This window comes from Pseudomonas sp. AD21 (assembly GCF_002878485.1).
Classification (GTDB): domain Bacteria; phylum Pseudomonadota; class Gammaproteobacteria; order Pseudomonadales; family Pseudomonadaceae; genus Aquipseudomonas.
The window spans coordinates 1-57,155 of sequence record NZ_NQYG01000023.1; the positions used below are offsets into that span (position 1 = coordinate 1).

52 protein-coding genes and 2 tRNA genes (1 of these 54 running past the window's edge) are annotated in these 57,155 nt (G+C 60.0%); 30 read left to right on the forward strand and 24 right to left on the reverse strand.

The annotated features are described in order from the left end of the window. The first annotated feature begins 200 nt into the window (after window positions 1–200). The 15 genes from gluQRS to PseAD21_RS15620 all read left to right on the forward strand — a co-directional run bounded on the left by gluQRS (window position 201) and on the right by PseAD21_RS15620 (window position 20,660). Window positions 201–1,097 (forward strand): tRNA glutamyl-Q(34) synthetase GluQRS, encoded by an 897-nt coding sequence (gene gluQRS, locus PseAD21_RS15535; protein WP_102356447.1) that lies wholly within the window; start codon window positions 201–203, stop codon window positions 1,095–1,097. Between the two features lie 77 nt (window positions 1,098–1,174). Further along, window positions 1,175–1,351 carry a hypothetical protein gene (locus tag PseAD21_RS15540; protein WP_003176118.1) on the forward strand — a complete coding sequence of 59 codons (177 nt, stop codon included), beginning with the start codon at window positions 1,175–1,177 and terminating at the stop codon, window positions 1,349–1,351. Beyond that, window positions 1,335–4,289 (forward strand): sensor histidine kinase, encoded by a 2,955-nt coding sequence (locus PseAD21_RS15545; RefSeq protein WP_178082132.1) that lies wholly within the window; start codon window positions 1,335–1,337, stop codon window positions 4,287–4,289. The genes PseAD21_RS15540 and PseAD21_RS15545 overlap by 17 nt, the downstream gene beginning before the upstream one ends. Window positions 4,290–4,311: 22 nt before the next feature. Beyond that, window positions 4,312–5,748: a sigma-54 dependent transcriptional regulator gene (locus PseAD21_RS15550; protein ID WP_102356449.1), complete on the forward strand. Its 1,437-nt coding sequence runs from the start codon at window positions 4,312–4,314 to the stop codon at window positions 5,746–5,748. A gap of 734 nt (window positions 5,749–6,482) precedes the next feature. Beyond that, complete coding sequence (locus PseAD21_RS15560; protein WP_102356451.1) at window positions 6,483–7,883, forward strand: polynucleotide adenylyltransferase PcnB; 1,401 nt, start codon at window positions 6,483–6,485, stop codon at window positions 7,881–7,883. Between the two features lie 3 nt (window positions 7,884–7,886). Continuing rightward, complete coding sequence (gene folK, locus PseAD21_RS15565; protein ID WP_102356452.1) at window positions 7,887–8,372, forward strand: 2-amino-4-hydroxy-6-hydroxymethyldihydropteridine diphosphokinase; 486 nt, start codon at window positions 7,887–7,889, stop codon at window positions 8,370–8,372. A 397-nt stretch (window positions 8,373–8,769) separates the two neighbouring features. After that, window positions 8,770–9,570, forward strand: a complete 801-nt coding sequence (gene panB / locus PseAD21_RS15575) for a 3-methyl-2-oxobutanoate hydroxymethyltransferase (protein WP_102356454.1) — start codon at window positions 8,770–8,772, stop codon at window positions 9,568–9,570. Then, window positions 9,567–10,427: a pantoate--beta-alanine ligase gene (gene panC, locus PseAD21_RS15580; protein WP_102356455.1), complete on the forward strand. Its 861-nt coding sequence runs from the start codon at window positions 9,567–9,569 to the stop codon at window positions 10,425–10,427. The genes panB and panC overlap by 4 nt, the downstream gene beginning before the upstream one ends. Window positions 10,428–10,638: 211 nt before the next feature. Next, on the forward strand, window positions 10,639–11,019 hold the full coding sequence (gene panD / locus PseAD21_RS15585) for an aspartate 1-decarboxylase (RefSeq protein WP_003228271.1): 381 nt from the start codon (window positions 10,639–10,641) through the stop codon (window positions 11,017–11,019). 230 nt (window positions 11,020–11,249) lie between these two features. Further along, window positions 11,250–12,914, forward strand: a complete 1,665-nt coding sequence (gene pgi, locus PseAD21_RS15590) for a glucose-6-phosphate isomerase (RefSeq protein WP_102356456.1) — start codon at window positions 11,250–11,252, stop codon at window positions 12,912–12,914. 240 nt (window positions 12,915–13,154) lie between these two features. Further along, window positions 13,155–15,092 carry an acetate--CoA ligase gene (gene acs, locus PseAD21_RS15595; protein ID WP_102356457.1) on the forward strand — a complete coding sequence of 646 codons (1,938 nt, stop codon included), beginning with the start codon at window positions 13,155–13,157 and terminating at the stop codon, window positions 15,090–15,092. 51 nt (window positions 15,093–15,143) lie between these two features. Beyond that, window positions 15,144–16,016: an oxygenase MpaB family protein gene (locus tag PseAD21_RS15600; RefSeq protein WP_102356458.1), complete on the forward strand. Its 873-nt coding sequence runs from the start codon at window positions 15,144–15,146 to the stop codon at window positions 16,014–16,016. A gap of 162 nt (window positions 16,017–16,178) precedes the next feature. Next, window positions 16,179–17,195 carry a class I SAM-dependent rRNA methyltransferase gene (locus tag PseAD21_RS15605; protein WP_102356459.1) on the forward strand — a complete coding sequence of 339 codons (1,017 nt, stop codon included), beginning with the start codon at window positions 16,179–16,181 and terminating at the stop codon, window positions 17,193–17,195. A gap of 220 nt (window positions 17,196–17,415) precedes the next feature. Next, window positions 17,416–20,364 (forward strand): DUF748 domain-containing protein, encoded by a 2,949-nt coding sequence (locus PseAD21_RS15615; protein ID WP_102356461.1) that lies wholly within the window; start codon window positions 17,416–17,418, stop codon window positions 20,362–20,364. Beyond that, window positions 20,364–20,660 carry a DUF2845 domain-containing protein gene (locus PseAD21_RS15620; RefSeq protein WP_102356462.1) on the forward strand — a complete coding sequence of 99 codons (297 nt, stop codon included), beginning with the start codon at window positions 20,364–20,366 and terminating at the stop codon, window positions 20,658–20,660. Before PseAD21_RS15615 ends, PseAD21_RS15620 begins: the two co-directional genes overlap by 1 nt. 271 nt (window positions 20,661–20,931) lie before the next feature. Here PseAD21_RS15620 and PseAD21_RS15630 read toward each other — a convergent pair whose 3' ends face one another. Next, window positions 20,932–21,288, reverse strand: coding sequence for a BON domain-containing protein (locus PseAD21_RS15630; protein WP_102356463.1), 357 nt, complete (start codon window positions 21,286–21,288; stop codon window positions 20,932–20,934). Between the two features lie 292 nt (window positions 21,289–21,580). After that, complete coding sequence (locus PseAD21_RS15635) at window positions 21,581–22,021, reverse strand: pilin (RefSeq protein WP_102356464.1); 441 nt, start codon at window positions 22,019–22,021, stop codon at window positions 21,581–21,583. A 225-nt stretch (window positions 22,022–22,246) separates the two neighbouring features. Between PseAD21_RS15635 and pilB the strand changes: the two genes are divergently transcribed. Genes pilB through yacG form a run of 5 tightly spaced genes read left to right on the forward strand, consistent with a single transcriptional unit; the run spans window position 22,247 to window position 26,858 of the window. Next, window positions 22,247–23,947, forward strand: coding sequence for a type IV-A pilus assembly ATPase PilB (gene pilB / locus PseAD21_RS15640; protein WP_102356465.1), 1,701 nt, complete (start codon window positions 22,247–22,249; stop codon window positions 23,945–23,947). 2 nt (window positions 23,948–23,949) lie between these two features. After that, on the forward strand, window positions 23,950–25,167 hold the full coding sequence (locus PseAD21_RS15645) for a type II secretion system F family protein (RefSeq protein ID WP_102356466.1): 1,218 nt from the start codon (window positions 23,950–23,952) through the stop codon (window positions 25,165–25,167). A 1-nt stretch (window position 25,168) separates the two neighbouring features. Further along, entirely contained in the window at window positions 25,169–26,041 is an 873-nt protein-coding gene (locus PseAD21_RS15650; protein WP_102356467.1) for an A24 family peptidase, read from the forward strand. Then, window positions 26,038–26,661 (forward strand): dephospho-CoA kinase, encoded by a 624-nt coding sequence (coaE, locus tag PseAD21_RS15655; protein WP_102356468.1) that lies wholly within the window; start codon window positions 26,038–26,040, stop codon window positions 26,659–26,661. The genes PseAD21_RS15650 and coaE overlap by 4 nt, the downstream gene beginning before the upstream one ends. Continuing rightward, the gene (yacG, locus tag PseAD21_RS15660) at window positions 26,658–26,858 is read left to right on the forward strand and encodes a DNA gyrase inhibitor YacG (RefSeq protein ID WP_102356469.1); all 201 of its coding nucleotides are present in this window, start codon (window positions 26,658–26,660) and stop codon (window positions 26,856–26,858) included. The genes coaE and yacG overlap by 4 nt, the downstream gene beginning before the upstream one ends. A gap of 6 nt (window positions 26,859–26,864) precedes the next feature. On the opposite strand, the gene PseAD21_RS15665 is transcribed toward yacG, so the two are convergent. Both PseAD21_RS15665 and PseAD21_RS15670 read right to left on the reverse strand, forming a co-directional pair. Further along, window positions 26,865–27,080 carry a hypothetical protein gene (locus PseAD21_RS15665; protein WP_007909901.1) on the reverse strand — a complete coding sequence of 72 codons (216 nt, stop codon included), beginning with the start codon at window positions 27,078–27,080 and terminating at the stop codon, window positions 26,865–26,867. 65 nt (window positions 27,081–27,145) lie between these two features. After that, window positions 27,146–27,835, reverse strand: a complete 690-nt coding sequence (locus PseAD21_RS15670; RefSeq protein WP_102356470.1) for an energy-coupling factor ABC transporter permease — start codon at window positions 27,833–27,835, stop codon at window positions 27,146–27,148. 118 nt (window positions 27,836–27,953) lie between these two features. Here PseAD21_RS15670 and PseAD21_RS15675 point away from each other — a divergent pair, with 118 nt between their 5' ends. From PseAD21_RS15675 to PseAD21_RS15690, 4 genes are all read left to right on the forward strand, one after another. Next, window positions 27,954–28,580, forward strand: coding sequence for a DUF1780 domain-containing protein (locus tag PseAD21_RS15675; protein ID WP_003228301.1), 627 nt, complete (start codon window positions 27,954–27,956; stop codon window positions 28,578–28,580). Continuing rightward, complete coding sequence (locus PseAD21_RS15680) at window positions 28,577–29,104, forward strand: MOSC domain-containing protein (protein ID WP_102356471.1); 528 nt, start codon at window positions 28,577–28,579, stop codon at window positions 29,102–29,104. The genes PseAD21_RS15675 and PseAD21_RS15680 overlap by 4 nt, the downstream gene beginning before the upstream one ends. Before the next feature lie 51 nt (window positions 29,105–29,155). After that, a complete protein-coding gene (locus PseAD21_RS15685; protein ID WP_102356472.1) occupies window positions 29,156–29,329 on the forward strand; it encodes a DUF3094 domain-containing protein in 174 nt (57 codons plus the stop codon). Window positions 29,330–29,392: 63 nt separating this feature from the next. Next, window positions 29,393–30,691 carry an NAD(P)/FAD-dependent oxidoreductase gene (locus PseAD21_RS15690; RefSeq protein WP_102356473.1) on the forward strand — a complete coding sequence of 433 codons (1,299 nt, stop codon included), beginning with the start codon at window positions 29,393–29,395 and terminating at the stop codon, window positions 30,689–30,691. A 177-nt stretch (window positions 30,692–30,868) separates the two neighbouring features. On the opposite strand, the gene PseAD21_RS15695 is transcribed toward PseAD21_RS15690, so the two are convergent. From PseAD21_RS15695 to rluD, 5 genes are all read right to left on the reverse strand, one after another. Further along, window positions 30,869–30,945: transfer RNA gene (locus tag PseAD21_RS15695), tRNA-Pro, on the reverse strand. A 9-nt stretch (window positions 30,946–30,954) separates the two neighbouring features. Further along, window positions 30,955–31,030: transfer RNA gene (locus tag PseAD21_RS15700), tRNA-Asn, on the reverse strand. Between the two features lie 296 nt (window positions 31,031–31,326). Continuing rightward, a complete protein-coding gene (gene clpB, locus PseAD21_RS15705) occupies window positions 31,327–33,891 on the reverse strand; it encodes an ATP-dependent chaperone ClpB (protein ID WP_102356474.1) in 2,565 nt (854 codons plus the stop codon). Between the two features lie 131 nt (window positions 33,892–34,022). After that, window positions 34,023–34,745: a peptidoglycan editing factor PgeF gene (gene pgeF, locus PseAD21_RS15710; protein WP_102356475.1), complete on the reverse strand. Its 723-nt coding sequence runs from the start codon at window positions 34,743–34,745 to the stop codon at window positions 34,023–34,025. Beyond that, window positions 34,742–35,704: a 23S rRNA pseudouridine(1911/1915/1917) synthase RluD gene (gene rluD, locus PseAD21_RS15715; RefSeq protein WP_102356476.1), complete on the reverse strand. Its 963-nt coding sequence runs from the start codon at window positions 35,702–35,704 to the stop codon at window positions 34,742–34,744. The genes pgeF and rluD overlap by 4 nt, the downstream gene beginning before the upstream one ends. Before the next feature lie 151 nt (window positions 35,705–35,855). Between rluD and PseAD21_RS15720 the strand changes: the two genes are divergently transcribed. From PseAD21_RS15720 to PseAD21_RS15735, 4 genes are all read left to right on the forward strand, one after another. Continuing rightward, window positions 35,856–36,875 carry an outer membrane protein assembly factor BamD gene (locus PseAD21_RS15720; RefSeq protein ID WP_102356477.1) on the forward strand — a complete coding sequence of 340 codons (1,020 nt, stop codon included), beginning with the start codon at window positions 35,856–35,858 and terminating at the stop codon, window positions 36,873–36,875. 127 nt (window positions 36,876–37,002) lie between these two features. Continuing rightward, entirely contained in the window at window positions 37,003–37,236 is a 234-nt protein-coding gene (locus PseAD21_RS15725) for a PP0621 family protein (protein ID WP_102356478.1), read from the forward strand. Next, on the forward strand, window positions 37,226–38,815 hold the full coding sequence (locus PseAD21_RS15730) for a PAS domain-containing sensor histidine kinase (RefSeq protein WP_102356479.1): 1,590 nt from the start codon (window positions 37,226–37,228) through the stop codon (window positions 38,813–38,815). Before PseAD21_RS15725 ends, PseAD21_RS15730 begins: the two co-directional genes overlap by 11 nt. Beyond that, entirely contained in the window at window positions 38,812–40,158 is a 1,347-nt protein-coding gene (locus PseAD21_RS15735; RefSeq protein ID WP_102356480.1) for a sigma-54 dependent transcriptional regulator, read from the forward strand. Before PseAD21_RS15730 ends, PseAD21_RS15735 begins: the two co-directional genes overlap by 4 nt. Window positions 40,159–40,290: 132 nt before the next feature. On the opposite strand, the gene thiO is transcribed toward PseAD21_RS15735, so the two are convergent. The 7 genes from thiO to PseAD21_RS15770 are packed head-to-tail and all read right to left on the reverse strand — an operon-like array spanning window position 40,291 to window position 47,062. After that, window positions 40,291–41,391: a glycine oxidase ThiO gene (thiO, locus tag PseAD21_RS15740; RefSeq protein ID WP_102356481.1), complete on the reverse strand. Its 1,101-nt coding sequence runs from the start codon at window positions 41,389–41,391 to the stop codon at window positions 40,291–40,293. Between the two features lie 57 nt (window positions 41,392–41,448). Continuing rightward, complete coding sequence (locus PseAD21_RS15745) at window positions 41,449–41,850, reverse strand: type IV pilin protein (protein WP_102356482.1); 402 nt, start codon at window positions 41,848–41,850, stop codon at window positions 41,449–41,451. 15 nt (window positions 41,851–41,865) lie between these two features. After that, complete coding sequence (locus PseAD21_RS15750) at window positions 41,866–44,955, reverse strand: pilus assembly protein (protein ID WP_102356483.1); 3,090 nt, start codon at window positions 44,953–44,955, stop codon at window positions 41,866–41,868. Then, window positions 44,942–45,421 (reverse strand): PilX N-terminal domain-containing pilus assembly protein, encoded by a 480-nt coding sequence (locus PseAD21_RS15755; protein WP_102356484.1) that lies wholly within the window; start codon window positions 45,419–45,421, stop codon window positions 44,942–44,944. The genes PseAD21_RS15750 and PseAD21_RS15755 overlap by 14 nt, the downstream gene beginning before the upstream one ends. A gap of 11 nt (window positions 45,422–45,432) precedes the next feature. Next, window positions 45,433–46,146 carry a PilW family protein gene (locus PseAD21_RS15760; protein WP_102356485.1) on the reverse strand — a complete coding sequence of 238 codons (714 nt, stop codon included), beginning with the start codon at window positions 46,144–46,146 and terminating at the stop codon, window positions 45,433–45,435. Continuing rightward, complete coding sequence (gene pilV, locus PseAD21_RS15765; RefSeq protein WP_102356486.1) at window positions 46,143–46,592, reverse strand: type IV pilus modification protein PilV; 450 nt, start codon at window positions 46,590–46,592, stop codon at window positions 46,143–46,145. Before pilV ends, PseAD21_RS15760 begins: the two co-directional genes overlap by 4 nt. Next, window positions 46,589–47,062 carry a GspH/FimT family pseudopilin gene (locus PseAD21_RS15770; protein WP_003228334.1) on the reverse strand — a complete coding sequence of 158 codons (474 nt, stop codon included), beginning with the start codon at window positions 47,060–47,062 and terminating at the stop codon, window positions 46,589–46,591. The genes pilV and PseAD21_RS15770 overlap by 4 nt, the downstream gene beginning before the upstream one ends. Before the next feature lie 130 nt (window positions 47,063–47,192). On the opposite strand from PseAD21_RS15770, the gene PseAD21_RS15775 reads away from it, so the two are divergent. After that, the gene (locus PseAD21_RS15775; RefSeq protein WP_102356487.1) at window positions 47,193–47,762 is read left to right on the forward strand and encodes a GspH/FimT family protein; all 570 of its coding nucleotides are present in this window, start codon (window positions 47,193–47,195) and stop codon (window positions 47,760–47,762) included. On the opposite strand, the gene ispH is transcribed toward PseAD21_RS15775, so the two are convergent. From ispH to murJ, 6 genes are all read right to left on the reverse strand, one after another. Continuing rightward, on the reverse strand, window positions 47,719–48,663 hold the full coding sequence (gene ispH, locus PseAD21_RS15780) for a 4-hydroxy-3-methylbut-2-enyl diphosphate reductase (RefSeq protein WP_102356488.1): 945 nt from the start codon (window positions 48,661–48,663) through the stop codon (window positions 47,719–47,721). The two genes, PseAD21_RS15775 and ispH, sit on opposite strands and share 44 nt — an antisense overlap. 160 nt (window positions 48,664–48,823) lie before the next feature. Then, window positions 48,824–49,261, reverse strand: a complete 438-nt coding sequence (fkpB, locus tag PseAD21_RS15790) for an FKBP-type peptidyl-prolyl cis-trans isomerase (protein WP_169843368.1) — start codon at window positions 49,259–49,261, stop codon at window positions 48,824–48,826. A gap of 7 nt (window positions 49,262–49,268) precedes the next feature. Then, on the reverse strand, window positions 49,269–49,781 hold the full coding sequence (lspA, locus tag PseAD21_RS15795) for a signal peptidase II (protein ID WP_102356490.1): 513 nt from the start codon (window positions 49,779–49,781) through the stop codon (window positions 49,269–49,271). Beyond that, the gene (ileS, locus tag PseAD21_RS15800; protein WP_102356491.1) at window positions 49,774–52,605 is read right to left on the reverse strand and encodes an isoleucine--tRNA ligase; all 2,832 of its coding nucleotides are present in this window, start codon (window positions 52,603–52,605) and stop codon (window positions 49,774–49,776) included. The genes lspA and ileS overlap by 8 nt, the downstream gene beginning before the upstream one ends. A 13-nt stretch (window positions 52,606–52,618) precedes the next feature. Then, window positions 52,619–53,557 (reverse strand): bifunctional riboflavin kinase/FAD synthetase, encoded by a 939-nt coding sequence (gene ribF, locus PseAD21_RS15805; protein WP_178082133.1) that lies wholly within the window; start codon window positions 53,555–53,557, stop codon window positions 52,619–52,621. A 129-nt stretch (window positions 53,558–53,686) separates the two neighbouring features. After that, entirely contained in the window at window positions 53,687–55,225 is a 1,539-nt protein-coding gene (murJ, locus tag PseAD21_RS15810) for a murein biosynthesis integral membrane protein MurJ (RefSeq protein WP_102356493.1), read from the reverse strand. Window positions 55,226–55,477: 252 nt separating this feature from the next. On the opposite strand from murJ, the gene rpsT reads away from it, so the two are divergent. Then, the gene (gene rpsT / locus PseAD21_RS15820; RefSeq protein ID WP_003228351.1) at window positions 55,478–55,750 is read left to right on the forward strand and encodes a 30S ribosomal protein S20; all 273 of its coding nucleotides are present in this window, start codon (window positions 55,478–55,480) and stop codon (window positions 55,748–55,750) included. A gap of 181 nt (window positions 55,751–55,931) precedes the next feature. Here the strand turns inward: rpsT and PseAD21_RS15825 are convergent, their stop codons facing one another. Continuing rightward, window positions 55,932–56,399: a CreA family protein gene (locus PseAD21_RS15825; protein WP_025108784.1), complete on the reverse strand. Its 468-nt coding sequence runs from the start codon at window positions 56,397–56,399 to the stop codon at window positions 55,932–55,934. Between the two features lie 12 nt (window positions 56,400–56,411). Then, window positions 56,412–57,155: the 3' portion of a glutamate 5-kinase gene (gene proB, locus PseAD21_RS15830; protein ID WP_102356494.1), read on the reverse strand. The gene runs 375 nt beyond the window's last position; only the last 744 of its 1,119 coding nucleotides appear in the window; its start codon lies off the right edge, out of view — the gene reads right to left on this strand; it ends in the stop codon at window positions 56,412–56,414.

Here is a 57,155-nt window from a genome sequence, read left to right on the forward strand (position 1 = left end):
TTTTGCCTTTTGCCTTTTGCCTTTTGCCTTTTGCCTTTTGTCTTTTGCCTTTTGCCTTTTGCCTTTTGCCTTTGTGGGAGGGGGCTTGCTCCCGAATGCAGTGTGTCATTCAACATAAAAGTGTCTGATCCGACGCATTCGCGAGCAAGCCCGCTCCCACAGGGGTAATGTGCGCGAATCCTGAAAATTATATTGTCCTCATGACTGCCAAAACCTCCCCCGCCTACATCGGCCGTTTCGCCCCGACACCCAGTGGCCACCTGCACTTCGGCTCGCTGGTCGCCGCCCTCGCCTCTTACCTTGACGCGCGCTCAGCAGGTGGACGCTGGCTGGTGCGCATGGAAGACCTCGATCCACCCCGGGAAGAACCCGGCGCGCAGACGGCGATCCTCACGGCGCTGGAAAGCTACGGTTTCGAGTGGGACGGCGAGATGGTACGCCAGAGTGACCGACACGCCGCCTACGCCGAAGTCCTCAACAGCCTGTTCAACCATGGCCTGGCCTACGCCTGCACCTGTTCGCGCAAACACCTGGAGCCGTATCACGGCATTTATCCAGGACTGTGCCGCAATGCCGGACATGCGCAGCAAGACGCGGCGATCCGCCTGCGCGTGCCCGAGCTGGAATATCATTTCATCGACCGGGTGCAGGGCGAGTTTCGCCAGCATCTGGGGCGCGATGTCGGCGATTTCGTGATTCGCCGCCGCGATGGCCTGTACGCCTATCAACTGGCAGTGGTGCTGGATGACGCCTGGCAAGGCATCACCGACATCGTGCGCGGGGCCGATCTGCTCGACTCCACCCCGCGCCAGCTTTACCTGCAAGAATTACTGGGCTTTCGTCAGCCACGCTACCTGCACCTGCCATTGATCACGCAACCGGACGGCAACAAACTCGGCAAATCCTACCGTTCGCCGCCTCTGGAAGCCGATCAGGCCACCCCTTTGCTGCTGCGGGCCCTGCGCGCGCTGGGGCAAAACCCTGGCGCCGAGCTGGCACACGCCACCCCGCAGGAGCTGCTGAAATGGGGCGCAAGCCACTGGGACGCAGCCCGGATCCCGCGCACACTGACCCTGCCCGAAGCGCAACTGCAATGACGACACTTGCAGTGGCGCGCCCATCCGTTACCATCGCCGCACGTTTTCGGGCACGCGCATAAAAAAGAGAGGCCGGGATGTACATCTATCGCTTGGTCCTGCTTCTGGTCGTGGGAATCTATCTGTTTTCTCCAGCCATCATGGATTGGTGGATCGACGCCACGGGCGCCTGGTATCGGCCGTATCTGCTCTGGTTGATCCTGATTGTCGTGACCTTCATCCTGCAGAGCCAAAAAGATGCCGATGAGCTTTAGCCTGACCCAGATGATCCTGATCAGCGCCGCGTACCTGGCGGTGTTGTTCGGCGTTGCCTGGATCAGTGAACGGGGCATGATCCCGCGGGCGATCATTCGCCACCCGCTGACCTACACCCTCTCACTGGGGGTCTACGCCAGTGCCTGGGCGTTTTACGGCACGGTGGGCCTGGCCTATCAGTACGGCTACGGCTTTCTCTCCAGTTATCTCGGGGTCTCCGGCGCGTTTCTGCTGGCGCCGGTGCTGTTGTATCCGATCCTGAAAATCACCCGCACCTATCAACTGTCGTCGCTGGCAGATCTGTTCGCCTTCCGTTTCCGCAGCACCTGGGCCGGCGCACTGACCACGATCTTCATGCTGATCGGCGTACTGCCGCTGCTGGCGCTGCAGATTCAGGCGGTGGCCGATTCCATCGGCATTCTCACCGGTGAACCGATCCAGAGCCGCGTCGCCCTGGCGTTCTGTGCGCTGATCATTCTGTTCACGATTTTCTTCGGTTCCCGGCATATCGCCACCCGCGAGAAACACGAAGGGCTGGTGTTCGCGATTGCTTTCGAGTCGGTGATCAAATTGATCGCCCTCGGCGGCGTCGGCCTCTATGCACTGTATGGCGTGTTCGACGGTCCGCAACAGCTTGAGCTGTGGCTGCTGCAGAACCAGACCGCCCTCGCCGCCTTGCACACGCCGCTGCAGGAAGGGCCGTGGCGCACGCTGTTACTGGTGTTTTTTGCCTCGGCAATCGTGATGCCGCACATGTATCACATGACCTTCACCGAAAACCTCAATCCGCGCTCGCTGGTCAGCGCCAGTTGGGGCCTGCCGCTGTTCCTGCTGTTGATGAGCCTGGCGGTGCCGCTGATTCTCTGGGCCGGCCTGAAGCTCGGCGCCACCACCGACCCGGAATACTTCACCCTCGGCATCGGCATTGCCGCCAACAGCAAGCCGCTGGCATTGCTGGCATACGTCGGCGGGCTGTCGGCCGCCAGTGGCCTGATCATCGTCACCACCCTGGCGCTGTCGGGCATGGCGCTGAACCACCTGGTGCTGCCCCTGTACCAGCCACCGGCCGAAGGCAATATCTATCGCTGGCTGAAGTGGACCCGTCGGGCCTTGATCGTCGCGATCATCATGGCCGGCTTCGGCTTCTATCTGATGCTCGGCGCCGGACAGGACCTGGCCAACCTCGGCATCGTCGCGTTCGTCGCCACCCTGCAATTCCTGCCCGGCGTGCTCTCAGTGCTGTACTGGCCGACCGCTAACCGTCGCGGCTTTATCGCCGGTCTGCTGGCGGGGATTCTGGTGTGGGTGGTGACCATGCTGCTGCCGCTGGTCGGCAATCTGCAGGGTTTCTACATTCCCCTGCTGAACATGATTTATGTGCTGGACGACACCAGTTGGCACATGGCAGCCATTGCGTCGCTGGCGGCCAACGTCTTGATGTTCACCCTGATCTCGTTGTTCACCAACGCCAGCCCCGAAGAAGCCAGCGCCGCCGAAGCCTGCGCGGTGGATAACGTGCGTCGTCCGCAACGCCGCGAGCTGCACGCCGCCTCGCCCCAGGAGTTCGCCACGCAGCTGGCCAAACCCCTGGGCGCCAAGGCTGCACAGAAGGAAGTCGAGCAGGCCCTGCGCGATCTCTATCTGCCGTTCGACGAACGCCGCCCTTATGCCTTGCGCCGCCTGCGCGACCGCATCGAAGCCAACCTCTCCGGCCTGATGGGTCCGAGCGTGGCGCAGGACATGGTCGAAACCTTCCTGCCGTACAAGGCCGGCGGCGAAAACTACGTCACCGAAGACATCCACTTCATCGAAAGCCGCCTCGAGGACTATCACTCACGCCTCACCGGGTTGGCCGCCGAACTCGACGCCCTGCGCCGCTACCACCGCCAGACCTTGCAGGAGCTGCCGATGGGCGTCTGTTCGCTGGCCAAGGATCAAGAGATCCTGATGTGGAACAAGGCCATGGAAGAACTCACCGGGATCGCCGCACAGCGGGTGGTCGGTTCGCGCCTGAGCACCATCACCGATCCGTGGAAGCAATTGCTGCAAGGCTTCATCAACCTGCCCGACGAACACTTGCACAAACAGCACCTGGCCCTCGACGGCCAGACCCGCTGGCTGAACCTGCACAAAGCGGCGATCGACGAACCGTTGGCACCGGGCAACAGCGGCCTGGTGCTGCTGGTGGAAGATTTGACCGAAACCCAGATGCTCGAAGACAAGCTGGTGCACTCCGAGCGCCTGGCGAGCATTGGCCGACTGGCGGCGGGTGTAGCCCATGAAATCGGCAACCCGATCACCGGCATCGCCTGTCTGGCGCAGAACCTGCGCGAAGAGCGTGAAGAAGACGGCGAGCTGACAGAAATCAGCGGGCAGATTCTCGAACAGACCAAGCGCGTGTCACGCATCGTGCAGTCGTTGATGAGCTTCGCCCACGCGGGTAGCCACCAGCACAGCGACGAGCCGGTTTGCCTGGCCGAAGTCGCGCAGGACGCGATTGGCCTGCTGGCGCTGAACCGACGCAACTTCGAAGTGCAGTTCTATAACCTGTGCGATCCGGATCACTGGGTCGAAGGCGACCCGCAGCGGCTCGCCCAGGTGCTGATCAATCTGCTCTCCAACGCCCGTGACGCCTCGCCTGCGGGCAGTGCGGTGCGGGTCAAGAGTGAAGCCGGCGAACACACGGTCGATCTGATCGTGGAAGACGAAGGCAGTGGTATTCCGCAGAACATCATGGACCGATTGTTCGAACCTTTCTTCACCACCAAGGATCCTGGCGAAGGCACCGGTCTGGGCCTTGCACTGGTCTATTCCATCGTTGAAGAGCATTATGGACAAATCACCATCGACAGCCCGGCTGATGTACAAAGCCAGCGCGGCACCCGTATCCGGGTGACCTTACCGCGTCATGTCGAAGCGACGTCCGCTGTGAACTGAGACCGTCGAGAGTATCGAATCAATGCCGCACATTTTGATCGTCGAAGACGAAACCATTATCCGCTCCGCCTTGCGCCGCCTGCTGGAACGCAACCAGTACCAGGTCAGCGAAGCCGGTTCAGTGCAGGAAGCACAAGAACGCTTCAGTATTCCCACATTCGATCTGATCGTCAGCGACCTGCGCTTGCCTGGCGCCCCCGGTACCGAGCTGATCAAGCTTGGTCAGGGCAAGCCGGTGCTGATCATGACCAGCTATGCCAGCCTGCGCTCGGCAGTCGACTCGATGAAGATGGGCGCGGTGGACTACATCGCCAAGCCTTTCGATCACGATGAAATGCTCCAGGCCGTTGCGCGGATCCTGCGTGATCACCAGTCGGCGCCTGTCGCCGGCGAGGTGGTTGCCGGCAAAACGACCAACGGCAGCGGCAAAGCCGCCGTCGATAACAGCAACGGTGAGATCGGCATCATCGGTTCGTGCCCACCGATGCAGGACCTGTACGGCAAGATCCGCAAAGTTGCGCCGACTGATTCCAATGTCCTGATCCAGGGTGAATCCGGCACCGGTAAGGAGCTGGTCGCCCGCGCCCTGCACAACCTGTCCAAACGTGCCAAGGCACCGATGATTTCGGTGAACTGCGCAGCCATCCCGGAAAGTCTGATCGAGTCCGAACTGTTCGGTCACGAAAAAGGTGCCTTTACCGGCGCCAGCGCTGGCCGTGCCGGCCTGGTGGAAGCGGCGGACGGCGGCACGCTGTTCCTCGACGAGATCGGCGAACTGCCGCTGGAAGCCCAGGCGCGTCTGCTGCGAGTGTTGCAGGAAGGTGAGATTCGCCGCGTGGGTTCGGTGCAGTCGCAAAAGGTCGATGTGCGCTTGATCGCCGCAACCCACCGCGACCTCAAGAGCCTGGCCAAAATCGGCCAGTTCCGTGAAGACCTTTATTACCGTCTGCACGTGATCGCCCTGAAACTGCCGGCGTTGCGCGAGCGTGGCGCCGACGTCAACGAAATCGCCAATGCATTCCTCGCCCGTCAGAGTGCGCGCATCAATCGTACCGACCTGAAATTTGCCGCCGATGCCGAACAGGCCATTCGTCACTATTCCTGGCCGGGTAACGTGCGTGAGCTGGAAAACGCGGTCGAGCGCGCGGTGATCCTGAGTGAAAGTCCGGAAATCTCCGCCGACCTGCTGGGCATCGACATCGAGCTGAGCGACCTGGAAGACGACGAGTTCATCGGCTTGCCGGCGCAAACCGCAGGTAACACCAGCAACAGCAGCCATGAGCCGACCGAAGACCTGTCGCTGGAAGATTACTTCCAGCACTTCGTCCTCGAGCACCAGGATCACATGACCGAGACCGAACTGGCGCGCAAACTGGGCGTCAGCCGCAAGTGTCTGTGGGAACGCCGGCAGCGCCTGGGCATTCCACGGCGCAAGACCGGGGTCACCAGCGAGAGCTGAACGTTACCTGTCGAGTGTGCGGGTAACGCTTGAATAGGTGAAAAAACTGTTACCTCAGTCCTTTCACGTAACAGAAGCCGGGGTTATCGGTAACGAAACCCCGGCTTTTTTTCGCCCCAAGAAAACCGTTATATCGACCTAACCCCTTGTTTTATTGGGCCTCGCAAAAGTTGGCACGGCACCTGCTATATGTTTGGTACAAGAACAATAACAAGCAATGCACAAGACAATAAAAATAAGACGAATCGACTCACGCACAATAAAAACAAGACGGCGAGAGGCGCAGCTAACTGATTCTTTTGGAGAGGCGTTGTATTTGGGGCTAGCCCCACGACCAGGCCGAGAACAACAAAAACTGTCCTAAGACAGAGCCTGTACTGGTTGGATCGAAAGATCACTGCAATTCAGCGACCAAAGCAATCCGTTTGCTCTTGGCTCCCGATTGGGAGGGTCACGAAGGAAAAGCTTCGTGACGAGGGCACTCAACAAAAACAAAAAGCCCGAATCAATAATAAAAAGAGCACGCAACTACTTCTTGGGGAGCTTCGGCTCCCCTTGTAGTTTCTCCCGCCTGGCAAAATCCCCCTGTTTTCCCTTGCCCGCCCCTTGCAGCTTGCGGCTTACAGCTCAAATCTGCCGTGTCCTACACCATCCCCCGACTAAATGCTAGAATCTGCGCCCATCATGCGGTCATTCTTTGGTATGGCCGAACATTCCTTCAAACAGTGCATCCCATGCTGAAGAAGCTGTTCCAGTCATTCCGAACTCCCGTGCGTCGTACGCAACACATCCGTAGCACCCCTGAAGTGCTCAACAGCGGTCAACATTCGCTGCAGAAAACGCAATTCAGCCGCTACGCGGTCAATATTGTCGAACGCCTGCAAGGCGCCGGTTACCAGGCTTATCTGGTCGGCGGTTGCGTGCGTGACATGCTCCTGGGCATCACGCCCAAGGATTTCGACGTCGCCACCAGCGCCACTCCCGAGCAAGTCCGTGCCGAATTCCGCAATGCGCGGATCATCGGTCGTCGCTTCAAACTGGTGCATATCCATTTCGGTCGCGAAATCATCGAAGTCGCGACCTTCCGCGCCAATCACCCGCAAAACGAAGACGACGAAGACAGCAACCAGTCTTCGCGTAACGAGAGCGGGCGGATTCTGCGCGACAACGTCTATGGCACCCTGGAAGAAGACGCACAACGTCGCGACTTCACCATCAACGCCCTGTATTACGATCCGGTCAGCGAACGCATTCTCGATTATGCCAACGGCGTACACGACATCCGCAATCACCTGATCCGCCTGATCGGCGATCCGAAGCAGCGTTACCAGGAAGATCCGGTACGGATGCTACGGGCCGTGCGTTTCGCCGCCAAACTGAATTTCGGCATCGAGAAGCACACCGTGCAACCGATCCGCGAACTGGCGCCGATGCTGCGCGAGATCCCGTCGGCCCGTCTGTTCGAGGAAGTGCTCAAGCTGTTCCTCTCCGGCCACGGCGCAATCACCTTCGAGATGCTGGTCGATCTGCAATTGTTCGCCCCGCTGTTCCCGGCCAGTGCCGATGCGCTGGAACACAACCCGGAATACACCCACACGCTGATCAGCGAAGCGCTGACCAACACCGATCTGCGCATCAAACAGAACAAACCGGTGACCCCGGCGTTCCTGTTTGCCGCACTGCTGTGGCCTGCCCTGCCGGCCCGCGTGTTGCGTCTGCAGGAACGCGGCATGCCGCCGATTCCGGCGATGCAGGAAGGTGCGCACGAGCTGATCGCCGAACAGTGCCAGCGCATCGCCATTCCCAAACGCTTCACCATGCCGATCCGCGAGATCTGGGACATGCAGGAGCGCCTGCCACGCCGTAGCGGCAAACGCGCCGACCTGCTGCTGGACAACCCGCGTTTCCGCGCCGGTTACGACTTCCTGCTGTTACGCGAAAGCGCAGGTGAAGAAACAGATGGCCTCGGCGAATGGTGGACAGACTATCAGGACGCCAACGACAGCGAACGTCGCGACATGATCCGCGACCTCAGCGGCAAGGGCGATGACGCCAGCGGCGCGCCGCGCAAACGTCGCCGCAGCAGCGGCTCCAAGCGCAAACGCGCCGGGGCTCCGAGCGCATCGGGCGAATAAGGCATGGAACGCATCTATATCGGCCTGGGCAGCAACCTCGCTGACCCGGCCGAACAGTTGCGCAGCGCCGTCGAGGCGCTGGGGCAATTGCCGCAGACCACGCTGGTTGGCGTTTCGGCCTTCTACCAAAGCGATTCCCTGTTGCCGGGCCAGCCGCGTTACACCAACGCGGTGGCCGCGCTGGACAGCTCGCTCGCCCCGCTGGAATTGCTTGATGCGTTGCAAGCGATCGAGAATGATCAGGGCCGCGAACGCCTTGAGCGCTGGGGCCCGCGCACACTGGATCTGGATATTCTGCTGTTCGGTGATCGCTTGATCGACGAGCCACGCCTGAAAGTCCCCCATTACCAGATTCAGGAACGCGCGTTTGTGCTGTATCCGCTCGCCGAACTGGCCCCACAGGACCTGCGCCTGGCCGATGGCCGCAACCTCTCCGATCTGCTGACAGCCTGCCCGTTCGTCGGCCTGGAACGCCTCTCGACAGATTGATTGCAATCCCCCGTGGGAGCGAGCCTGCTCGCGAAGGCGGTGTGTCATTCAACACCATGTTGCCTGATCCGCCGCCTTCGCGAGCAGGCTCGCTCCCACATTGGTTTATTGCGCACGCTGGATTTTGTCGGACAAAAAACCCTCGAATCAGCCCCACCGCGCCGCTGAATCGCATCAGTAACGCCGGTAACACTCCCCTCGTAACAATGCGGTAACACATGCAATTGACTTCCTAGGTTCTCCTCACGACTATAGGCGTCCCGCTGCCGCCAACCCGGCACATACGGGCGCAATCCAGGCCTTATAAGCACGACAAAAGAGCGTGCGCCTGAGTAGATGAAGAATCACGCGCGTTACTCGCAGTAGTTTCCAGAGCGCCTGAACGAGGATTTTTTACATGCCAGCCATCACCCTGACCACGCTCCAGAGCCTCAAGCAGAAAGGTGAAAAGATCACCATGCTGACCTGCTATGACGCGACCTTCGCCCACGCCTGCAATGAGGCCGGTGTCGAAGTGCTGCTGGTGGGCGACTCCCTCGGCATGGTTCTGCAGGGTCACGACAGCACCCTGCCGGTCACCATCGCAGAAATGGCCTACCACACCGCCTGCGTCAAACGCGGCAACACCGATGCCCTGATCCTGGCCGACCTGCCATTCATGGCCAACGCTACTGTCGAACAAACCCTGACCAACAGCGCCATGCTGATGCAGGCCGGCGCGCACATGATCAAGGTCGAAGGTGCCCTGTGGCTGGCGGAGTCGATCCGCTTGCTGGCCGAACGCGGCGTACCGGTCTGCGCGCACATGGGCCTGACCCCGCAAGCGGTGAACATCCTCGGTGGCTATAAAGTGCAGGGCCGCAACGAAAACCAGGCGCGGCAGATGCGTGCCGACGCGATTTCGCTGGAGCAGGCTGGCGTGGCAATGCTGCTGCTCGAGTGCGTGCCGAGCGAACTCGCCGCCGAAATCAGCCAGGCCGTGAAGATTCCGGTGATCGGCATTGGTGCCGGTAGCGACACCGACGGCCAGGTTCTGGTGCTGCACGACATGCTCGGCCTGTCGATCACTGGCCGCGTGCCGAAATTCGTCAAGAACTTCATGCAAGGGCAGGACAGCATCCAGTCCGCACTGAAGGCTTACGTCAACGAAGTCAAAGGCGTCACTTTCCCTGGCATCGAACACGGATTCTCTGCATGAACACCGTAAAAACCGTACGCGAACTGCGCGCCGCCGTGGCTCGCGCCCGCAGTGAAGGCAAGCGCATCGGCTTCGTGCCGACCATGGGCAACCTGCACAGCGGGCACATTGCGCTGATCACCAAAGCCAGCCAGCGGGTGGATTTCGTGGTCGCGAGCATCTTTGTCAACCCGCTGCAGTTCGGCGCCGGCGAAGACCTCGACAAATACCCGCGCACCCTGGCGGCGGATCAGGAAAAGCTGCTGCAAGCCGGCTGCCATTTGCTGTTCGCTCCGACGGTCGAAGAGATGTACCCCGACGGCATGGCCGGGCAGACCCGGGTCAGCGTTCCGCAACTGTCTGAAGGCCTGTGTGGCGCCAGCCGTCCGGGGCACTTCGAAGGTGTGGCGACGGTGGTCAGCAAGCTGTTCAACATGGTCCAGCCGGACCTGGCGATCTTCGGCCAGAAGGACTTCCAGCAACTGGCGGTGATTCGTGCGCTGGTGCATGACTTGAACATGCCGATCCAGATCATCGGCGAGCCGACCGTACGCGCCGCCGACGGCCTGGCACTGTCGTCGCGCAACGGTTTCCTCAGCGAGCAACAACGTGCCGTGGCCCCGGAGGTCTATCGCACCCTGAGCGCGATTGCCGAGTCGATCAAGCAAGGTGAGCGCGACTTCCCGGCGCTGATCGCAACCCAGGCGCAACAGCTGGAAGCTGCCGGCTTGCGCCCGGATTATCTGGAAATCCGCCACGCCCTGACCCTGCGTCCGGCGACGGCTGAAGACCGCGATCTGGTGATTCTGGTGGCCGCGTTCCTCGGCACCACACGGTTGATCGACAACCTGCACCTGAATCTCGATACCCCGGCCTGAACAACACCGCAATACCCCTTGCAGGAGTGAGCCTGCTCGCGATGAGGCCCTGACATTCAGCATCATTGTTGAATGACAGTCCGCTATCGCGAGCAGGCTCACTCCTACAGTGTTTTTCAGCGTCCTGAAAATTGCATTTCAAGCCATATTGCCGCCCCAATAGCCTTCGGGCACACTGCCCGCCGTTCGATTCCAACCCGGGAAATCCCTCATGCACGCCATCATGCTCAAGGCCAAGCTGCACCGCGCCGAAGTCACCCATGCGGTACTCGATTACGAAGGTTCCTGCGCCATCGATGGCGAGTGGCTGGACCTGTCCGGCATCCGTGAGTACGAGCAGATCCAGATTTACAACGTCGATAACGGCGAGCGTTTCACCACTTACGCCATTCGTGGTGAAGAAGGTTCAAGGATGATTTCGGTCAACGGCGCAGCCGCGCACAAGGCCAAGGTCGGCGACCGGGTGATCATTTGCGCATACGCCCATTACAGCGAAGCGGAACTGCTGAATTTCAAGCCGCGCATGCTGTATATGGCTCCTGGCAATGAGCTGAGCCACACCAGCAACGCCATTCCGGTTCAGGTGGCCTGAGCCGCTTCGACACACCACTCCCCTTCCGTTGGTCGGCTTGTTCCCGGTATCGATGTTAAAAAAGTACAGGGAACAGGTCAGAAGAAGTCAAGACAGATCGCAGCGCGAGGTTTACTGTATTCGCCCTGCGTTGAAAAATCGTGTCGACGCATTTGACCCTCGCCCAAACATGGCGTATCGGTCTGTTCTGTGTTCAAAAGGCCGTTCAAGTAAAAAGGAAAACCGCAGCGATGGCGTACTACCGCACTCCTCACGACGTTACCGCTCTGCCTGCCTGGCAAGCGTTGAAAGATCACCGCCAAGCCATGCAGGATTTCAGCATGCGCGAAGCCTTCAACGCCGATCCGCAGCGCTTCAATCAGTTCACTCTCAGCAGCTGCGGACTGTTTCTCGATTATTCCAAGAACCTGATCAACGCCCAGACCCGCAATCTGCTGGTGGGCCTGGCCAATGAAGTCGATCTGAAAGGCGCGATCAAAGCGCTGTTCGACGGCGAGATCGTCAACGCCTCCGAAGGCCGCCCGGCACTGCACACCGCCCTGCGCCGCCCGGTGGGCGACAAACTGTCGGTCAACGGCGTCAACGTGATGCCGGAAGTGCACAAGGTGCTGAACCAGATCACTGATCTGGTCGGCCGCATCCACGATGGCCTGTGGCGTGGTTACACCGAGAAGCCGATCACCGACGTGGTGAACATCGGCATCGGTGGCTCGTTCCTCGGCCCGGAACTGGTGTCCGAAGCGCTACTGTCCTACGCGCAGAAAGGCGTGCGTTGCCATTACCTGGCGAACATCGACGGCAGTGAGTTCCATGAACTGACGCAGAAGTTGCGCGCCGAAACCACACTGTTCATCGTTTCGTCGAAGTCCTTCAACACCCTCGAAACCCTGAAGAACGCGCAGGCCGCACGCGCCTGGTACCTGGCGCAGGGTGGCTCGGAAGCCGAGCTGTATCGCCACTTCATCGCGGTATCGAGCAACAACGCTGCTGCAGTAGCGTTCGGTATCCGTGAAGAAAACATCTTCCCGATGTGGGACTGGGTCGGCGGCCGTTACTCGCTGTGGTCGGCCATCGGTTTGCCGATCGCCCTGGCCATCGGCATGTCCAACTTCAAGGAACTGTTGTCCGGTGCCTACACCATGGACCAGCATTTCCAGACCGCGCCGTTCGAACAGAACATGCCGGTGCTGCTGGCGCTGCTCGGTGTCTGGTACGGCAACTTCTGGGGCGCGCAAAGCCACGCGATCCTGCCGTACGACCACTACCTGCGCAACATCACCAAGCACTTGCAGCAATTGGATATGGAATCCAACGGCAAGAGCGTACGTCAGGACGGTACCTCGGTATCGACCGATACCGGCCCGGTGATCTGGGGCGGCGTCGGTTGCAATGGTCAGCACGCGTATCACCAACTGCTGCACCAAGGCACCCAACTGATCCCTGCCGACTTCATCGTGCCGATCGTCAGCTTCAACCCGGTCTCCGACCACCATCAGTGGCTGTACGCCAACTGCCTGTCGCAGAGCCAGGCACTGATGCTCGGCAAGACCCTGCCGGAAGCCGAGCAGGAGCTGCGCGACAAAGGCATGAGCGAAGAGCAGGTGCACAAACTCGCACCGCACAAGGTGATTCCGGGCAACCGTCCGAGCAACACCATTGTCGTCGAGCGCATCAGCCCGCGTCGTCTCGGTGCGCTGGTCGCGATGTATGAGCACAAAGTGTTCGTGCAGAGCGTGGTCTGGGGCATCAATGCCTTCGACCAGTGGGGCGTGGAACTGGGCAAGGAACTGGGCAAAGGCGTTTACAACCGTCTGGTCGGCAGCGATGAAACCACCGCTGACGATGCCTCCACCCAGGGCCTGATCAACTACTTCCGCGGTCGTCACCGCGGTTGATTTGATGGCTCGGCCCACAGGCTTTGGATCAATCCAAATCCTGTGGGCGATGAAAATCCCTTGTAGGAGTGAGCCTGCTCGCGATCGCGCTGTGTCATTTAGCCTTGAGTTGAATGACACATCGCTATCGCGAGCAGGCTCACTCCTACAGTTGTTTGTGCACACCTGAAACCAGACTTGAACCTGTAGACCGCTCGGCGCATCTTTATCCTTGTCGCACCACAAGAATAAGGAACCGTCATGTTCGATATCAGCACGTTCCCCAAAGCCGATGCCGTCCGCCGGGCTGCGCAGTTGAGTCAGGACGATTACAAACGTCTGTACCGCGAATCCATTGAACACCCCAGCGCCTTCTGGGCCGAACAGGCCACACGCTTCCTCGAATGGAGCACACCGTGGCAGACCGTCCAGCGCTACGACCTGAAAACCGGTGAAGCCTCCTGGTTTGCCGGCGCGCAACTCAACGTCAGCTACAACTGCATCGACCTCCACCTGGCGCAGCGCGGCGAGCAGACGGCCATTCTCTGGGAAGGCGACGACCCGGCCGAATCGGCGCAGATCACCTACAAAAAACTTCATCACCATGTCTGCCGCCTGGCCAACGTGCTGAAAAGCCGTGGCGTGAAGAAAGGCGACCGGGTATGCATCTACATGCCGATGATCCCCGAGGCCGCCTACGCCATGCTCGCCTGTTCGCGGATCGGCGCAATCCATTCGGTGGTGTTCGGCGGCTTCTCCCCGGACTCATTGCGCGACCGCGTTCTCGACGCCGATTGCCGCACGGTGATCACCGCCGATGAGGGCGTGCGCGGCGGCAAGTTCGTGCCGCTCAAGCAGAACGTCGACAAGGCCCTGCAAAGCTGCCCGGACGTCAGCACGGTGGTGGTGGTCGAGCGCACGCAAGGCCAGGTCGAATGGGTTGAGGGTCGCGACCTCTGGTATCACCAGGCGGTGCGCGATGTCAGCGATGACTGCCCGCCGGAACCGATGGACGCCGAAGATCCACTGTTCATCCTCTACACCTCCGGCAGCACCGGCAAACCCAAAGGCGTGTTGCACACCACCGGCGGCTACCTGCTGCAAGCGGCGATGACCTTCAAATACGTGCTCGACTACCGCGATGGCGAAGTGTTCTGGTGCACCGCTGACGTCGGCTGGGTCACGGGGCACAGCTACATTGTCTATGGCCCGCTGGCCAATGGTGCGACCACCCTGATCTTCGAAGGTGTGCCGAGCTACCCGAGCACTTCGCGCTTCTGGCAGGTGATCGACAAACACCACGTCAACATTTTCTACACCGCGCCGACCGCTCTGCGCGCCTTGATGCGCGAAGGTGCCGGGCCATTGCAGGAAACCTCGCGGCAAAGCCTCAGACTGCTCGGCAGTGTCGGTGAGCCAATCAACCCGGAAGCGTGGGAATGGTACTTCAACGTGGTCGGCGAACAACGCTGCCCGATTGTCGATACCTGGTGGCAGACCGAAACCGGCGGCATCATGCTCAGCCCGCTGGTCAGCGCGCAACGGATCAAACCTGGCTGCGCCACGCAGCCGATGTTCGGCGTGCAACCGGTGCTGCTCGACGAGCACGGCAAGGAAATCAAAGGCGCCGGCAGCGGCGTGCTGGCGATCAAATCCAGCTGGCCGGCACAGATCCGCAGCGTTTACGGCGACCCGCAGCGCATGGTCGATACCTACTTCAAACCCTACCCCGGTTACTACTTCACCGGCGACGGCGCGCGGCGCGATGAGGACGGCGATTACTGGATCACCGGGCGCATCGACGACGTGATCAACGTCTCCGGCCACCGCATCGGCACCGCTGAAGTGGAAAGCGCGCTGGTGCTGCACGACAGCATTGCCGAGGCCGCCGTGGTCGGTTATCCGCACGATGTCAAAGGCCAGGGCATCTATGCCTTCGTCACGCCGATGAACGGCGCCGAGCCAAGTGATGAGCTGAAGAAAGAACTGCTGGCCCACGTCAGCAAGGAAATCGGCAGCTTCGCCAAGCCGGACCTGATCCAGTGGGCGCCGGCCTTGCCGAAAACCCGTTCAGGCAAGATCATGCGGCGTATTCTGCGCAAGATCGCCTGCAACGAACTCGACAGCCTCGGCGACACCTCGACCCTGGCCGACCCGAGCGTGGTGCAGGGCTTGATCGACAAGCGCCTCAACCAGTAACGTCCGTAGCGCGGTCAACCGGCCGCGCCCGTCCACCCGCAATGAGTTGTCATGGAATTCATCCGCAGCCGTATCGAAAACCAACTCATGAGCCTGACCGGTCTGTCCCTCGGTCAGCTTGACCTGGAAAACCCCAAGGGCGATCCGGGCCTGTTCGGCCCCGACTCGATCAGTTGGCAAGTGCATGGCGATTTCAGCAGCATGCTGATCGGCGGCATCAGCGCTTTGCTGCTGCAAGCCCTGCATCCGCTGGCGCTGGCCGGCGTCTGGGACCATTCGAATTTTCGCCAGGACATGCTCGGACGCTTGCGCCGCACCAGTCAGTTTGTATCCGGCACCACCTTCGGTTCGCGCCGCGACGCCGAATGGCTGATCGAGAAAGTGCGCACCATTCACCTGCAAGTGGTCGGTACCGCAGCGGATGGCCGACCCTATGCGGCCAGCGATCCGGACCTGCTGACCTGGGTGCATGTGGCAGAAGTCAGCAACTTCCTCGCCGCGCATTTGCGTTATCGTAATCCGCGGCTGTCGCTGGCAGATCAGGATCGTTACTACGCGGAGATCGCCGTGGTGGCTGAGCGACTGGGTGCGCGGGACGTACCGAAATCACGGCAAGCGGTGGCCGATTATCTGCAACGCATGCGCCCGCAATTGTTGTGCGATGAACGCAGCCGCGAAGTCCTGCGCCTGCTGCTCGACGCGCCGGCGCCGAGTGTTCTGGCGCGGCCGTTTGGCGATCTGATGATGAAAGCCGGCATCGACCTGCTGCCGGACTGGGCCAGCGATATGTTCGATGTCCGCCAGAGTTCGCTGCAGCGCCAGTTGATCCGCGCCAGCGTCAAGCGCAGTGCGCCGATGCTGCGCTGGGCGATGCGCAATGGCTCGGTGCAGCGAGCGAAACGGCGGATGGGTTTGCTGAGCTGAAAGCTTCGTTGGGCGCCTTCGCGAGCAGGCTCGCTCCCACACAGGATCTATGCTGTAAATCAAATCTCCTGTGGGAGCGAGTCTGCTCGCGAAGGCAGCACCTCGGTTACCCGCCAAGCTGCTAAACTCCCGCGCCCCAATTCTCACCAGCAAGGCGCCCGCATGTCTTCCTTGAATCAGGCGCTGCGCGCCGCCCTCGATCAACGCCAGGACCTGCTCGCTGCACTGCACAGCCAGGGCACCGATTGCTATCGGCTGTTCCATGGCAGCCAGGAAGGCGCCGGCGGCCTGACCATCGATCGCTACGGTCCGCAATTGCTGGTACAGAGCTTTCACCAGACGCTGGAGCGTGACGATCTGCTGCAACTGCACGCCATGGTCAATCAAACGCTGGGCCTGGAAACCTTGCTGGTCTACAACGACCGCTCTCGCGGCAACTCGCGGATCGATCGCGAAGACAGCGTCTACAAAGCTGACGCCGCCGCACTGGCCGATCTGATCGGCCACGAATGGGGCCTGAACTACCGCGTACGTGGTCGCCATGCAGGGCAGGATCCGCTGCTGTTCCTCGACCTGCGCAACACCCGTGGCTGGGTCAAGGATCACGCCAAGGGCAAAAGCGTGCTCAACCTCTTTGCCTACACCTGCGGCGTTGGCCTGAGTGCCGCTGCCGGTGGCGCGCGTGAGGTGTGCAATCTGGACTTCGCCGAAGGCAACCTGGCGGTCGGCCGCGAAAACGGCCTGCTCAACCCGCAACTGCCCGAGATGCAATTCATCCAGTCCGATTATTTCCCGGCGATCCGCCAACTCGCCGGCCTGCCCATCAGCCAGCGACGCGGGCAGAAACTGCCGAGCTATCAGCGCCTCGAACAACGCCAGTACGATCTGGTGCTGCTCGACCCGCCAGCCTGGGCCAAGAGTGCATTCGGCACTGTCGACCTGCTGCGTGACTATCAGAGCCTGCTCAAGCCGGCCCTGCTGACCACCGCTGACAATGGCGTGCTGATCTGCTGCAACAACCTGGCGAAAGTCAGCATGGATGACTGGCGCGAACAGGTACTGCGTTGCGCCGAGAAGGCCGGGCGTCCAGTACGCGAATGGAGCGTGATGACCCCGGGCGCCGACTTCCCGTCAATGGATCAACAGCCACCGCTGAAAACCCTGATCCTGCAGCTGTAACCCTCCTCTGCGGCTGACAACTGTCCAATGTGGGAGCGGGCTTGCTCGCGAATGCGGTGCATCAGTTAACAAAGAGGTTGACTGACAAACCGCATTCGCGAGCAAGCCCGCTCCCACAGGGTTTGCGATCCTACAGAACAATCTGAACAATCCTGCACCCTGCGAGTTACTTCGGAACCAGAATCGCGTGCCATACTCCAAGGCACTCCGATTCAGACAGATGAAGCCGCACATGACCAAAGGATTGATTCGCGCGATTGGCGCCTTGTTGACCGCTCTGGCCCTTTACAGCCTGCTGGGGTTTCTGATTTTGCCGGGCATCGCCCTGCGCATTGCCAACCAGCAGTTGGCCAATTACGCCACGGTGCCTGCGCATATCCAGCGCATCGAACTCAATCCATTCAGCCTTGAAGTCACCCTGTGGGGGCTGGTCATTGGCGAGCCGGGCAAAGAGCAGGTCGGTTTCGAACGGCTGTACGCCAACCTGCAACTCGACAGCCTGTGGACCAAAGCGCTGCACCTGGCCGATATCGAGCTGGACAAGCCGAAGACTGAAATCCTCTTCGCCAAGGACGGCCAGCTCAATCTGCTGGGCCTGTTCAAACTCCCCGCCAGCGAGCCGACCCCGGCCGACCCGAATGCCAAGCCGTTCCCGCTGCGCATCGACCGCATCCAGCTGGCCGGTGGCAATGTGCATTTCGAAGCCGCCCGGCCGGGGGAGCCGATCGAGTTCCTCTACGACAAACTCGACTTCGAACTGAAAAACCTCAGTACCCTGCCCGAAGACAATGCCGACATGACACTGGTGGCGATCGGCCCGGCCGGTGGGCAGATCGACTGGAAGGGCAACTTCAGCCTGATCCCGTTCACCTCCGAAGGCACGCTGAAAATCACCGATGGCAAGATGAAAGCCTTCTGGCCCTACGTGCGCGACGCGGTGCCACTGGTCCTCGAAGACGGTGTGATCAACCTCAGCACCGAATACAAACTCAATCTGTCGAAAGAAACCGAACTGCTGCTGAACAACATCGCGGTGAGCATTGCGCCGTTCGCAATCAAGGCACCGGACGGGCGCCCACTGGCAAAACTTGAACGCCTGGACGTCAGCGAGACTTCACTGGACCTGGCCAAACAGCAAGTGGTGGTCGGCAAGATCCGCAGCAACAAACTGGAAACCTGGGCCGCGCTCGAAGCCGACGGCCAACTGGACTGGCAAAAACTGTTCGCCAGCCAGCCGTCCAAGCCCGCCGCGAAGGCTGCAGCGGAACCTGCCAATACCCCGGCCGCCGCCGACTCGCCGAAAGCACCGCCGGCGCCGAGCAAGCCATGGCAAGTGCTGCTCAAGGACGTGCAGTTGCGCAACTACACGGTGCATCTGGCCGACCGTTCGGCAAAACCGGCGGTGGCACTGGATGTCACGCCGCTGAACATTGATCTGCAGGATTTCGACAGCCTCAACGGTTCGCCCTTCAAGGTCAGACTCGACACCGGCCTGGGCAAACAAGGCAAGGTCAGCGCCGACGGCGTGGTCAACCTCGCCCCGGTCACCGCCCAGCTCAACGTGAAAACCCAGGACATCGACCTGCGGGTCGCGCAATCCTACATCAGCCCGTTCATTCGCCTGGAACTGCGCAGCGGCATGCTCGGCAGTGACTTGAAGGTCAACCTCAAGAGCACCGAACCACTGGCGCTCAACGTGACCGGGCGGGCGCAGATCGATCAACTGCACACCCTTGACACCCTGAAGACCCGCGACTTCCTCAAGTGGCAGCAAGTGGTGGTCGAAGGCATCAACTATCAACACGGTGACAGCCTGTCGATCGACAAGGTCAACCTGTTCCAGCCGTACGCGCGGTTCATGATCAACGATGACCGCACCACCAACATCGACGATCTGCTGATCCCGCAGCCCGCCGACAGCGGTGCGAAAACCGCCGCGGCGAAACCGGCCAGCAAAGACAAGCCGCTGGGCATTCACATCGGCGCGATTGCGATCAACGACGGCTCGGCCAACTTCGCCGACTTCAGCCTGACCCCGAACTTCGCCACCGCGATTCAACAGCTCAACGGCCAGATCGGCACCATCGACAGCCGTCAGGCGAAACCGGCCAGCGTCGACATCAAGGGCAAGGTCGACCGCTATGCGCCAGTGACCATCAAAGGCGCGGTCAACCCGTTCGATCCGATGGCCAGCCTCGACATCGCCACCAGCTTCAAACGGGTCGAGTTGACCACCCTGACGCCATACTCCGGCAAGTTCGCCGGTTACCGCATCCGCAAAGGCCGGCTCAACCTCGACCTGCATTACCTGATCACCAAGGGTCAGTTGAAGGCCGAAAACAAAGTGGTGGTCGAGCAGTTGCAACTCGGCGAGAAAGTCGACAGCCCGGACGCCGTGAGCCTGCCGCTGAAACTGGCGATCGCCCTGCTCAAGGACGTCGACGGCAAGATTTCCATCGAACTGCCGGTCACCGGCGACCTGAACAACCCGCAGTTCAGCGTGATGCCGATTGTCTGGCAGACCCTGCGCAACCTGATCGTCAAAGCCGCGGCGGCGCCGTTCAAGATGATTGGCGGACTGATCAGTGGCGGCGGTTCAGAAGACCTCGGTACCGTGTCCTTTGCAGCGGGTTCCAGCGACCTGAGCAAGGACGCCGAGTCGGCCCTCGACAAACTGTCCCAAGCCCTGAAGGAACGTCCGGCCCTGCGTCTGGAAATCGAAGGCACTGCCGCGCAAAGCAGCGACGGTCCGTTGATTGCCGAACAGCGTCTGGAGCGCGAATACCAGTACAACTACTACAAGATGCTCCAGCGCCGTGGCGACAAAGTGCCGGCTCAGGCGTCCCTGCTGCAAGTGCCGGAGAACGAGAAGGGCCCGCTGCTCGAAGGCATCTACCGCACCCGTCTCAAAACCCAGCCACCGGCTGAATGGAAGGACCTGGGCAAGGAAGAACGCACGGCAAAAATGCGTGACGGCGTCATCAAGTTCTGGAGTTCCAGCGATGTATTACTGCGTCAACTGGGTCAGGAACGCGCCAGCAGCATCAAGGACTATCTGGTCGACAAGGGCCAACTGGCCGATGATCGGGTGTACTTCATCGACGCCAATCTTGGCGAGGCCGAAAGCGATGGCCGGGTCGTGACGCAGATGCACCTGGACGCCGAGTAATGAACCACAAGTGGCTGGTTGCGATGACGCTGATGCTCGCCGCCAGCCCTGCCCTGGCCTCCGATACGCTGCGCTGTGGCAGCCAATTGGTCAGTCTCGGCGACCGCGCCAGCGAAGTGCTGCAAAAGTGTGGAGAGCCGGTCAGCCGCGACGTCCTCGGCTACAAGCGCAGCGCCAACCGCCGCGAAGAGTTTCAGGTCGAGGAATGGACCTACGGCCCGAGCAACGGCATGTACCAGTACCTGCGCTTCGAAGGCAATCGCCTGCGGCAGATCAACAGCAAACGCGGTAACTGAACCACATCGACCCCCTTGTAGGAGTGAGCCTGCTCGCGATAGCGTTGGGTCAGTCGACACATTAATCGACTGATACACCGCTATCGCGAGCAGGCTCACTCCTACAGTTGTTTTGGGCTTTCCCGCAGAAATAGAACAGGCCCCGACACAAGTGCCAGGGCCCGTAATGGTCACATCCGTGTGACCGTTCGCATGAACTCTAAAGTTGCGGCAGACGTATTGCCCGGCCCGTCTGTCGCGCCTTCTCCCGGTCCAGGCGAGAAGTCATGCCTTACTCGGCTTTCAGGCCGTCAGCGGAGACCGCTTTGACGCCTTTGATTTTCTTGGTAATCGCTACCGCGGTGGCTTTCTGAGATTCAGTGACAGCAACAGTCGACGACAGGGAAACGACGCCTTTGTTGGTTTCTACTTTGATGTCGGTGCCTGGAATGCCTTTTTCGGTGACCAGATCGCTTTTGACTTTGGTGGTGATCCAGGTATCGGAAGTAGCTTCTTTAGCCTTGGTCATTTCACCGGAAGCCAGAGTCATTGGAGCCTGGGTAGCTTGGGTGGATTGGGCGAATGCACCGGAAGCCATGGTCAGGGTCAGCGCGGTAGCAGCAGCGGCAGTGATAGCGAACTTCTTCATACGAGTAACTCCTGTTTTTCTGGAAAGTCTGCTGGTTGTCTTGTCAGCAGGGTTACTGGAGATATTGCGAAGGCTGTGCCAACTTCTCGAAAGACAACAAATCGTTATAAATCAACAATTTATAAATTCAGCAAATTTCCGAAATCATGCAATTTGCATGACAAGTGCATTATCGACATGCAAGTTGCGGCTTTTCGGAAAGTTCCTAACCCGCTGAAATTCCTGAAGCTTTTTTTGAAGGCCGAAAACAAAAACGCCCCGCATGGCGGGGCATCTCAGGACGCTGACTCAATCAGGCACCGGTGCCTGCGCAACCCTTAGGCGCGTAGTCCGGGTTGACGGTCGACGCACAGCTCCAGACGCCGGAGGTGTTGCCGGTTGCAGCACCGGTACGGGTCAACGTAATGGTTTTACCGAGCACCGGACCTGGAGCATTCACCAGTGTGCAGGTGATAGTGCCGGCACCGGTCGAGGCGGTTCCCGACGCCGCCAGCGTGCAGTTGGAGGTGGTCGCTGTAGCGCTACCGGCCACCAGTAACAGCGTTGGATCAGTGCCTTGATTGATGGTGTCCTCGAACGGCACCTTCAGTGCACTGATCTCCGCCAGACCCGCAGTCACTTTCGAACGTGCCTGGTATTTGGAGTATTGCGGCAAGGCGATAGTCGCCAGAATGCCAATGATCGCCACCACGATCAGCAGCTCGATCAGAGTAAAGCCCTGTTGTTGTTTCATAGATACGCTCCATGCATGAGTCGGAATCTCATGATCTGAGATGGGCTCAGCATAGCCCATGCCAACCGCTCGCTCGCCCGAATACTCGGCATGCCCACGATGCGAAGGCCTTTCCTACAACCGACAACCGCACTATCTGACACTTTTTGTCACCTGTGCCCGACGTGTGTGGCGCTGTCACTTGACTAGGCTATAAGTCATGAACGGCAAGCGTGCGGAATCCCCATGAATGACATCGCTCTGAGCGGTCTGGCCAAGCAACTGGTACAGGCTGAACTGTTGACGGAAAAAAGCGCCCAGCAAGCCTGGCAACAGGCGCAGCGCAATCGGCTGTCGCTGGTCAGCTACCTGGTGCAGAACAAACTGGTGAGGAGTTCCCAGGTCGCCGAAATCGCTTCCGAGCATTTCGGCATGGCCTTCATGGACCTCAATTGCCTCGACAAGGAAACCCAGCCCAAGGGCCTGGTCAGTGAAAAACTGGTGCGTCAGCACCACGCCCTGCCCTTGTGGCGACGCGGCAACAAGCTGTTCGTGGGCATTTCCGATCCGAGCAATCATCAGGCAATCAACGATATCCAGTTCAGCACCGGACTGAGTACCGAAGCCATCCTGGTGGAAGACGACAAACTCAGCGATGCCATCGAGAAATTTTTCGACACCCACGCCAGCGGCCTCGAAGAGATGGCCGACGTCGACCTCGACGGGGTGGACGTCGAATCCGTCGACGACAGCCGACAGGAGAATATCGGCGGACTCGATGCCGATGACGCCCCGGTGGTGCGCTTCGTGCACAAGATGCTGCTGGACGCGATCAAGAGTGGCTCGTCGGACTTGCACTTCGAACCCTACGAAAAGAACTTCCGGGTGCGGGTGCGCACCGACGGCATCCTGCGCGAAGTGGCCAAACCGCCGATTCAGTTGGCCGGGCGGATCGCCGCACGCCTGAAAGTCATGGCCAGCCTCGACATCTCGGAGCGGCGCAAACCCCAGGACGGGCGGATCAAGATGCGCCTGTCGAAGAGCAAGTCGATCGACTTCCGGGTCAACACCCTGCCCACCCTGTGGGGCGAGAAAGTGGTGATCCGGATTCTCGATCCGTCCAGCGCGCAGATCGGCATCGATGCCCTGGGTTACGAACCGGCGCAGAAAGACCTGTACATGGCCGCGCTCAAGCAGCCGCAGGGGATGATTCTGGTGACCGGCCCGACCGGGTCGGGGAAAACCGTGTCGCTGTACACCGGACTCAATATTCTCAATACCGTCGACATCAACATTTCCACCGCCGAAGACCCGGTGGAAATCAACATGGAAGGCATCAACCAGGTCAACGTCAATCCGAAACAGGGGCTGGATTTCGCCCAGGCATTACGCTCGTTTCTGCGTCAGGACCCGGACGTGATCATGGTCGGCGAAATTCGCGATCTGGAAACCGCCGAGATCGCGATCAAGGCCGCGCAGACCGGCCACCTCGTGTTGTCCACGCTGCACACCAACAGCGCCGCCGAAACCCTGACCCGCCTGCACAACATGGGCATTCCCGGCTTCAACATCGCCACCTCGGTGAGCCTGATCATCGCCCAGCGCCTGGCACGCAAGCTGTGCAGCCACTGCAAGAAACCGATCGAGATTCCGCGCGAAACGCTGATCAAGGAAGGCTTCCCACCGGAACAGATCGGCAGTTTCACGATCTATGAGCCGGTCGGTTGCGATCAATGCAACGGCGGCTACAAGGGACGCGTGGGGATTTATGAAGTGGTGAAAAACACACCCGAGCTGCAACGGCTGATCATGGCCGAAGGCAACTCGCTGGAAATCGACAGCCAGATGCGTCACGACGGTTTCGACGATCTGCGCACCTCAGGCCTGCGCAAGGCCATGCAAGGCATCACCAGCCTGGAAGAAATCAACCGGGTCACCAAGGACTGAACATGGCGGTCAAGGCAGCGAAAATCAGCATCTACGCCTGGGAAGGCACGGACCGCAAAGGCAGCAAGGTCACCGGCGAACTGAGCGGGCAGAACCCCGCGTTGATCAAGGCCCAGCTACGTAAACAAGGGATCAACCCCGGCAAGGTGCGCAAGAAATCCGTCTCCCTGCTGAGTTTCGGCAAACGCATCAAGGCCCAGGACATCGCGTTGTTCACCCGCCAGATGGCGACCATGATGAAAGCCGGCGTGCCGCTGCTGCAGTCGTTCGATATCATTGGCGAAGGCTTCGACAACCCGGCGATGCGCAAACTGGTGGACGAGGTGAAGCAGGAGGTTGCCGCCGGCAACAGCTTCGCCACCGCCCTGCGCAAGAAACCGCAGTATTTCGATGAACTGTATTGCAACCTGGTGGATGCCGGCGAGCAGTCCGGCGCGCTCGACACGTTGCTGGAGCGAGTCGCGACCTATAAAGAAAAAAGCGAAGCGCTCAAGGCCAAGATCAAGAAAGCCATGACCTACCCCACCGCCGTGGTGCTGGTGGCAATGGTCGTCACCGGGATTTTGCTGGTGAAAGTGGTGCCGCAGTTTCAGGCGGTATTTTCCGGCTTCGGTGCTGAACTGCCGGCCTTCACGCTGATGGTGATCAGCATTTCCGAATTCATGCAGCAATGGTGGTGGGCGGTGCTTGGTGCACTGATTGCGGTGTTTTTCGGTACGCGTCACGCCCTGAGAAAGTCCCAGGCACTGCGCGACCGCAAAGACACCTGGCTGCTGAAAGTGCCGTTGGTGGGCACACTGATGTACAAGTCGGCGGTGGCCCGATTCGCCCGTACCCTGTCGACCACTTTCGCTGCCGGCGTACCGCTGGTGGAGGCACTGGATTCGGTGGCCGGGGCCACCGGCAATGTGGTGTTCAAGCGCGCGGTGCTGCGCATCCGCCAGGACGTCGCCACCGGCATGCAGCTGAATTTTTCGATGCGCAGCACAGGAGTGTTCCCCAACATGGCGGTGCAGATGACCGCCATCGGCGAGGAATCCGGCGCGCTGGATGACATGCTCGACAAAGTCGCCGGTTTTTATGAGGACGAAGTGGATAACATGGTCGACAACCTCACCAGCCTGATGGAGCCGTTCATCATGGTGGTGCTCGGTGTCATCGTCGGCGGTCTGGTCGTGGCCATGTACTTGCCGATCTTCCAACTCGGCTCAGCGATCTGACATGCCTATCGACGAACTTTTCAGTCTGTATCCGCTGGCCTTCGTTTTCACTGCACTGCTGCTGGGTCTGGTGGTCGGCAGTTTTCTCAACGTGCTGGTCTGGCGTCTGCCGAAAATGCTCGAGCGCGATTGGCGCCAGCAGGCTCAGGACGTCCTCGGCCTGCCGAGTGATACGCCACTGCCGACTTACAACCTGATACTGCCGCACTCCGAATGCCCGCAATGCGGCCACCGAATTCGTGTATGGGAGAACATCCCGCTGCTCAGCTACCTGTTCCTGCGCGGACGCTGTTCTGCGTGTGCCGCCCCGATCAGCAAGCGCTATCCCCTGACTGAACTGGCCTGCGGTCTGCTCTCGGCGTTCATCGCCTGGCATCTGGGTTTTGGCTGGCCGGCCGGTCTGTTGATCGTCCTCACCTGGGGGCTGCTGGCGATGAGCCTGATCGATACCGAACATCAACTGCTGCCCGATGTGCTGGTGCTGCCGTTGCTGTGGCTGGGGTTGATCGTCAACAGCTTCGCAGTGTTCGTCTCGCTGCACGCGGCACTATGGGGCGCGGTGGCCGGTTACATGGCGCTGTGGTCGGTGTTCTGGCTGTTCAAGCTGCTGACCGGCAAAGACGGCATCGGTCATGGTGATTTCAAGCTGCTGGCGCTGCTCGGGGCCTGGGGTGGCTGGCAGATTCTGCCGCTGACGATCCTATTGTCATCGCTGGTGGGGGCCGTTGTCGGGGTGATTGTGCTGCGTCTGCGCGAACAGAAAACCTCGACGCCGATCCCCTTCGGCCCGTATCTGGCAATTGCCGGCTGGATTGCCTTGCTCTGGGGTGGTCAAATAACCGACTTCTATTGGCAGTTTGTCGGTTTGAAATGAATACCCCTGTGGAAAAACCCTGGATTCTCGGTCTGACCGGCGGCATCGGCAGCGGCAAAAGCGCCGCGGCCCAGCACTTCATCGACCTCGGAATCCACGTGGTCGACGCCGATCACGCAGCGCGCTGGGTGGTCGAGTCGGGCCGTCCGGCACTGGCAAAGATTGCCGAGCACTTCGGCCCGGATGTACTGCAGGCGGACGGAACCCTGAACCGCGCCGCCCTGCGCCAGCTGATTTTTGAAGTGCCGGAGCAACGTCGCTGGCTCGAAGCCCTGCTGCATCCGCTGATCGCCGAGGAAATCGCCCACCATCTGGCGCTGGCAAAATCGCCTTACGCGATTCTGGTTTCGCCGCTGCTGATCGAATCCGGGCAATACGCGATGACCCAGCGCATCCTGGTGATCGACGCCCCGCAACAACTGCAGATCGAACGCACCTTGCAGCGTGACCAGACCAGCGAACAGCAGGTTCAGGCGATCCTCAAGGCCCAGTCGAGCCGCGAAGACCGCGTGAGCCGTGCCGACGATGTGGTGGTCAACGACCGCGACCTCGCCTGGCTGCACAGCGAAGTCGAACGCCTGCATCACTTTTACCTGACTTTATCCGGAGGCCAGTCATGAGCCAGATCCCGACCGTAGAATGCCCAACCTGTGGCGCCCCCGTGGAATTTATCCCCGAGAACAAGTTTCGCCCGTTCTGCTCCGATCGCTGCAAGCTGATCGACCTCGGCGCCTGGGCGTCCGAAGAACACAAGATTCCGGTGGCTGCGGATGCCGAAGACGAAATGTTCTCCGGCGATTTCGACCCGCGCCACTGACCGCAATCAGGGCCGCATGAAGCCGTAGTCCTGATCGTCGTCGAGGTTTTCCGCGAGAAAACGCAACTCGTCGGCCAGGTCTTCGGCGTTGCGCACGGCCTTGCTCTGCTGCACGACCGCACTGAGCAAGGCGCGCAGACTCAGGCCCGGATCGAAGCCCACCTCCTGCGCCATGTCCAGACTCTGCCGCGTTTCCTGCCTCGCCCACTCATACACACTCATGCCGCTGCTCCTGAAGGGATTTGGCCGAGCATGAAATGCTGCGAGGGTCGCAGGTTTGATGTGGATCAAGACTTGGGATCGTCGTCCTTCCAGGGCGCCGAAAGGTAGCGGGTGCGGTTGAAGGTTTCCAGCCACTCCGGGCTGAACACTACCAGCGCGCTGATCACCATGCCGTTGATAAAGGCTTCGGGAAAGATCAGCAACCACAGATAACCGATGAAGTCTTCCAGCCATTCCGGCATGGCGAACAAGCCGTCGTACCAGAGCAGGCTCAGGCTCAGCGCCAGACACAACAACGCCGACAATGCCGCCGCGAAGAATCCGGAACAGAAGATATACACAAACGGATTACGCGGCTGAGCGCGCTCGACAACGATCGCCACGCATTCGGTGATCAACACCGGCAGCAGGATCAGCAACGTACCGTTGACCCCGACCGCCGCCAGATCCTGACGGCCGAGCAATACCAGTCCGAGCTGCGCCACCAGGCCGCCGACAATCGCCAGCGGCCAGTCCAGCAGCAGCGTCACCGCGGTCATGCCGATGAAGTGGTAAGACACCCCGGTGTCGAAATCCCTGCGCACCATCCACAACAGAAACAACGCGAACACGGTGCCGAAGAGTAAATGCTGACGACGATTGTCACTGAACAACTCGACCCATGGCGCACGCCAGATCGCCCAGACCAGCACTGGCAGGTAAATCAGCCAACCGAGCGTCAGGCTCGTGGATGACAACAGTTCGGCACCGATCATCTTTCCCTCATTTTTTCCATGGGTTTACGTCCTTTGTCGCAGTCTACACCGCAGCCCTGAGAGCATCAGCCGATGCAACGCTTACTGTTTGTCGCATTTGAACGCTAAGCTTGGGCTTATGGATGACTCAGATTATTTACGCCTGCTGACCATCGCGGCCGAGCAAGCCAACGCGTTCCTGTCCAATGCCCGCAAATGGGAGCGTGAGCGTTGGGTCTGCCAACGCCTGCTGCAAGGCTTGAACATCCCTTACCGCGCCGATGAGTTCGCCCCCGCTGGCGAGCCGCCGGACGTGCTGTTTCGCGACGCCAATTTCGAAGTGTTCTTCGTCCTCGATGAAGGACGTCGGCTCAACGACGAATGGCGCGACGAATTGCAGCGGCGGCGCAGCGCGTTTTCTCTCAGCCAGCTGGTGCGCCGTGAAGCCAAGCCGCGGCGAATCCCGGCCAACGAGTTCCTGTTGCGACTGGCGCCGACCTTGCGCAAAAAAGCGCACAACTACAAGGAACGCGGCATGGATCTGGGCGAACTGGACATCATTGCCTTCGCCAGCCTCAAGCGCGAAGTGCTGGATCTCAACAGCCACTTTCCTCCGCCGACCGAATATCTGCGCCAGGGCTGGCGTTCGCTGTCGCTGGTCGGCCCGACGTTCGCCCGGGTGCTGTTTGCCCACCCTGACGCGCCGGACTTTCTGCGCAGCAACCTGGGACGCAGCATCGTCTTCGATGTCGGGATCAGCTTGTGACGCCACTGCAGCAGTTGATTGCCGACGTTCCGCAGACCGGCCGTGTGCGATGGATCGGCGTACGCCCGGAGTCCCGTGGCCCGATGCTCGAGCTCGATGCCGTCGAGGCGCGGCTCGAAGCCGGACTGACCGGCGATCACGCCCGCCCCGGGGTGCGTAACGCGCGGCAGGTGACCCTGATTCAGTTCGAACACCTGGCGGTCATTGGCGCACTGATGGGCCGCCCTGCCGATCAACCGATGAGGCCTGAAGATCTGCGGCGCAATCTCGTCATCAGCGGCATCAATTTGTTTAGTCTCAAGGGGCGGCGCTTTCGCATCGGTCAGGCAATACTCGAGACCACCGGCTGGTGTCAGCCCTGTGCACGCCTGCAGAACAACCTCGGCCCCGGGACCTTTCAAGCGGTGCGCGGGCATGGCGGAATTACCGCACGAGTGTTACAAAGCGGGATCATTCGCCTCGACGACGGTGTTTCTGTCGAACCGGTTCCGGCCAGTGGCTATGCTGCATTCAACCCGGGATAAAAACCGCTGTAGCTTCCCCACCTTCAGCAACGTCTACCTGACGAGGCCTTTATGACCAGCCGCCTGAACCCCGAAGACCAGAAGCATGTCGAAGAGTACCTGCAGTTGTCCCAACACCAGGTCGAGCGCCGGCCATTCCGGCCGTGGATGCTCCTGGTGCTGGTGCTGGCAGTGACCATTGGTCTGGGCCTGCTGAGCCGACTTATCAGTTACCTGACGCTATGAGCTGCCTCGCGCTCGCTTGGGTAACGACACCGATTTCCTTTAAAAACCTTGCGAGTTATCCCCATGTCCCATCGTATTGTTATTGTCGGCGGCGGCGCCGGCGGTCTGGAGTTGGCTACCCGTCTGGGTAAGACCCTGGGTAAACGCGGCACAGCCAGTGTGATGCTGGTTGACGCGAACCTGACGCACATCTGGAAACCACTGCTGCACGAAGTGGCCGCCGGATCGCTGAACTCTTCCGAAGACGAACTCAACTATGTTGCCCAGGCAAAATGGAACCACTTCGAGTTCCAGCTGGGGCGCATGAGCGGGCTTGATCGCGCGCAGAAGAAAATCCAGTTGGCGGCCACCTACGACGAGAACGGCGTAGAGCTGGTCCCGGCACGTGAAGTGCCGTACGACACGCTGGTCATCAGCGTCGGCAGCACCACCAACGACTTCGGCACCCAGGGCGCAGCGCAGCACTGCCTGTTCCTCGACACCCGCAAACAGGCCGAACGTTTCCACCAGCAATTGCTCAACCACTACCTGCGCGCCCATGCCGGGCAGACCGATGTGGTCGAGCAGATCAGCGTGGCCATCGTCGGTGCCGGCGCCACGGGCGTCGAACTGGCGGCAGAACTGCACAACGCGGCGCATGAACTGGCCGCGTACGGTCTGGACCGAATCAAACCGGAAAACATGCACATCACCCTGATCGAAGCCGGTCCACGGGTGCTGCCAGCCCTGCCGGAGCGCATCGGCGCACCGGTGCACAAGACGCTGGAGAAACTCGGGGTCAATGTGATGACCAACGCGGCGGTCAGCGAAGTGACGGCCGACAGCCTGATCACTGCCGATGGCAACGTGATCAAGGCCAGCCTGAAAGTCTGGGCCGCGGGTATTCGCGCACCGGGTTTCCTCAAGGACATCGACGGCCTGGAAACCAACCGCATCAATCAGCTGCAGGTATTGCCGACGCTGCAGACCACCCGCGACGAAAACATCTTCGCCTTCGGCGACTGCGCCGCGTGCCCGCAACCGGGTTCGGATCGCAACGTGCCACCGCGTGCACAAGCGGCTCACCAGCAGGCTTCTCTGCTCGCCAAATCGCTGAAACTGCGCATCGAGGGCAAGACCCTGCCGGAGTACAAGTACACCGACTACGGCTCGCTGATTTCGCTGTCACGTTTTTCGGCTGTGGGTAACTTGATGGGTAACCTGACCGGCAGCGTGATGCTCGAAGGCTGGTTGGCACGGATGTTTTACGTGTCGCTGTACCGCATGCACCAGATGGCGCTGTACGGGCCATTCCGCACGGCGATGTTGATGCTGGGCAGCAAGATTGGTCGCGGCACTGAACCACGCCTGAAGCTGCACTGATTGGCGTAAACCCTGTAGGAGTGAGCCTGCTCGCGATTGCGGTGGGTCAGTCAATTCGCTCATGACTGATACACCATAATCGCGAGCAGTCTCACTCCTACAATGGTTTTGCGTAGGGCCCGAGTTTTTTATGGGCAAAAAAAATCCCCGTATCTTTCGATACGAGGATTTTTAATATGGTCGGGGTAAGGGGATTCGAACTCCTGACATCCTGCTCCCAAAGCAGGCGCGCTACCGGACTGCGCTATACCCCGGCTTGAAATTGGCTCCGTGACCAGGACTCGAACCTGGGACCCAATGATTAACAGTCATTTGCTCTACCGACTGAGCTATCACGGAACTACATATTTCAATTTACAACGGTGAAACTTACTGCATCTAGTCACTCGTTCGCATCGCTGCGTTCGTGTGTCTGAGGCGCGCTATTCTACAACCTAGAACACCTCTGTCAACCCCCTAAATTGCTTTCAAGTTAATGATTTGCAACTTATTTCAGTTTTCAACCCAGTGGGTTGAAACGCTGCCGGTGACTGACTGCGGGGCGCACTTTACAAGCCTTTTCCTTAGAGTTCAACAGCCTAACGAAAAAAAGGCCTCGCAAAGCGAGGCCTTCCTTATTTCATTGGCGTTTCGGCTCAGTCGAAAACGATTTCGTCGTTCACCACTTTGCCGGTTGCCGTGTCGCCCGGCATGAAATGCCCCGACAGGATCAATTGCGCCAGCGGGTTTTCGATCCAGCGCTGGATCGCACGTTTCAACGGACGCGCGCCATACACCGGGTCGTAACCGACGGCAATCAGCTTATCCAGCGCTTCCGGGCTCAGTTCCAGCTTCAGCTCGCGCTCGGCCAGACGACTGCGCAGACGACCCAACTGGATCTCGGTAATCCCCGCGATCTGATCCCGCGCCAATGGCTCGAAGATCACCACTTCGTCGACCCGGTTGATAAACTCGGGACGAAAGTGCGACGTCAACGCATCCATTACCGCAGCGCGCTGCGCCTCACGGTCACCGACCAGTTCCTGGATCTGCGACGAACCGAGGTTCGAGGTCATGACGATCACGGTATTGCGGAAATCCACAGTACGCCCGTGACTGTCGGTCAGACGCCCATCCTCAAGCACCTGCAGCAGGATGTTGAACACATCCGGGTGCGCTTTCTCGACTTCATCCAGCAGGATCACCGAATAAGGCTTGCGACGCACCGCCTCAGTCAGGTAACCGCCCTCTTCGTAGCCGACGTAGCCTGGTGGTGCACCGATCAGTCGCGCCACGGAATGTTTCTCCATGAACTCGGACATGTCGATCCGCACCATCGCCTCTTCAGTATCAAAGAGGAATTCGGCCAGCGCCTTGCACAGCTCGGTTTTACCGACACCGGTCGGGCCGAGGAACATGAACGAGCCGCTCGGACGATTCGGGTCCGCCAGCCCGGCACGGGAACGCCGTACCGCGTTGGCCACAGCCACGACCGCTTCGTCCTGGCCGATCACGCGCTGGTGCAACAGGCTTTCCATCTTCATCAGCTTGTCGCGCTCGCCTTCGAGCATTTTCGATACCGGAATACCGGTCCACTTCGAAACGACTTCGGCGATTTCCTCTTCGGTCACCTTGCTACGCAGCAACTGGTTTTCGCTCTTGCCGTGCTGATCGACCATTTGCAGGCTGCGCTCCAGATCCGGGATCACCCCGTACTGCAATTCGGCCATACGATTGAGGTCGCCTTTACGGCGCGCCGCTTCCAGTTCCTGGCGCGATTGCTCGATCTTCTGCTGAATCTGCGCAGAACCCTGCACCTCGGCTTTTTCCGAGTTCCAGATTTCTTCCAGATCCGAGTACTCACGCTCGAGGCGGACAATTTCTTCCTGAAGTTTTTCCAGGCGCTTCATTGCCGCTTCATCGCTTTCTTTCTTCAGTGCCTGGGATTCCACCTTCAACTGAATCAGGCGACGTTCCAGACGGTCCAGCACCTCCGGCTTGGAATCGATCTCCATGCGGATACGGCTGGCGGCCTCGTCGATCAGGTCGATGGCCTTGTCCGGCAACTGCCGGTCAGTGATGTAGCGATGGCTGAGCTTCGCGGCAGCAATGATCGCGCCGTCAGTGATCGCCACCTTGTGGTGAACCTCGTAACGCTCTTTGAGGCCACGCAGGATGGCGATGGTGTCTTCTTCGCTCGGCTCGTCCACCAAGACCTTCTGGAAGCGCCGCTCGAGAGCTGCGTCCTTCTCTATATATTGGCGGTACTCGTTGAGCGTGGTCGCGCCGACGCAATGCAGCTCGCCGCGCGCCAGTGCCGGTTTGAGCATGTTGCCGGCATCCATCGAGCCTTCGCCTTTACCGGCGCCGACCATGGTGTGCAGTTCGTCGATGAACAGAATGATCTGCCCTTCCTGCTTCGACAGTTCGTTGAGCAGCGCCTTGAGGCGCTCTTCGAACTCACCACGATACTTGGCGCCGGCAATCAGAGCGCCCATGTCCAGCGACAGCAGACGTTTGCCTTTGAGGCCGTCCGGCACTTCGCCGTTGATGATGCGCTGGGCCAAACCTTCGGCAATCGCGGTTTTACCCACGCCTGGCTCGCCGATCAGTACCGGGTTGTTCTTGGTGCGGCGTTGCAGAACCTGAATCGTGCGACGAATTTCATCGTCACGGCCGATCACCGGATCGAGCTTGCCGTCTTCGGCACGCTTGGTCAGGTCGACGGTGTACTTGTCCAGCGCCTGACGCGACTCTTCATGGTTGGCGTCATTGACCGCCTCACCACCACGCAGGTTGTTGATCGCGTTTTCCAGGGCTTTCTTGCTCACGCCCTGGCCGAGCAGCAGTTTGCCGAGCTTGCTGTTCTCGTCCATCGCGGCGAGCAGCACCAGCTCACTGGAAATGAACTGGTCGCCCTTCTGCTGGGCCAGTCGGTCGGCCTGATTGAGCAGGCGCGCCAGATCCTGCGACATGTTGACGTCGCCGGTAGGGTTCTGGATTTTCGGTAATTGGTCGAGCTCTTTGGTCAGCTCTTTACGCAGGCTGTTGACGTCGAAGCCTACCTGCATCAGCAGAGGTTTGATCGAACCACCCTGCTGTTCAAGCATGGCTTGCATCAAGTGCGCCGGCTCGATAGCCGGATGATCGTGGCCGACGGCCAGAGATTGGGCGTCGGACAAGGCTAACTGTAATTTACTGGTTAAACGGTCTATACGCATGGGTCACCTTCCTTTTGAGCAGGCCGGACCTAAAAAACCATCCTGAATAAAGAAACCTGCCAGATACCGCTATAGATGCGGTCGATTCTGGAAGATTCAAGCGTCGGAGAGTTGATACAGATCAGACAAGCTTAGCGGGTGAGCCAAACAAGAGAGGCAAAGCGACCGGTGCGCGACGCACGGCGATAAGAGAAGAAGCGCGGGTCGGTCACAGTGCAGAAGCCGCCGCCATAAACAGCAGTGACACCCCGTGCAGCCAGACGCAGGCGCGCCAGCAGATAAATGTCAGCCATGAACTTGCCAGCATTGTGGCTTGGGACAAAGGCTGATGCCGCTTCGGGGAGTTGATTGACGAAGACTTCCCGTACTTCCGGGCCGACCTCAAAAGCATTCGGGCCGATGGCTGGGCCAAGCCAGACCAGTACTTCTTCAGCGGGTACATTCAAAGAATCGAGCGTCGCTTCGAGCACACCTGCCGCCAACCCGCGCCAACCGGCATGAGCCGCCGCCACACGAGTGCCGGCACGATCGCAGAACAATGCCGGCAAGCAATCTGCCGTCATTGCTGCGCAGGCAATGCCCGGGGTGTCCGTCCAGCTGGCGTCGGCGGTGGCAACCACGCCCGGATCAGCATGGGCCACGGCAATCCCGTGCACTTGCTGCAACCAGGCAGGCTTTATAGAGAAGTGATCGGTCAGACGCCGACGATTCTCGGCAACAGCCTCAGGACGATCATCAACATGATCGCCCAGATTGAGGCTGTCGAACGGCGCCTCGCTGACACCGCCCTCGCGGGTGGTGACACAAGACTTGACGCTGGCCGGCGCAGGCCAGTCCGGCGTCAGCCAGTTCATCCGATGAATGCCTCGCGATCCTGCTTGAGCAAGGTCAGCAGCCAGACGAAGTCTTCCGGCAGCGGCGACTCCCAGCTCATGCGCTCACCGGTCGTCGGATGATCCAGTTCAAGGAAACGCGCGTGCAGGGCCTGACGCGGGAAATGCTTGAGGGATTCGACCATCGTCGGGTTCGCCGCCGGCGGAATGCGGAAACGACCGCCGTACGCCGGATCGCCGACCAACGGGAAGTTGATGTGCGACATGTGCACACGGATCTGGTGGGTACGACCGGTTTCCAGCTTCACCCGCACGTGTGTGTGCGAACGGAAACGCTCCAGCACGCGGTAGTGACTGACGGCAGGCTTGCCGCCTTCCATCACCGCCATGCGCTGGCGCTGCTGACCGTGGCGACCGATCGGGGCGTTGATCTTGCCTCCGGCGGTGACCACGCCGATCACGATGCACTCGTAGATCCGGCTGACACTGCGACTCTGCAATTGAGTCACAAGCTTGGTCTGCGCCTGAATGGTCTTGGCCACCACCATCAGACCGGTGGTGTCCTTGTCCAGGCGATGCACGATACCGGCACGCGGGACATTGATGATGTCCGGCACGTGGTGCAGCAAGGCATTGAGCAAAGTGCCATCGGCGTGACCGGCAGCCGGGTGCACCACCAGGCCCGCAGGCTTGTTGATCACCAGAATGTCGTCGTCTTCATAGACGATGTCGAGCTCGATGTCCTGGGCGATCCACTCGCCCTGGGCTTCCTGCTCGGCAGTCAGCTCAAGGATGGCACCGCCATGCACGATGTCGCGTGGGCGGATGACCGCCCCGTCCACAGTCAGGCGACCTTCTTTGATCCAGGCGGAAAGGCGCGAGCGTGAGTGCTCAGCGAAGAGTTGGGCGGCGACTTGATCGAGGCGTTGGCCGCCCAAATCGGACGGCACCTCTGCGCGAAGTTCAATTTTATCGGACATGCTCTGACTGGGCGTCGGCACAGCCTTTGGTTTCGGCTGCGCGCTTGTGGTTAAATACGGCGTCTTTTGCCCCGAGGCTTTTCAACGGGGCGCTCATCATAACAGGACGGCCCCGCCCAAGACAGCGGCCGTCATAGGGACGCAAGCCGCCATGCAAGTGAAACACCTGCTGCTGATCGCCATCCTCGCATTGACCGCTGCTTGCTCATCGAAGGAAGTCGTCGACGAAAACCTGAGCGAAGCCGAGCTGTACCAGCAGGCTCAGACCGACCTGGACAACAACAGCTACACCAGCGCCACAGCCAAGCTGAAGGCTCTGGAATCGCGCTATCCGTTCGGTCGCTACGCGGATCAGGCACAGCTTGAACTGATTTATGCCAACTATAAAAACTCCGAGCCGGAAGCTGCCAAGTCCGCCGCCGAGCGTTTTATCCGTTTGCACCCACAGCACCCGAACGTGGACTACGCCTACTACCTCAAGGGCCTGACCTCGTTCGACCAGGACGTCGGCCTGCTGGCGCGCTTCCTGCCGCTGGACATGACCAAGCGTGACCCGGGCGCTGCCCGCGACTCGTACAACGAGTTCGCCCAGCTGACCAGCCGCTACCCGAACAGCCGCTACGCGCCGGACGCCAAGCAGCGCATGATCTACCTGCGCAACCTGCTGGCCGCCTACGAAATCCACGTAGCCGACTATTACCTGACCCGTCAGGCGTATGTAGCCGCTGCCAACCGTGGCCGTTACGTGGTGGAAAACTTCCAGGAAACGCCATCGGTCGGCGACGGCCTGGCGGTGATGACCGAGGCTTACCAGCGTCTGCACCTGGACGAACTGGCCGCTACCAGCCTGGAAACCCTTAAGCTCAACTACCCGAATCACCCGAGCCTGAAAGACGGTCAGTTCGTGCCGTCGGTTGCCGAAGCCGACAACCGGTCGTTCCTGAGCAAGGCCACTCTGGGCCTGATCGAGTCGCGTCCACCGCTGCCGCCGGGAGAAACCCGCGCCAACCAGGACGTGCAGAAGCAGTTCCAGGACGCGAAAGACGCGATCCCGAACGAGCTCAAGCCTAAAGACGAAAACGGTGAAGTGCTTGAAGAAACTCACGAAGCCGCCGGTAACAACGACGACCGCTCGTGGTTCAGCTACATGACTTTCGGCGTGTTCGACTGACCACACCGGATGGACAAAAAAGGGAGATCTGCGGATCTCCCTTTTTTATGGCTGTGTCATTAATAGTCTGTGCGCCTGCCGGCTCCTTGGCTAAACTGCCGAATCATTAGCCGAAAAGCCGCCCATCATGCTCCGTTTACTGTTCTGGATTGTCCTGATTTTCGCTGCGCTATGGCTGTGGCGTAAATTCAAGGCGCCCGCCTCGTCTGCCCAAGCGCCCCGCGAGCAAGACGCCGCGCCGATGGTGCGCTGCGCCCATTGTGGCGTGCACCTGCCCCGCGACCGCGCCCTGAACCTTCAGCAACAGTGGTATTGCAGCCAGGCTCACCTTGAGCAAGGCCCCGGTTCCAGTGATCGCTGAGGCCGTCAACGCCCACCATAAACAGGCCCAGCGCCTGCTGCGTCTTTATCATTTGTACCGTTTAAGCGTCGGCATCACGTTGGTGTTGCTGATCTCCAGCAACATGGACAACCGCCTGCTGACGTCGGCCGACGACGATCTGCTGCGCAGCGGCAGCTGGTTGTATCTGGTGCTGAACATCCTGCTGGTGGTGTTTCTGGAAAACACCCGGCGTCCGGCGCAGCTGTTCAGCCTGGCGCTGGTGGATGTCCTGCTGCTGTGCGGTTTGTTCTACGCGGCGGGCGGAGTGGCCAGTGCCATCGGCAACCTGCTGATTGTTTCGGTAGCCATCAGCAACACCCTGCTACGCCGGCGCATCGGCCTGCTGATTGCCGCCATCGGCGCGCTCGGAATGGTCGGCTCAAGCTTCCTGCTGAGTTTCAGCCATCCCCTGAGCGCCAATGATTACCTGCAAGCCGGCACCCTCGGCGCCTTGTGCTTTGCGGCGTCATTGCTGGTCCAGGGCCTGGTTCGGCGTCTGGAAGTCAGCGAGCACCTCGCCGAACAGCGCGCCAGCGAAGTCGTCAGCCTCGAAGCCCTCAACGCCCTGATTCTGCAACGCATGCGCACCGGCATCCTGGTGCTCGACGAACAACGCCGGGTGCAGTTGGCCAACCACAGCGCCAAAAGCCTGCTGGCCCAATCGCACCTTGAGGGCCATCTGATCGACGACTACTCCAGGCCGCTGGTCGATCGCCTGCAGTTGTGGCTGAACAATCCGAGCTTGCGCCCACAGAGCTTGAAGATTCCCGGCAACGGCCTGGAGCTGCAGCCGAACTTCATCGCCCTCGAACAAAACCCCAACCAGCAAACCCTGGTATTTCTCGAAGATCTCGCGCAAGTCGCCCAGCAGGCCCAGCAACTCAAACTCGCCGCGCTCGGGCGCCTGACCGCCGGCATTTCCCATGAAATCCGCAATCCGCTGGGCGCCATCAGTCACGCCGCGCAGCTATTGGGTGAGTCCGAGGAACTCGACAGCGCGGATCGGCGTCTGACGCAGATCATTCAAGACCACTCCCAGCGCATGAACCGAGTCATCGAAAACGTCCTGCAACTGTCGCGTCGCCAGCAGAGCGCTCCGCAACGGCTGGATCTCAAGCCGTGGCTGGAACAGTTCGTCGCAGAAAGCCGTGAACAGGCCACTGATCGGCAAACGATCCATTTACGGATCAATTCCGGGGACTTCGTCACGCTGATGGACCCCGACCAGCTCACGCAAATTCTCGACAATCTGTTACGCAATGGCTGGCGCCACAGTGCGCTGCTGCATGATACGGCCCAAGTCTGGCTGGCGCTGTTCATCGACCCCGACAGCCAGCTGGCGGTGCTTGAAGTCCAGGACAACGGCCCCGGCGTGCCGCTGGATCAGCAACCGCATCTGTTCGAGCCGTTCTTCACCACCAGCAGCCAGGGCACCGGCCTTGGGCTTTATCTGTCCCGTGAGCTGTGCGAAAGCAACCAGGCGCGCCTAGACTTCAAACCACGCCAAGGCGGCGGCTGCTTTCGCATCACCTTTGCTCACGGACGGAAACAAAGTTGAACACGAGCCCACGGCAAAAAATCCTCATCGTCGACGACGAGCCGGATATCCGCGAACTCCTGGAAATCACCCTGGGACGGATGAAACTCGACACCTTCAGCGCGCGTAATCTCGGCGAAGCCCAGGCGCTGTTGCAGCGCAATGCGTTCGACCTGTGCCTGACCGACATGCGCCTGCCGGACGGCACCGGGCTGGAGTTGGTGCAGCACATCCAGCAACGTTATCCACAACTACCGGTGGCGATGATCACCGCGTACGGCAGCCTGGAAACCGCGATCAACGCCTTGAAGGCCGGGGCCTTCGATTTCCTCACCAAACCGGTTGATCTCACCCGCCTGCGCGAACTGGTCAACACCGCGCTGCGCATGCCTGCCACCGGCGGCAGCGTCACGTCGATCAACCGCCGCCTGCTGGGCGACTCACCGCCGATGCGCGCTCTGCGTAAACAGATCGACAAGCTCGCCCGCAGTCAGGCACCGATCTATATCAGCGGCGAATCCGGCAGCGGCAAAGAGCTGGTCGCGCGACTGATCCACGAACAGGGGCCGCGCAGCAGCCAGCCGTTCGTGCCGGTCAACTGCGGGGCGATTCCGTCAGAGCTGATGGAAAGCGAGTTTTTCGGCCATCGCAAGGGCAGCTTCACCGGTGCGGTAGAAGACAAACCGGGGCTGTTTCAGGCCGCGCACCGCGGCACCCTGTTTCTCGATGAAGTGGCGGACCTGCCACTGTCGATGCAAGTCAAACTTCTGCGGGCGATCCAGGAAAAAGCTGTACGTAGCGTTGGCGGCCAACAGGAAACCGTGGTCGATGTGCGCATCCTTTGCGCCACCCACAAGGACCTGGAAGCGGAAGTCGCCACCGGGCGCTTTCGCCAGGATCTGTATTACCGGTTGAACGTGATCGAACTGCGGGTGCCGTCCCTGCGCGAACGGCGCGACGATATCGAAGTACTCGCCGCGCACATGCTCCAGCGTCTGGCCAGCGGCAGCGGTCAAGCGGCTGCCCGCCTGCACCCGCAAGCGCTTGAAGCGCTGAAAAGCTATCGCTTTCCGGGGAATGTGCGGGAACTGGAGAACGTCCTCGAACGGGCGCACACGCTGTGCGAAAACCAGGTGATCGAGGCTGAAGATTTGCGCCTGAGCGATGGGAATTGTGCAGTCGAGGGCGGCATTGCCGACCTGACGCAGATCGACAACCTTGAGGATTACCTGGAGAACGTCGAGCGCAAACTGATCCTTCAGGCGCTGGAGGAGACTCGCTGGAACCGCACGGCGGCGGCGCAGCGGCTGAGTCTTTCGTTTCGGTCGATGCGCTACAGACTGAAGAAACTCGGCCTGGATTGAGGGCCCCTTCGCGAGCAAGCCCGCCCCCACATTGGATCTGCGGTGAACACAAATTGTGTGAATAACCGAGATCAACTGTGGGAGCGGGCTTGCTCGCGAAAGCGGCCTTCCAGCCTATAGAGAAATATCTGACTAAATGCGCCCCTCTGGCGCATACGGCACCGGATCAATAATCGGCGCCCGCCCCAGCATCACATCGGCAAACAACTGACACGACGCCGGCGCCAGCACCAACCCGTTGCGGTAATGCCCGCAGTTCAGCCACAAGCCGTCAAAGCCCGGCACTCGCCCGATGTAAGGAATCCCTTCCGGCGACCCCGGGCGCAAACCCGCCCAATGCCCCACCACCTCGGCATCCGCCAGCGCCGGCAGCAACTCGACCGCCGAAGCCTTGAGACTCTCCAGCGCCACATCGGTCGGAGTCTTGTCGAAACCTTCATGCTCCAGCGTACTGCCGATCAGAATGTGCCCGTCGCGACGCGGAATTGCATAACGTCCCTTGGCCAGGACCATGCTCGGCAGGAAATCCGCCGCACACTTGTAGAGGATCATCTGGCCTTTGACCGGTTCGACCGGCAGCGTCAGGCCCAGCGTCTTGAGCAGATCGCCGCTCCACGCACCGGCAGTCAGCACGACTTGATCGCCGTTGATCAGGCCCTTGGACGTCTCAACGCCAACCACCCGCCCGCCTTCACGGACAAACCCGCTGACTTCGCATTGCTCATGAAGGGTCACGTTCGGCAGGGCCAGCAATGCCGCTTTCAGCGACTTCACCAGCCGTGGGTTTCTGACGTTGGCCACATCAGCCATGTAAATCGCCCGCGAGAATCCACCACCGAGCACCGGTACCGCGTCGTGGGCCGCCGAGATATCCACAGCCCGCAGCGGACGGTGTTCCCGTTCGGCCCAGGCCAGTGCCTCGGCCTCATCATCCAGATCCAGCCAGTACAAGCCAGTGGTGTGGACTTCGGGATCAACCCCGGTATCGGCAAACAGGCGCTCGCCCAGCTGTGGATAAAAATCCTGCGACCAATGCGCCAGCGCGGTGACTGCCGGGCTGTAGCGCCACGGATACAACGGCGAAACGATACCGCCGCCCGCCCAGGACGATTCCTGGCCGACGTTCGAGCGATCCAGCAGCACCACGCTGCGCACGTCGGAGGCGAGGTTGTAGGCGGTCAGCAGACCAATCACCCCGCCACCGACAATCACCACTTGCTGTTGCCTGGTCATGTTTGATCCAACCGTAAAAAAGACAGTGGGCGCAAAAGGCGCCTTGAAGAAAGTACCTCAGCGGCCCCAGCAATCCTTGGTGGTCAGCCCGGTGGTAGCGTTGTTCATGCTTCTGACGCCGGTGTTGGTCAGGGTGAAGTCCCCGCACTTGTCGGTGGCCATGGACGTGCCCGTCTTGCGGGTCGCGGTCAGCACAAAGGTCTGGTCAGCAATGGTCGGGGTGAGGGTGTAGAAGTCATTGCCCGTGCTCAGACCGGTGATACCGGTGTAGACATTGTTCTTGGTGTAGAAACGCTCGAGGCTCTGCGCCTGCTCCGAGAGCAGTGAGACCACCTCGGCGCGACGGCCCTTTTTCAGGTATTCGGTGTAGCTCGGTGCAGCGATGGTGATGATGATCCCGATGATCGCAATCACGATCATGATTTCGATCAGGGTGAAGCCTCGGTTGGATCTACGCATGCCTCAAACTCTCACTTACTGTATTTGTCGCCACATGATACGACGGCTGCCACCGCCGCCCTTTTCTACAACGGTTGTGATGGTGCCACTGGTGTCGCCCACAAGCTTTTCGGTGGCATTTGCGGAGATGACGTTAAGGGTCGGAATGCCACCGGTGAATATCACGCCACTGGATATCGTGTCATTGCTGTCGACCAAACGGTCAGTATTGGTGTCGATGACGGCATAGTTGAGCATCTTACCGCTGAACGCATCCAGTTCGATCAGTTTGCCGGTACCAAAACTCGCACAGGGATCGGTGGTATCAACATTGGCCGTGGTAAAGACAATACGGCCCAGCACGATACTCGCCTGATTGATCACCCGCTCGCCGGTCAGCACGTTGTTGTACACCAGCGGCAGATACCAACCCTTCTCCGCCGGATACGTCGTGTCATTCTGCGTTGTGGTCAGAAACTGTCCAGAGCTGCCGGCAAATGACCCGGTGATCGCCTGCGGCTGCAGACTGCTGACAGTCAGTTGACCAGAACCACCATCGGCGTCCCATACGGAATAGAACGCCTGCAAATCCTTATTGGTCTTGTCGGCCGTTTCATTGAACTTGCCGGTACCGACGAAGATCTGTTTGCCGCCCAGCGCATTATCCGCCAGTAACGGCTGCGCGGTGATCGGTTGAGTCGCCCCGCCCGCCGTGGTGAACAGTGGCTTGCCGGAAAACGCCACGCCCCAACTGTCGGAGGACGTGGCACTCAGGTCGAACTTCCATAACCGCCCCTTCAAGTCGCCACCGTAAGCGGCCTGCACCACATTCGAAGAGTTGACCTTGAGTTTCACCGACGACAAACCGTTGCTGGTTTCCGTGCTGTCGATAACGATTTTCCTGATCAGCGAACCATCCAGCGCATCCAGTACATATAAAGCTGCAACGCCCGAATTGCTGCCGTAGCCGTTGGCAATGAATGTCGCCCAGCGACCATTGGCCAAACGTGCCACTTCCGGACGGGCGTAGGCGTAACCCAGATCATTGAACGCGTTCGCCGTGTTGGCAGTGACCGGCGCACTGGCTTCCCACAATGCCCTGATGACATTGCCCGCCGAGGCATCAAACAGTTGCAGTCCATAAAAGGTTTTACCGCCGGCCCCAGTGCCACCAATGGCTAGAGTTTTCCAGTTGGTGCCGGCCTGCGCATCGAACACGCCGACCTGACCATCCACCAGAAACTTGTGGCTGACGCCGTTGACGTAGTTGGTGTCCGCGATCAGACGCAACGACGGCAGCACGCTGGAGGGCATGTACGCATAACGACGTGTGCCGTTCGCCGAATTGATCACGTTGACGAAACCGTCATTGGCGTTCACCACCAGACTGGCATTCATGTTTGCAGCCTTGGTCGTCAGGTAGTTGGTGTAACTGCTATCGCCCGACAGATCAGAGGCGCTCTTGTCTGCTGGCGACGCGAGTACCAGCGGCGAATTGATAATATCGCCAAGCAGCACACCGCGTACTTTGAGCCCGGTCTTGTTAGTCCCTTTGCTCCACTCCACAAGATCATTGCCGTTGATACCGGTGGGCAGGCCCTGATTCAGCGTCGTCTGCTGGGCTAGGGAAAAGTTGCCGAATGCCAGGGCTATCGGCGCATTGCTCACGGTGTTCCATGATTGAAAAGTCGGTGCCGTGGCAGAGGGCACGATGGTGGTGTCGGTCGTCCATTGCACAGCCGAGGTATTCACCGTGCCGGTCGCGGTAAAGCCGAACGACCTGATCGTGCCGCGCCAATCCTTGGGATCGTAAGTGGTTTGATAAAAACTGCTGCCAATGGTCAACGTGCTGCTGCTGGCGACGCCGGCACCACCAGAGCCAGCCTTGGAAGTGATATCACTCAACGCCGACGACAAGGCGGCATTGAGTCCCGTGCTGTCAGTCGCCTGGTAATACCTGCCCTGTCCGTAACTGGCCGCGTCCGACAGCATGTCGTTATCGGCGGTGAAGCCCACGGTATAGGTGTTCATATTCTGCTTGGGAAAATCCACCGCGTTCCAGCTCTTGCCTGCCGCGTCAGCACCAGTTGAGCGCATATCGATATCGAAGGCGAACTTGGCGATGTCATCCAGATACAACGTGTCGCCTTCTTTGTCGCCAAAGAGGTTGTTACCGTCATTGCTGACACCGTCCCAGTTCGGTAACCGGCTGCCGCCCAATGGGTCGTTGCTCGGAAAGGTTCGGTCGAAAGTCGGCAAGCCGTCGGTTATTACCACGCCATAGTTTTTCTGGCAGCGGTACTGGATCGGACTGGTGTAGGTCGCGGGCGTGCTGTTGTAGTACGGCGCCATGCCGCGCATGTAGCGGGTGATTTCATAGTAGGTTTCTGCCAACGGCGTGTTGGCCACGGCACTCAAACCATTGATCGATGAGATCAGCGCGTTGTAGTTGGTGTCTGCCTGCGCCTGCGTGACGCTCCCGGACACCGGCGCCAAGTCGCTGATCGAGCGGGCGATATAACCGCCATTACCAGAATCGTTGTTGGTGACCGGGTTGAAAGTCGACAGGCCAATACGCAAAGTGCGATTGCTGGTGACCAGCGCCGTCGACACGTTACGCGCGACGTTGATTCGGTAGTCGTTGGGAATCGCCCCTGTGGTGAAATCGCGCGTGCCATTGTTGATGGCCAGACTGACGACGTAGGAAATGTAATCGCCTGTATATCGCGTGTTGCCACCACCCACAGGGTCCGGCAGTTTCAGACACAGTGGCGCGACACTGTTGTTGTAAAACGCGTACGCGCCACCCGAACACCCGGAGGTCGGAAGGCTTGATAAAAACACAGGATCGCCAGTGATCGTTGGCGCGTTCAGAGAGGTGCATAACCCGAGAAACGCGTTGCACTGCCGCGCCGGCGTGCGATCAGCCGTCGGGTCGAATCCAGCCGCATAAATGATGCTGTTCATGCTCCCTGAGTCGTCGATCAGCAGCATGACGTTGGGCGGCACCGCCGCCGCACTCAACAGCGGCGAATCAGACGGCGTAAATGCATAGGCCGGCGACGCCAGATACAAGCTCAGCAACATGCCGAGCAATAGCAATCCACACCGCTCAATACTTCGCATAGACACTCTCCACAACGCTACGCGAAGTGCCGGCGATGCCGACGGCAGTGACTCGATACAACGTCGCCGAGGTGTTACTGGGTACATTCACAGCCGTGAGTGTGGTGCCAATGTTCTGCACGCCATAGAAACCATTACCGGTCGCAATCCAGGTCACACCCGAGGTTGAGTTGAGCCCCGCCGCACTGACCACCGATGACTCCGCAGGCGGTGCGCATTGCGTGGTACCGCTGCAAACCGCGAGGGTGTAGCTGTCGAGTTGCACCGCACTCTCCCCCACCCGCAACGCCGCCTCGGCAGTCTGAAACGACTGATTGCGCAGGCTGACACTGCCGGCCATTTTTTCCTGCAGGTTGGCACTCTGCATCGATGACAGTCCAACCAGTGTCAGCAACAACAGGAACACGAGACTGACCAGCAGCACCATGCCACGCTGGGTTTGCCTCTGGTGCAAAGAAACCCTCATCGTCCCGGCCCTCACTGCAAGCGGTTGCGCAACGCGGCAACCACGTTGAAGGTTTGATTGGCCACCCGGTTGTTCGGGTCGGTGAGGGTCAGGCTCAGGCGCACACTGCGGATACGCGCCGGATCGCTGGGGTTGCTGCTGTAAGAGGACGCCGCAACATCGGTGGCGGACGTGGCCAGACCGAACATGACGGTGAACGCACTGACGTTGCTCACCAACACTTGTTGGGTCGGCGTGCCGCTGCCGGTGCCCATGAGGATCTGGTTATTGCTGAAGCTGTAGAGCAAACGGCGGATCGGAAAGGCGATCTGCCCGCTAGCGGCGGCCCGCAACCCGGTATAGGCCGTGGCGCTGTTACGGCAATCGGAGACCACCGTCCAGGTTGGTGTGCCGCCATTGCCGCCGACATCGGCGGTGACCAGGGTCAGCTTGAGGTTGCTGTTGTCCCAACTGATCGGGATGATCTGCGCCGCATTGAAATCCCCCGCAGAACTCGCGTCCATAATGGTGCCAAGGCAGCCGAACATGCCGACCATGCGCAGTTCCTGAATCATCTTGCTCAGCACAAAACGCGCGTCTTCCTGCATCGCTGCCGCCGTGTTCTGGCTGACGTAGGTGTTTTTCGCGGCGAGGAACGTCTGCACCACCCCCAGTACGATGATCAGCCCGAGCGCCAGGGCGATGAGCATTTCGATCAGGCCGAAACCACGCTGGTAGTGCTTCATGGCGTGGCCACCGGATCGACCGTGGCGCGGCTGGTCAGGACGAAGCTGCGCGTGGTGCCGGTGGCGTTCGCGGCCCGTGAGTCATTCCAGTTGATGGTGATGGTGTACACCCGCTGATTTAGGGTGATGGTGCCCGTGGCGGTCGGCCCACCGAAATTGACGATGTTGGTGGTGAAATCGTAGAGATCCTGATCGCGGGCGACACTGAGGTTGCCCGAGGTCGGCGGCGTCACCGTGTAGTCGGCGGCGGCGTTGGCCCGGATGCGGTCCATCATGTCGTAGGCGATGAAACTCGCCTGGCTGGTCATCCGCGAACTGTCGGTGTACTTCAGCGCATTGAGCTGGACAGCTGCTGCGCCCAATATGCCGACTGTCAGGATCAGCAGCGCGACCAGCACTTCGATCAGCGACATGCCCTCCTGTGTTTGTGTACTCCCTGCCCTCATCCGCAACTTCCACCCAATTGAATTCGTCCGTTCAGACACACGTTCAGCGTCCTGCTTTGTGTTCCCAGCACGTAACTGATGACCACCGCCGTCGACGGCGCCGCCAGACCGCCCAGATTGTTGAAATCCAGTGCAGTCACTCCTGAGGGTAGCGTCAGAGTCGCGCCGCTGCTCATCGCTGGAACAACCCGCAATACATTGGCCGGGGTGCCAGTACTGTCGTAGACCGACAACTCGCCGGTCCACACGCTGCCACCGGCACTCGGCCGCAGCCGCGTGGTCACACCGCGATCGATCGCTTCCAGCCGCGCATAATTGATGGCCCGTTGCAGGTCGCCCATTTCAGTGTCGGCCTTGCTGCTCTGGATCGAGCGGGTGAACCCCGGCACCGCCAGGGTGATGAGGATCACCAACACGGCGACCGCGGCCAACAACTCGGGCAGCGTGAAACCTTTTGTACGATGATCCATCGATGCCCTCCGTTGCCGTCGGCTATACCTGCCTCTACAAACTAGAACATTCAACCGGCCCGCGTCGGTTGATTTGCCCTGCCCGGCGCAAGGATTGCGTCTGACCTCATGCTTCAGGGAGGAAGTGTTCATGCCGCAACAGGGTTTCAGTCTGATTGAATTGCTTATGGGACTGGCGATTGGCGCGATTGTTCTGGCGCTGGTCAGTCCGGCGTTTGCCGCCTTCACTGAATCAACTCATCGCGACCAGGCGGCCCAGTCGTTGCTCGACGGCATTCGCAATGCCCGCACGCAAGCCATCACACGCAATCAAAGCGTGGTGATCCACGGCATCAACGGCGACTGGAGTCAGGGCTGGCGGATCATTCTGGACATCAGCGGCAAAGGGCCACTGGACAGCAGCAATCCACTGCTACAGGAGCAGGCGAGTGCTGCGCGGATACCGATTGTCGGTAATTGGGCGGTCAGTCGTTACGTGCGATTCAGCGGTCTGGGGCAACCGCTGATGCCCGGGCGGGCGTTTCAGGCAGGGACGTTACATCTATGTTCGGCACACGAGCCGGTCAGCCAGTTGCAGGTAGTGCTGGCGGCGACCGGTCGGGTGCGCCTGACCCGGAAAAAAACCGCGCAGGCGCTGTGCGAGAAAGCGAAAAGCGTTAAATCGAGCGGACGCGCAGCTCTTTCGGCATCGAGAACGTGATGTTCTCTTCGCGTCCGGCCAGCTCATCGGCACCGGTCGCGCCCCACGCCTGCAATTGCTGGATCACACCGCGCACCAACACTTCCGGCGCAGAAGCTCCGGCGGTGATGCCGATCCGCTCGACGCCATCGAACCAGCTCTTCTGCAGGTCTTCGGCGCCGTCGATCAGGTAGGCCGGCGTAGACATGCGTTCGGCCAGCTCACGCAAACGATTGGAGTTGGAGCTGTTCGGGCTGCCCACCACCAACACCACATCGCATTCATCGGCCAGTTGCTTGACTGCGTCCTGACGGTTTTGCGTGGCGTAACAGATGTCGTCCTTGCGTGGGCCACCGATGGCCGGGAAACGGCTGCGCAACGCATCGATCACACGACTGGTGTCGTCCATCGACAAGGTGGTCTGAGTGACGAACGCGAGTTTTTCCGGGTTATGGACCTGCAGCGCCGCAACATCCTTCTCGTCTTCGACGAGGTAGATTGCGCCGCCATTGCTGGCGTCGTACTGGCCCATGGTGCCTTCGACTTCCGGATGGCCGGCGTGGCCGATCAGGATGCATTCGCGGCCGTCGCGGCTGTATTTCGCGACTTCGATGTGTACTTTGGTGACCAGTGGGCAGGTGGCATCGAAAACTTTCAGGCCACGGCCTGCAGCTTCGGTACGCACGGCCTGGGATACGCCATGCGCACTGAAGATCACGATGACGTCGTCCGGCACCTGATCCAGTTCTTCGACGAAGATCGCCCCGCGGCTGCGCAAGTCTTCAACGACGAACTTGTTGTGCACCACTTCATGACGCACATAGATCGGCGGCCCGAAGACTTCCAGGGCGCGGTTGACGATTTCGATCGCCCGGTCCACGCCGGCGCAGAAGCCACGGGGGTTGGCGAGTTTGATTTGCATGCTGTGCCTCGTGTCTTGCGCGCAAGAAATAGCGAAAACGGTGGAAAACATTGTGGGAGCGAGCCTGCTCGCGAAAGCGGTGTGTCAGACAACAGCTATGTTGAATGTCAGTCAGCATTCGCGAGCAGGCTCGCTCCCACATTTGACTCCATAGAGTCAGTTACAGCGCTTTGACGTTGATGATCTCGACATCAAAGGTCAGTGTCTTGCCGGCCAGCGGGTGGTTGAAGTCGATGGTCACTTGCGCGTCGTCGAACTCTTTCACCACACCCGGCAGCTCAGTATTGGCCGCATCGTTGAAGATAACCAGCAAACCCGGCGAAAGCTCCATGTCGACGAACTGCGAACGCGGAATGATCTGCACGTTCTGCGGGTTCGGCTGGCCGAAGGCGTTTTCCGGTTCGACGGTTAGCGTGCGCTTGTCGCCGGCCTTGAAGCCGAACAGCGCGGCTTCGAAACCCGGCAGCAAGTTGCCGTCGCCGACCTTGAAGGTCGCCGGGGCTTTGTCAAAGGTGCTGTCGACCGTGTCGCCATTCTCCAGGCGCAATGCAAAGTGCAAGGTGACTTCCGTGTTCTGGCCGATGCGTTGCTCAGCCAATACCTGTTCAGTCATGAACGGCTTCTCCGGTTTTTTTACTTTTGAACATGTCCAGTGCCAGCATCACCGCGCCAACGGTGATGGCGCTGTCGGCGAAGTTGAACGCCGGGAAGTACCAGCGGTTCTGCCAGTGCACCAGAATGAAGTCGATCACATGGCCCAGGGCAATGCGGTCATACAGATTGCCCAACGCGCCACCCAGCACCAGCGCCAAAGCGACGGCCAGCCAGGTATCGTTGCGGCCCAGGCGCTTGAGCCAGACCACCAGCACCGCACTGACCACGATCGCGATCAGGGCAAACAGCCAGCGCTGCCAGCCGGAGCTGTCGGCCAGGAAGCTGAACGCCGCGCCGGTGTTGTAGGCCAGGGTCCAGCTGAAGTAATCGGGAATGATCACGATCTGCTGGAACATTTCGAGCTTGTTTTCGAAGTAGAACTTGCTGGCCTGGTCGATGACCAGAACCAGCAAGCTCAACCACAGCCAGCTCAACCGTCCGAAACGGCCAACGGCATTAGGCATAGTGACGAACCTCGCCGGCGCCGCTGATGTTATCGACGCAACGACCGCAGATTTCCGGATGCTCCGGGTTCACGCCAACGTCTTCACGGCAGTGCCAGCAACGGGCGCATTTCGGGAAGGCCGACTTGACGATCTTCAGCTTCAGGCCGCTGACTTCGGTGGCGACTGCGTCGGCCGGAGCCTGTACGAACGGTGCAACGCTGGCAGTCGAGGTGATCAGGACAAAGCGCAGCTCGTTGCTCAGCTTGGCCAGATCGGCGCTCAGCGCGTCTTCGGCGTACAGCGTCACTTCGGCTTGCAGGTTGCCACCGACGGCTTTGGCCGCACGCTGGATTTCCATTTCTTTGTTGACCGCTACTTTGACCGCCATCACGCGTTCCCAGTAGTCGCGACCCAGTTCAACGTCGGCCGGCAGTTCAGTCAAACCTTCGTACCAGGTGTTGAGCATGACCGATTCGTTACGCTCACCCGGCAGGTATTCCCACAGTTCATCGGCGGTGAAGGCGAGGATCGGGGCGATCCAGCGCACCAGCGCTTCGCAGATGTGGAACAGCGCGGTTTGTGCCGAACGGCGGGCCTTGCTGTTGGCGCCCGTGGTGTACTGACGGTCCTTGATGATGTCGAGGTAGAAACCACCCAGCTCCTGCACGCAGAAGTTGTGGATCTTGGAGTAGACGTTCCAGAAACGGTATTCGCCGTAGTGCTCTTGCAGCTCGCGTTGCAGCAGCAAGGTGCGGTCTACCGCCCAGCGATCCAGCGCGAGCATTTCTTCTGCCGGCAGGATGTCGGTGGCCGGGTTGAAACCGCTCAGGTTCGAGAGCAGGAAACGCGCGGTGTTACGGATACGGCGATAGGCGTCAGCACTGCGTTGCAGGATCTGGTCGGAGACGGCCATTTCACCGGAATAGTCAGTCGAAGCGACCCACAGACGCATGATGTCAGCGCCCAGGGTGTCGTTGACTTTTTGCGGCGCGATCACGTTACCCAGCGATTTGGACATCTTGCGGCCCGCTTCGTCGACGGTGAAACCGTGGGTCAGCAGTTCGCGGTATGGCGCGTGGTTGTCGATGGCGCAACCGGTCAGCAGCGAGGAATGGAACCAGCCGCGGTGTTGGTCGGAACCTTCCAGGTACAGATCGGCGCGTGGGCCGCTCTCGTGACCCATCGGGTGCGAACCGCGCAGCACGTGCCAGTGCGTGGTGCCCGAATCGAACCAGACGTCGAGGGTGTCGCTGATCTTGTCGTACAGCGGCGCTTCGTCGCCGAGCAGTTCGGCGGCGTCCATCTTGAACCAGGCTTCGATGCCTTCGACTTCAACGCGCTTGGCCACCTCTTCCATCAGCTCGACGGTGCGTGGGTGCAGTTCGCCGCTTTCCTTGTTGAGGAAGAACGGGATCGGCACGCCCCAGTTGCGCTGACGGGAGATGCACCAGTCCGGACGGTTGGCGATCATCGAGTGCAGGCGCGCCTGACCCCACGCCGGAACGAACTTGGTGTCTTCGATGGCTTTGAGCGAGCGCACACGCAGGGTGTCGCCGCTGGTTGGCTCTTTGTCCATGCCGATGAACCACTGCGCGGTGGCGCGGTAGATCAGCGGGGTCTTGTGACGCCAGCAGTGCATGTAGCTGTGTTCGATGACGGTGGTGTGCATCAACGCACCGACTTCGGTCAGCTTGTCGACGATGGCCGGGTTGGCCTTCCAGATGAACTGGCCGCCAAAAAATTCCAGCGACGGCACGTACACGCCGTTGCTCTGCACAGGATTGAGGATGTCGTCGTTGACCATGCCGTATTTCTTGCACGTCACGAAGTCGTCCACGCCGTAGGCCGGGGCGGAGTGAACCACACCGGTGCCGGCGCCCAGTTCCACGTAGTCGGCCAGGTACACCGGCGACAGGCGGTCGTAGAACGGGTGACGGAAGTTGATCAGCTCCAGTTCTTTACCGGTAGTGGTCGCGATGACCGAGCCTTCAACGCCATAGCGCGCCAGGCAGGCTTCGACCAGCTCTTCAGCCAGCACCAGCAGTTTGTCGCCGATGTCGACCAGGGCGTAGTTGAATTCCGGGTGTACGTTCAGCGCCTGGTTGGCCGGGATGGTCCACGGGGTGGTGGTCCAGATCACGATCGAGGCAGGCTTGCTCAGCGACGGCAGACCGAACGCGGCAGCCAGTTTGGCTTCGTCAGCGATCGGGAAGGCGACGTCGATGGTCGAGGACTTTTTGTTCTCGTACTCGACTTCCGCTTCAGCCAGCGCCGAACCGCAGTCGAAGCACCAGTTCACCGGCTTGAGGCCCTTGAACACAAAACCGCCCTTGACGATTTCAGCCAAGGCGCGGATTTCACCGGCCTCGTTCTTGAAATCCATGGTCTTGTACGGGTTGGCCCAGTCGCCCAGCACGCCGAGACGGATGAATTCGGACTTCTGCCCTTCGATCTGCTCAGTGGCGTAGGCACGGCACAGCTCGCGGGTCTTGTCCGCGCCCAGGTTCTTGCCGTGGGTCACTTCAACCTTGTGCTCGATCGGCAGGCCGTGGCAGTCCCAACCCGGGACGTACGGCGCGTCGAAACCCGACAGGGTTTTCGAGCGGATGATCATGTCCTTGAGAATCTTGTTCAGTGCGTGACCGATGTGGATCGTGCCGTTGGCATACGGAGGACCGTCGTGCAGAACGAACTTCGGACGATCCTTGCCAATCTCGCGCAACTTTCCGTACAGGCCAATACTGTCCCAGCGCTGCAGGATCTGCGGTTCGCGCTGTGGCAGGCCGGCCTTCATTGGGAAGGCGGTGTCCGGAAGGTTAAGCGTGGCTTTATAGTCGGTCATTTAAGGCTCTTCATTAGCGATGGGCGCTAGGTGCGGCTAGTGCACGGGCGGTGGCGACATCCGCATTGATCGCCGTTTTCAATGCCTCCAGAGAGGCGAAGCGCTGCTCTTCACGCAGCTTTTGGTGGAAAACCACCGTCAAACGCCGGTCATACAGATCGCCGGCAAAATCTAAAAGATGAACTTCAAGGTGGGCTTTGCCATCACCTTGCACCGTAGGCCGTACGCCGATATTGGCGACACCGGGCCAGGTCTTGCCGTCGATGTCGACATCCACCAGGTACACCCCGGTGAACGGCACGCGACGACGCTTGAGTTGAATGTTGGCAGTGGGCGTACCCAGTTGCCGGGCCAGTTTCTGGCCATGCAGCACGCGACCGGCGATCCGGTACGGGCGGCCAAGCAGGCGTTCGGCCAAGGCAAAATCGGCGGCGGCCAACGCGTTGCGCACCTGAGTGCTGCTGACGCGAATGCCGTCCAGCTCGACAGTTTGCGCGGCTTCCACGGTAAAGCCGTGGACTTGTCCGGCCTGCAGCAGGAAATCGAAATCACCGAGGCGGTCACAGCCAAAACGGAAATCGTCGCCGACTTCCAGATGCTGCACGCCGAGACCGTCCACCAGGATGGTATCGACGAACTCGCTGGCGCTGAGCTTGCTCAAGCGCTGGTTGAACGCCAGGCACAGGACCCGGTCGACGCCTTCGGCGGCCAGCAGTTGCAGTTTGTCGCGCAATCGGGCCAGACGTGCCGGCGCGGTCTCGGGGGCAAAGAACTCCCGCGGCTGCGGCTCCAAAATCACCACGCAGCTGGGTACGCCCAACTCGAGCGCACGCTCACGCAGCCGGGCCAGGATAGCCTGGTGACCACGGTGAACACCGTCAAAGTTGCCAATAGTGGCGACGCAGCCCCGATGCTGGGGGCGCAAGTTGTGGAGGCCTCGAACCAGCTGCATAACGCGCTTCTTGCTCATAAAGTGGTCGATTATAACCACACCCGACGGTCGACGACAGGCAACACCGTAACGCAAAGTGATCGAGCCGACAAAACTGCCGGCCCGTGCCCGTTTATAAGGGGTGAAACCTCAGCTCAAGGCCTTGCGATTGAAGTCTCGCAGACGGAAACCGAGCAGTAGCAACATACCGAAATAGGACACCACACCCGCCGCAACCAATGCGCCCAGACGCAGGAAGCGTTCAAGCATGTGACCTTGATCCCATGGCGGCATGAAATGCATGCCAATCAGCAGCACCACGGACATCACCGCCACTGCCACCACCAGTTTGAAACCGAACTTGGCCCAACCCGGTTGCGGCTGGGACATCTGCTGCTTGCGCAGTTGATAGAACAGCAGTCCGGCGTTCAGACACGCACCCGCACTGATCGCCAAGGCCAGACCGGCATGCGCCAGAGGCCCAATCAGCACCAGGTTGAACAACTGAGTGACGACCAGCGTGAAAATTGCGATTTTTACCGGAGTCCGGATGTTCTGTTGCGCATAAAAGCCCGGCGCCAGCACCTTGATCACGATAATCCCGAGCAGGCCGACAGAATAGGCAATCAGCGCACGCTGGGTCATGGAAGCATCAAACGCACTGAACTGGCCGTATTGGAACAGCGACACGGTCAGCGGCTCGGCGAGAATCCCCAGTGCCAGCGCACACGGCAGCACCAGCACGAAGCACAGGCGCAGGCCCCAGTCGAGGATCCGCGAGTACTCGTGACGATCTTTGCTGGCGTAGGTTTTTGCCAATGTCGGCAGCAGGATCGTGCCCAGCGCGACGCCGAGCACGCCGGACGGCAACTCCATCAAACGGTCGGCGTAATACATCCACGACACAGAACCTGCCACCAGGAACGAGGCAAAGATGGTGTTGATGATCAACGAAATCTGACTGACCGAGACGCCAATGATCGCTGGCAACATCTGCTTCATCACCCGCCAGACGCCGGTATCGCGCAGGTTCAGGCGCGGCAGCACCAGCATGCCGATTTTTTTCAGGTGCGGCAGCTGGTAGAGCAACTGCGCCAGACCGCCGACCAACACCGCCCAGCCCAGAGCCATGACCGGTGGATCGAAATACGGCGTCAGGAACAGTGAAAACACAATCATGCTGACGTTGAGCAGGGTCGGCACGAAGGCCGGCACCGAAAAGCGGTTCCAGGTGTTGAGAATCGCCCCCGCCAGCGAGGACAGGGAAATCAGCAATATATAAGGGAACGTCACCCGCAACAGATCGGAAGTGAGCTGGAATTTTTCCGGCGTGTCGGTAAAGCCGGGCGCCGTGGCCCAGATCACCCACGGTGCGGCGATCATGCCCAGGGCAGTGACCAGCGCCAGCACCAGGGTCAGCAGACCGGACACATAGGCAATAAAGGTACGGGTCGCCTCTTCGCCCTGCTGGTTTTTGTATTCCGCCAGAATCGGCACAAATGCCTGCGAGAACGCACCTTCGGCGAAGATTCTCCGCAGCAGGTTGGGCAGTTTGAAGGCAATAAAGAAGGCGTCCGTCGCCATTCCGGCGCCGAATGTGCGAGCGATGAGCGTGTCACGGACGAACCCCAGAATCCGGGAAAGCATCGTGATAGAGCTGACAGCGGCCAACGATTTGAGCAGATTCATTGAGGGAATTTGTGCCTGTCGATAAACAGCAGGCGAACAATGCGCCCACTTGTGCGATACTCTGCGCCGCAACAGCACAGAGCCAAAGCTCGCGAGTTTACAGGTCAAGCGCCGGAAATAAATATCCCGCCTCTTTATACCTACCACTTAGCGGAACGTTTCAAGCGCCCTTGACAAGACTTCTCTTCATCGGCATGATTCGCGGCCTATTTTGTTTGCTATTTCCTAAAAAGTCTTTCGAGGAGCTCGACGGTGGCCAACTCACCTTCCGCCAAAAAACGTGCAAAACAGGCTGAGAAGCGTCGCAGCCACAACGCCAGCCTGCGTTCCATGGTTCGTACCTACATCAAGAATGTAGTTAAGGCCATCGACGCAAAAGACGCTGAAAAAGCTCAAGCTGCATACGTTCTGGCTGTGCCAGTTATCGACCGTATGGCCGATAAAGGCATCATCCACAAGAACAAGGCTGCTCGTCATAAGAGCCGCCTGAATGGCCACGTCAAAGCACTGAAAGAAGCTGCTTAATCGACGTAGTCATTAAAAAACCGACCTTAGGGTCGGTTTTTTATTGCCTGTAATTTAACAAATCCAGCGCAAAAAAATGCAGGAGTGAGCCTGCTCGCGATAGCGGTTAGACAGACAAATATTTGCTGACTGACACACCGCTATCGCGAGCAGGCTCACTCCTACAGTTGGTTTTTCAGTATTATTGCTGGACCGGTACCCACGGCAGAATCGGGATTGCGGTCACCGCGTTCTGTGGACTGCCCTCGATCACGCGATCGCTATAGACCAGGTACACCAGCGTATTGCGCTTCTTGTCGAGGAAACGCACCACCTGCATGGTCTTGAACACCAGCGAAGTGCGCTCCTTGAACACCTCATCGCCATCCTTCAGTTCACCCTTGAACTTGATCGGACCGACCTGACGACAAGCAATGGAAGCCTCGGCACGATCTTCCGCCAGCCCCAGACCGCCCTTCACCCCGCCAGTCTTGGCGCGCGACAGATAGCACGTCACACCATCAACCTTTGGATCATCGAAGGCCTCGACCACGATCCGGTCATTCGGGCCGACAAATTTGAATACCGTCGACACCTGGCCGATTTCCTCGGCCGAGGCCAGCAATGGCAACGCCATCAGCAGGCCCAACAATCCTTTTGCCATGCGCATCGTGTTTTTTCCTTAGACCAGAATCAGGTTGTCACGGTGAACCAGCTCCGGCTCAGCCATGTAGCCCAGCACGCTGACAATCGCCTCCGACGACTGACCGATGATTTTTTGTGCCTCCAGGGCGCTGTAGTTGGCCAGGCCACGGGCAATCTCACGACCATCCGGCGCCACACAGACCACCATTTCGCCGCGACGGAAACTGCCCTGCACCAGCTTCACGCCGACCGGCAGCAGACTCTTGTTGCCCTGCGACAACGCCGCCACCGCCCCTTCATCCAGCACCAGCGTGCCGCGGGTTTGCAGATGGCCGGCCAGCCATTGCTTGCGCGCTGCCAGCATGCCGCGCTCAGGCGACAACAGCGTGCCGATGCGCTCGCCGGCTTTCAGGCGATCGAGCACTCGCTCCAGACGACCACCGACGATGATCGTATGCGCCCCGGAGCGCGCCGCCAGACGCGCCGCACGCAGCTTGGTCTGCATACCGCCACGCCCCAGCGCACCACCAGTACCGCCCGCCACCGCATCAAGAGCAGGGTCATCGGCGCGCGCCTCGTAAATCAGCTGCGCATCAGGGTTGTTGCGCGGATCAGCGTCGAACATGCCGTCGCGATCCGTGAGAATCACCAGCAGATCCGCTTCGACCAGGTTCGCTACCAGCGCCGCCAGCGTGTCGTTGTCGCCGAAACGAATTTCATCGGTGACCACAGTGTCGTTTTCGTTGATCACCGGGATGACTTTCAGCTCGACCAGTGCGCG

What these genes read in the sequence shown, in the direction of transcription:
- gluQRS (WP_102356447.1), top strand. Translation starts at nt 201, where the DNA reads ATGACTGCCAAAACCTCCCCCGCCTACATCGGCCGTTTCGCCCCGACA.
- PseAD21_RS15540 (WP_003176118.1), top strand. Translation starts at nt 1,175, where the DNA reads ATGTACATCTATCGCTTGGTCCTGCTTCTGGTCGTGGGAATCTATCTG.
- PseAD21_RS15545 (WP_178082132.1), top strand. Translation starts at nt 1,335, where the DNA reads ATGCCGATGAGCTTTAGCCTGACCCAGATGATCCTGATCAGCGCCGCG.
- PseAD21_RS15550 (WP_102356449.1), top strand. Translation starts at nt 4,312, where the DNA reads ATGCCGCACATTTTGATCGTCGAAGACGAAACCATTATCCGCTCCGCC.
- PseAD21_RS15560 (WP_102356451.1), top strand. Translation starts at nt 6,483, where the DNA reads ATGCTGAAGAAGCTGTTCCAGTCATTCCGAACTCCCGTGCGTCGTACG.
- folK (WP_102356452.1), top strand. Translation starts at nt 7,887, where the DNA reads ATGGAACGCATCTATATCGGCCTGGGCAGCAACCTCGCTGACCCGGCC.
- panB (WP_102356454.1), top strand. Translation starts at nt 8,770, where the DNA reads ATGCCAGCCATCACCCTGACCACGCTCCAGAGCCTCAAGCAGAAAGGT.
- panC (WP_102356455.1), top strand. Translation starts at nt 9,567, where the DNA reads ATGAACACCGTAAAAACCGTACGCGAACTGCGCGCCGCCGTGGCTCGC.
- panD (WP_003228271.1), top strand. Translation starts at nt 10,639, where the DNA reads ATGCACGCCATCATGCTCAAGGCCAAGCTGCACCGCGCCGAAGTCACC.
- pgi (WP_102356456.1), top strand. Translation starts at nt 11,250, where the DNA reads ATGGCGTACTACCGCACTCCTCACGACGTTACCGCTCTGCCTGCCTGG.
- acs (WP_102356457.1), top strand. Translation starts at nt 13,155, where the DNA reads ATGTTCGATATCAGCACGTTCCCCAAAGCCGATGCCGTCCGCCGGGCT.
- PseAD21_RS15600 (WP_102356458.1), top strand. Translation starts at nt 15,144, where the DNA reads ATGGAATTCATCCGCAGCCGTATCGAAAACCAACTCATGAGCCTGACC.
- PseAD21_RS15605 (WP_102356459.1), top strand. Translation starts at nt 16,179, where the DNA reads ATGTCTTCCTTGAATCAGGCGCTGCGCGCCGCCCTCGATCAACGCCAG.
- PseAD21_RS15615 (WP_102356461.1), top strand. Translation starts at nt 17,416, where the DNA reads ATGAAGCCGCACATGACCAAAGGATTGATTCGCGCGATTGGCGCCTTG.
- PseAD21_RS15620 (WP_102356462.1), top strand. Translation starts at nt 20,364, where the DNA reads ATGAACCACAAGTGGCTGGTTGCGATGACGCTGATGCTCGCCGCCAGC.
- PseAD21_RS15630 (WP_102356463.1), bottom strand. Translation starts at nt 21,288, where the DNA reads ATGAAGAAGTTCGCTATCACTGCCGCTGCTGCTACCGCGCTGACCCTG.
- PseAD21_RS15635 (WP_102356464.1), bottom strand. Translation starts at nt 22,021, where the DNA reads ATGAAACAACAACAGGGCTTTACTCTGATCGAGCTGCTGATCGTGGTG.
- pilB (WP_102356465.1), top strand. Translation starts at nt 22,247, where the DNA reads ATGAATGACATCGCTCTGAGCGGTCTGGCCAAGCAACTGGTACAGGCT.
- PseAD21_RS15645 (WP_102356466.1), top strand. Translation starts at nt 23,950, where the DNA reads ATGGCGGTCAAGGCAGCGAAAATCAGCATCTACGCCTGGGAAGGCACG.
- PseAD21_RS15650 (WP_102356467.1), top strand. Translation starts at nt 25,169, where the DNA reads ATGCCTATCGACGAACTTTTCAGTCTGTATCCGCTGGCCTTCGTTTTC.
- coaE (WP_102356468.1), top strand. Translation starts at nt 26,038, where the DNA reads ATGAATACCCCTGTGGAAAAACCCTGGATTCTCGGTCTGACCGGCGGC.
- yacG (WP_102356469.1), top strand. Translation starts at nt 26,658, where the DNA reads ATGAGCCAGATCCCGACCGTAGAATGCCCAACCTGTGGCGCCCCCGTG.
- PseAD21_RS15665 (WP_007909901.1), bottom strand. Translation starts at nt 27,080, where the DNA reads ATGAGTGTGTATGAGTGGGCGAGGCAGGAAACGCGGCAGAGTCTGGAC.
- PseAD21_RS15670 (WP_102356470.1), bottom strand. Translation starts at nt 27,835, where the DNA reads ATGATCGGTGCCGAACTGTTGTCATCCACGAGCCTGACGCTCGGTTGG.
- PseAD21_RS15675 (WP_003228301.1), top strand. Translation starts at nt 27,954, where the DNA reads ATGGATGACTCAGATTATTTACGCCTGCTGACCATCGCGGCCGAGCAA.
- PseAD21_RS15685 (WP_102356472.1), top strand. Translation starts at nt 29,156, where the DNA reads ATGACCAGCCGCCTGAACCCCGAAGACCAGAAGCATGTCGAAGAGTAC.
- PseAD21_RS15690 (WP_102356473.1), top strand. Translation starts at nt 29,393, where the DNA reads ATGTCCCATCGTATTGTTATTGTCGGCGGCGGCGCCGGCGGTCTGGAG.
- clpB (WP_102356474.1), bottom strand. Translation starts at nt 33,891, where the DNA reads ATGCGTATAGACCGTTTAACCAGTAAATTACAGTTAGCCTTGTCCGAC.
- pgeF (WP_102356475.1), bottom strand. Translation starts at nt 34,745, where the DNA reads ATGAACTGGCTGACGCCGGACTGGCCTGCGCCGGCCAGCGTCAAGTCT.
- rluD (WP_102356476.1), bottom strand. Translation starts at nt 35,704, where the DNA reads ATGTCCGATAAAATTGAACTTCGCGCAGAGGTGCCGTCCGATTTGGGC.
- PseAD21_RS15720 (WP_102356477.1), top strand. Translation starts at nt 35,856, where the DNA reads ATGCAAGTGAAACACCTGCTGCTGATCGCCATCCTCGCATTGACCGCT.
- PseAD21_RS15725 (WP_102356478.1), top strand. Translation starts at nt 37,003, where the DNA reads ATGCTCCGTTTACTGTTCTGGATTGTCCTGATTTTCGCTGCGCTATGG.
- thiO (WP_102356481.1), bottom strand. Translation starts at nt 41,391, where the DNA reads ATGACCAGGCAACAGCAAGTGGTGATTGTCGGTGGCGGGGTGATTGGT.
- PseAD21_RS15745 (WP_102356482.1), bottom strand. Translation starts at nt 41,850, where the DNA reads ATGCGTAGATCCAACCGAGGCTTCACCCTGATCGAAATCATGATCGTG.
- PseAD21_RS15750 (WP_102356483.1), bottom strand. Translation starts at nt 44,955, where the DNA reads ATGCGAAGTATTGAGCGGTGTGGATTGCTATTGCTCGGCATGTTGCTG.
- PseAD21_RS15755 (WP_102356484.1), bottom strand. Translation starts at nt 45,421, where the DNA reads ATGAGGGTTTCTTTGCACCAGAGGCAAACCCAGCGTGGCATGGTGCTG.
- PseAD21_RS15760 (WP_102356485.1), bottom strand. Translation starts at nt 46,146, where the DNA reads ATGAAGCACTACCAGCGTGGTTTCGGCCTGATCGAAATGCTCATCGCC.
- pilV (WP_102356486.1), bottom strand. Translation starts at nt 46,592, where the DNA reads ATGAGGGCAGGGAGTACACAAACACAGGAGGGCATGTCGCTGATCGAA.
- PseAD21_RS15770 (WP_003228334.1), bottom strand. Translation starts at nt 47,062, where the DNA reads ATGGATCATCGTACAAAAGGTTTCACGCTGCCCGAGTTGTTGGCCGCG.
- PseAD21_RS15775 (WP_102356487.1), top strand. Translation starts at nt 47,193, where the DNA reads ATGCCGCAACAGGGTTTCAGTCTGATTGAATTGCTTATGGGACTGGCG.
- ispH (WP_102356488.1), bottom strand. Translation starts at nt 48,663, where the DNA reads ATGCAAATCAAACTCGCCAACCCCCGTGGCTTCTGCGCCGGCGTGGAC.
- lspA (WP_102356490.1), bottom strand. Translation starts at nt 49,781, where the DNA reads ATGCCTAATGCCGTTGGCCGTTTCGGACGGTTGAGCTGGCTGTGGTTG.
- ileS (WP_102356491.1), bottom strand. Translation starts at nt 52,605, where the DNA reads ATGACCGACTATAAAGCCACGCTTAACCTTCCGGACACCGCCTTCCCA.
- ribF (WP_178082133.1), bottom strand. Translation starts at nt 53,557, where the DNA reads ATGCAGCTGGTTCGAGGCCTCCACAACTTGCGCCCCCAGCATCGGGGC.
- murJ (WP_102356493.1), bottom strand. Translation starts at nt 55,225, where the DNA reads ATGAATCTGCTCAAATCGTTGGCCGCTGTCAGCTCTATCACGATGCTT.
- PseAD21_RS15825 (WP_025108784.1), bottom strand. Translation starts at nt 56,399, where the DNA reads ATGCGCATGGCAAAAGGATTGTTGGGCCTGCTGATGGCGTTGCCATTG.